This window comes from Rosenbergiella nectarea, from assembly GCF_900111105.1.
Lineage (GTDB): Bacteria > Pseudomonadota > Gammaproteobacteria > Enterobacterales > Enterobacteriaceae > Rosenbergiella > Rosenbergiella nectarea.
In genome coordinates this window covers 1-57,671 of sequence record NZ_FOGC01000009.1, presented here as the reverse complement: position 1 = coordinate 57,671, position 57,671 = coordinate 1, and the positions used below count along the sequence as shown (strand labels likewise).

General features: G+C 47.1%; 53 protein-coding genes and 1 pseudogene (1 of these 54 running past the window's edge). 26 read left to right on the top strand and 28 right to left on the bottom strand.

The window, feature by feature from the left end:
• The 6 genes from BMX14_RS11450 to BMX14_RS11425 form a co-directional block, all read left to right on the top strand.
• Positions 1-981, top strand: partial view of an ABC transporter substrate-binding protein gene (locus BMX14_RS11450; protein WP_092676935.1) — the 3' portion only. Its footprint begins 588 nt before the window's first position; only the last 981 of its 1,569 coding nucleotides appear in the window; its start codon lies off the left edge, out of view; it ends in the stop codon at positions 979-981.
• Entirely contained in the window at positions 981-2,033 is a 1,053-nt protein-coding gene (locus tag BMX14_RS11445; protein ID WP_092676933.1) for an ABC transporter permease, read from the top strand. The genes BMX14_RS11450 and BMX14_RS11445 overlap by 1 nt, the downstream gene beginning before the upstream one ends.
• On the top strand, positions 2,030-2,878 hold the full coding sequence (locus BMX14_RS11440; RefSeq protein WP_092676931.1) for an ABC transporter permease: 849 nt from the start codon (positions 2,030-2,032) through the stop codon (positions 2,876-2,878). The genes BMX14_RS11445 and BMX14_RS11440 overlap by 4 nt, the downstream gene beginning before the upstream one ends.
• On the top strand, positions 2,868-3,707 hold the full coding sequence (locus BMX14_RS11435) for an ABC transporter ATP-binding protein (RefSeq protein ID WP_092676929.1): 840 nt from the start codon (positions 2,868-2,870) through the stop codon (positions 3,705-3,707). The genes BMX14_RS11440 and BMX14_RS11435 overlap by 11 nt, the downstream gene beginning before the upstream one ends.
• A complete protein-coding gene (locus BMX14_RS11430; protein ID WP_092676927.1) occupies positions 3,704-4,381 on the top strand; it encodes an ABC transporter ATP-binding protein in 678 nt (225 codons plus the stop codon). The genes BMX14_RS11435 and BMX14_RS11430 overlap by 4 nt, the downstream gene beginning before the upstream one ends.
• A gap of 93 nt (positions 4,382-4,474) precedes the next feature.
• Entirely contained in the window at positions 4,475-6,043 is a 1,569-nt protein-coding gene (locus BMX14_RS11425) for an ABC transporter substrate-binding protein (protein WP_092676925.1), read from the top strand.
• 54 nt (positions 6,044-6,097) lie between these two features.
• Here the strand turns inward: BMX14_RS11425 and BMX14_RS11420 are convergent, their stop codons facing one another.
• Both BMX14_RS11420 and BMX14_RS11415 read right to left on the bottom strand, forming a co-directional pair.
• Positions 6,098-6,898 carry an SDR family oxidoreductase gene (locus BMX14_RS11420; protein WP_092676923.1) on the bottom strand — a complete coding sequence of 267 codons (801 nt, stop codon included), beginning with the start codon at positions 6,896-6,898 and terminating at the stop codon, positions 6,098-6,100.
• A gap of 226 nt (positions 6,899-7,124) precedes the next feature.
• Positions 7,125-8,138, bottom strand: a complete 1,014-nt coding sequence (locus tag BMX14_RS11415) for a zinc-dependent alcohol dehydrogenase family protein (RefSeq protein ID WP_092676921.1) — start codon at positions 8,136-8,138, stop codon at positions 7,125-7,127.
• A 110-nt stretch (positions 8,139-8,248) separates the two neighbouring features.
• Between BMX14_RS11415 and BMX14_RS11410 the strand changes: the two genes are divergently transcribed.
• Complete coding sequence (locus tag BMX14_RS11410; protein ID WP_092676919.1) at positions 8,249-8,623, top strand: winged helix-turn-helix transcriptional regulator; 375 nt, start codon at positions 8,249-8,251, stop codon at positions 8,621-8,623.
• Between the two features lie 85 nt (positions 8,624-8,708).
• Here BMX14_RS11410 and BMX14_RS11405 read toward each other — a convergent pair whose 3' ends face one another.
• A complete protein-coding gene (locus BMX14_RS11405; RefSeq protein WP_092676917.1) occupies positions 8,709-9,497 on the bottom strand; it encodes an alpha/beta hydrolase in 789 nt (262 codons plus the stop codon).
• A gap of 211 nt (positions 9,498-9,708) precedes the next feature.
• Positions 9,709-10,158: a DUF4385 domain-containing protein gene (locus tag BMX14_RS11400; protein WP_092676915.1), complete on the bottom strand. Its 450-nt coding sequence runs from the start codon at positions 10,156-10,158 to the stop codon at positions 9,709-9,711.
• A 310-nt stretch (positions 10,159-10,468) separates the two neighbouring features.
• Between BMX14_RS11400 and BMX14_RS11395 the strand changes: the two genes are divergently transcribed.
• From BMX14_RS11395 to BMX14_RS11385, 3 genes are all read left to right on the top strand, one after another.
• Positions 10,469-11,002 (top strand): GNAT family N-acetyltransferase, encoded by a 534-nt coding sequence (locus BMX14_RS11395; protein ID WP_092676913.1) that lies wholly within the window; start codon positions 10,469-10,471, stop codon positions 11,000-11,002.
• 63 nt (positions 11,003-11,065) lie between these two features.
• The gene (locus BMX14_RS11390) at positions 11,066-11,782 is read left to right on the top strand and encodes an aspartate/glutamate racemase family protein (RefSeq protein WP_092676911.1); all 717 of its coding nucleotides are present in this window, start codon (positions 11,066-11,068) and stop codon (positions 11,780-11,782) included.
• Complete coding sequence (locus BMX14_RS11385) at positions 11,779-12,189, top strand: ASCH domain-containing protein (protein WP_092676910.1); 411 nt, start codon at positions 11,779-11,781, stop codon at positions 12,187-12,189. Before BMX14_RS11390 ends, BMX14_RS11385 begins: the two co-directional genes overlap by 4 nt.
• Before the next feature lie 2 nt (positions 12,190-12,191).
• On the opposite strand, the gene BMX14_RS11380 is transcribed toward BMX14_RS11385, so the two are convergent.
• Positions 12,192-12,809, bottom strand: coding sequence for a LysE family translocator (locus BMX14_RS11380; protein ID WP_230527455.1), 618 nt, complete (start codon positions 12,807-12,809; stop codon positions 12,192-12,194).
• A gap of 44 nt (positions 12,810-12,853) precedes the next feature.
• Entirely contained in the window at positions 12,854-13,351 is a 498-nt protein-coding gene (locus tag BMX14_RS11375; RefSeq protein ID WP_092676908.1) for a DUF1543 domain-containing protein, read from the bottom strand.
• 106 nt (positions 13,352-13,457) lie between these two features.
• Here BMX14_RS11375 and BMX14_RS11370 point away from each other — a divergent pair.
• Positions 13,458-14,192, top strand: a pseudogene (locus BMX14_RS11370) (AzlC family ABC transporter permease).
• Positions 14,189-14,482: an AzlD family protein gene (locus tag BMX14_RS11365; protein ID WP_230527453.1), complete on the top strand. Its 294-nt coding sequence runs from the start codon at positions 14,189-14,191 to the stop codon at positions 14,480-14,482. The pseudogene BMX14_RS11370 and the gene BMX14_RS11365 overlap by 4 nt, the downstream one beginning before the upstream one ends.
• A gap of 740 nt (positions 14,483-15,222) precedes the next feature.
• Here BMX14_RS11365 and cadR read toward each other — a convergent pair.
• Positions 15,223-15,675: a Cd(II)/Pb(II)-responsive transcriptional regulator gene (gene cadR / locus BMX14_RS11360; RefSeq protein ID WP_092676906.1), complete on the bottom strand. Its 453-nt coding sequence runs from the start codon at positions 15,673-15,675 to the stop codon at positions 15,223-15,225.
• Positions 15,676-15,755: 80 nt separating this feature from the next.
• Here cadR and BMX14_RS11355 point away from each other — a divergent pair, with 80 nt between their 5' ends.
• Both BMX14_RS11355 and BMX14_RS11350 read left to right on the top strand, forming a co-directional pair.
• Positions 15,756-18,110, top strand: coding sequence for a heavy metal translocating P-type ATPase (locus BMX14_RS11355; RefSeq protein ID WP_408011873.1), 2,355 nt, complete (start codon positions 15,756-15,758; stop codon positions 18,108-18,110).
• 1,106 nt (positions 18,111-19,216) lie between these two features.
• Positions 19,217-19,747: a DUF2778 domain-containing protein gene (locus BMX14_RS11350; protein ID WP_092676904.1), complete on the top strand. Its 531-nt coding sequence runs from the start codon at positions 19,217-19,219 to the stop codon at positions 19,745-19,747.
• A 787-nt stretch (positions 19,748-20,534) separates the two neighbouring features.
• Here BMX14_RS11350 and glmS read toward each other — a convergent pair.
• The 19 genes from glmS to ravA form a co-directional block, all read right to left on the bottom strand.
• Positions 20,535-22,367, bottom strand: coding sequence for a glutamine--fructose-6-phosphate transaminase (isomerizing) (gene glmS, locus BMX14_RS11340; RefSeq protein ID WP_092676900.1), 1,833 nt, complete (start codon positions 22,365-22,367; stop codon positions 20,535-20,537).
• Positions 22,368-22,402: 35 nt separating this feature from the next.
• Complete coding sequence (glmU, locus tag BMX14_RS11335) at positions 22,403-23,779, bottom strand: bifunctional UDP-N-acetylglucosamine diphosphorylase/glucosamine-1-phosphate N-acetyltransferase GlmU (RefSeq protein ID WP_092676898.1); 1,377 nt, start codon at positions 23,777-23,779, stop codon at positions 22,403-22,405.
• Between the two features lie 156 nt (positions 23,780-23,935).
• Positions 23,936-24,355: a F0F1 ATP synthase subunit epsilon gene (locus tag BMX14_RS11330; protein ID WP_092676896.1), complete on the bottom strand. Its 420-nt coding sequence runs from the start codon at positions 24,353-24,355 to the stop codon at positions 23,936-23,938.
• A gap of 23 nt (positions 24,356-24,378) precedes the next feature.
• Positions 24,379-25,776, bottom strand: coding sequence for a F0F1 ATP synthase subunit beta (atpD, locus tag BMX14_RS11325; protein WP_092676894.1), 1,398 nt, complete (start codon positions 25,774-25,776; stop codon positions 24,379-24,381).
• Between the two features lie 30 nt (positions 25,777-25,806).
• Positions 25,807-26,673, bottom strand: a complete 867-nt coding sequence (atpG, locus tag BMX14_RS11320) for a F0F1 ATP synthase subunit gamma (protein WP_092676892.1) — start codon at positions 26,671-26,673, stop codon at positions 25,807-25,809.
• 51 nt (positions 26,674-26,724) lie between these two features.
• A complete protein-coding gene (gene atpA / locus BMX14_RS11315; protein WP_092676890.1) occupies positions 26,725-28,266 on the bottom strand; it encodes a F0F1 ATP synthase subunit alpha in 1,542 nt (513 codons plus the stop codon).
• Between the two features lie 14 nt (positions 28,267-28,280).
• Complete coding sequence (gene atpH / locus BMX14_RS11310) at positions 28,281-28,814, bottom strand: F0F1 ATP synthase subunit delta (RefSeq protein WP_092676888.1); 534 nt, start codon at positions 28,812-28,814, stop codon at positions 28,281-28,283.
• 14 nt (positions 28,815-28,828) lie between these two features.
• Positions 28,829-29,299, bottom strand: coding sequence for a F0F1 ATP synthase subunit B (atpF, locus tag BMX14_RS11305; protein WP_092676886.1), 471 nt, complete (start codon positions 29,297-29,299; stop codon positions 28,829-28,831).
• A gap of 108 nt (positions 29,300-29,407) precedes the next feature.
• Positions 29,408-29,647, bottom strand: a complete 240-nt coding sequence (gene atpE, locus BMX14_RS11300) for a F0F1 ATP synthase subunit C (protein WP_028684986.1) — start codon at positions 29,645-29,647, stop codon at positions 29,408-29,410.
• Between the two features lie 48 nt (positions 29,648-29,695).
• A complete protein-coding gene (atpB, locus tag BMX14_RS11295; RefSeq protein WP_092676884.1) occupies positions 29,696-30,514 on the bottom strand; it encodes a F0F1 ATP synthase subunit A in 819 nt (272 codons plus the stop codon).
• An 8-nt stretch (positions 30,515-30,522) separates the two neighbouring features.
• Positions 30,523-30,903 (bottom strand): F0F1 ATP synthase subunit I, encoded by a 381-nt coding sequence (gene atpI / locus BMX14_RS11290; RefSeq protein ID WP_092676882.1) that lies wholly within the window; start codon positions 30,901-30,903, stop codon positions 30,523-30,525.
• A 440-nt stretch (positions 30,904-31,343) separates the two neighbouring features.
• Positions 31,344-31,637: a hypothetical protein gene (locus BMX14_RS11285; protein ID WP_092676880.1), complete on the bottom strand. Its 294-nt coding sequence runs from the start codon at positions 31,635-31,637 to the stop codon at positions 31,344-31,346.
• Between the two features lie 164 nt (positions 31,638-31,801).
• Positions 31,802-32,422: a 16S rRNA (guanine(527)-N(7))-methyltransferase RsmG gene (gene rsmG / locus BMX14_RS11280; RefSeq protein ID WP_092676878.1), complete on the bottom strand. Its 621-nt coding sequence runs from the start codon at positions 32,420-32,422 to the stop codon at positions 31,802-31,804.
• A gap of 49 nt (positions 32,423-32,471) precedes the next feature.
• Positions 32,472-34,361 (bottom strand): tRNA uridine-5-carboxymethylaminomethyl(34) synthesis enzyme MnmG, encoded by a 1,890-nt coding sequence (gene mnmG / locus BMX14_RS11275; protein ID WP_092676876.1) that lies wholly within the window; start codon positions 34,359-34,361, stop codon positions 32,472-32,474.
• A gap of 430 nt (positions 34,362-34,791) precedes the next feature.
• Positions 34,792-35,232 carry an FMN-binding protein MioC gene (gene mioC, locus BMX14_RS11270; protein WP_092676874.1) on the bottom strand — a complete coding sequence of 147 codons (441 nt, stop codon included), beginning with the start codon at positions 35,230-35,232 and terminating at the stop codon, positions 34,792-34,794.
• Positions 35,233-35,385: 153 nt separating this feature from the next.
• Positions 35,386-35,847: a transcriptional regulator AsnC gene (asnC, locus tag BMX14_RS11265; RefSeq protein ID WP_048913076.1), complete on the bottom strand. Its 462-nt coding sequence runs from the start codon at positions 35,845-35,847 to the stop codon at positions 35,386-35,388.
• A 44-nt stretch (positions 35,848-35,891) separates the two neighbouring features.
• Entirely contained in the window at positions 35,892-38,015 is a 2,124-nt protein-coding gene (gene ovoA / locus BMX14_RS11260) for a 5-histidylcysteine sulfoxide synthase (protein ID WP_092677093.1), read from the bottom strand.
• A gap of 55 nt (positions 38,016-38,070) precedes the next feature.
• Positions 38,071-39,531, bottom strand: a complete 1,461-nt coding sequence (viaA, locus tag BMX14_RS11255) for an ATPase RavA stimulator ViaA (protein WP_092676872.1) — start codon at positions 39,529-39,531, stop codon at positions 38,071-38,073.
• The gene (gene ravA / locus BMX14_RS11250) at positions 39,528-41,024 is read right to left on the bottom strand and encodes an ATPase RavA (RefSeq protein WP_092676870.1); all 1,497 of its coding nucleotides are present in this window, start codon (positions 41,022-41,024) and stop codon (positions 39,528-39,530) included. The genes viaA and ravA overlap by 4 nt, the downstream gene beginning before the upstream one ends.
• A 202-nt stretch (positions 41,025-41,226) precedes the next feature.
• Between ravA and kup the strand changes: the two genes are divergently transcribed.
• The 3 genes from kup (at position 41,227) to BMX14_RS11235 (ending at position 45,166) form a co-directional block, all read left to right on the top strand.
• Positions 41,227-43,095, top strand: a complete 1,869-nt coding sequence (gene kup / locus BMX14_RS11245) for a low affinity potassium transporter Kup (RefSeq protein ID WP_092676868.1) — start codon at positions 41,227-41,229, stop codon at positions 43,093-43,095.
• A gap of 543 nt (positions 43,096-43,638) precedes the next feature.
• Positions 43,639-44,400, top strand: coding sequence for an N-acetylmuramoyl-L-alanine amidase (locus BMX14_RS11240; RefSeq protein ID WP_092676866.1), 762 nt, complete (start codon positions 43,639-43,641; stop codon positions 44,398-44,400).
• Positions 44,401-44,413: 13 nt separating this feature from the next.
• The gene (locus BMX14_RS11235) at positions 44,414-45,166 is read left to right on the top strand and encodes a hypothetical protein (RefSeq protein WP_092676865.1); all 753 of its coding nucleotides are present in this window, start codon (positions 44,414-44,416) and stop codon (positions 45,164-45,166) included.
• A 318-nt stretch (positions 45,167-45,484) separates the two neighbouring features.
• Here the strand turns inward: BMX14_RS11235 and BMX14_RS11230 are convergent, their stop codons facing one another.
• On the bottom strand, positions 45,485-46,360 hold the full coding sequence (locus BMX14_RS11230) for a LysR family transcriptional regulator (RefSeq protein WP_092676863.1): 876 nt from the start codon (positions 46,358-46,360) through the stop codon (positions 45,485-45,487).
• A 98-nt stretch (positions 46,361-46,458) separates the two neighbouring features.
• Here BMX14_RS11230 and budA point away from each other — a divergent pair, with 98 nt between their 5' ends.
• From budA to rbsR, 9 genes are all read left to right on the top strand, one after another.
• Positions 46,459-47,241, top strand: a complete 783-nt coding sequence (budA, locus tag BMX14_RS11225) for an acetolactate decarboxylase (RefSeq protein ID WP_092676862.1) — start codon at positions 46,459-46,461, stop codon at positions 47,239-47,241.
• 12 nt (positions 47,242-47,253) lie between these two features.
• Entirely contained in the window at positions 47,254-48,933 is a 1,680-nt protein-coding gene (alsS, locus tag BMX14_RS11220) for an acetolactate synthase AlsS (RefSeq protein ID WP_092676860.1), read from the top strand.
• Between the two features lie 13 nt (positions 48,934-48,946).
• The gene (locus BMX14_RS11215; protein ID WP_092676858.1) at positions 48,947-49,720 is read left to right on the top strand and encodes a (S)-acetoin forming diacetyl reductase; all 774 of its coding nucleotides are present in this window, start codon (positions 48,947-48,949) and stop codon (positions 49,718-49,720) included.
• 258 nt (positions 49,721-49,978) lie between these two features.
• A complete protein-coding gene (gene rbsD, locus BMX14_RS11210; RefSeq protein WP_092676856.1) occupies positions 49,979-50,398 on the top strand; it encodes a D-ribose pyranase in 420 nt (139 codons plus the stop codon).
• Position 50,399: 1 nt separating this feature from the next.
• Positions 50,400-51,914 carry a ribose ABC transporter ATP-binding protein RbsA gene (gene rbsA, locus BMX14_RS11205; RefSeq protein ID WP_092676854.1) on the top strand — a complete coding sequence of 505 codons (1,515 nt, stop codon included), beginning with the start codon at positions 50,400-50,402 and terminating at the stop codon, positions 51,912-51,914.
• The gene (rbsC, locus tag BMX14_RS11200; protein ID WP_092676852.1) at positions 51,911-52,882 is read left to right on the top strand and encodes a ribose ABC transporter permease; all 972 of its coding nucleotides are present in this window, start codon (positions 51,911-51,913) and stop codon (positions 52,880-52,882) included. Before rbsA ends, rbsC begins: the two co-directional genes overlap by 4 nt.
• 26 nt (positions 52,883-52,908) lie before the next feature.
• Positions 52,909-53,787, top strand: a complete 879-nt coding sequence (gene rbsB, locus BMX14_RS11195) for a ribose ABC transporter substrate-binding protein RbsB (RefSeq protein WP_092676850.1) — start codon at positions 52,909-52,911, stop codon at positions 53,785-53,787.
• A 46-nt stretch (positions 53,788-53,833) separates the two neighbouring features.
• Positions 53,834-54,754 carry a ribokinase gene (gene rbsK / locus BMX14_RS11190; RefSeq protein ID WP_092676849.1) on the top strand — a complete coding sequence of 307 codons (921 nt, stop codon included), beginning with the start codon at positions 53,834-53,836 and terminating at the stop codon, positions 54,752-54,754.
• 13 nt (positions 54,755-54,767) lie between these two features.
• The gene (rbsR, locus tag BMX14_RS11185) at positions 54,768-55,763 is read left to right on the top strand and encodes a ribose operon transcriptional repressor RbsR (protein ID WP_092676847.1); all 996 of its coding nucleotides are present in this window, start codon (positions 54,768-54,770) and stop codon (positions 55,761-55,763) included.
• Here rbsR and BMX14_RS11180 read toward each other — a convergent pair.
• Positions 55,760-57,154, bottom strand: a complete 1,395-nt coding sequence (locus tag BMX14_RS11180; protein WP_092676845.1) for a DHA2 family efflux MFS transporter permease subunit — start codon at positions 57,152-57,154, stop codon at positions 55,760-55,762. The two genes, rbsR and BMX14_RS11180, sit on opposite strands and share 4 nt — an antisense overlap.
• Positions 57,155-57,671: the final 517 nt, after the last annotated feature.

Here is a 57,671-nt window from a genome sequence, read left to right as displayed (position 1 = left end):
CATTCCGCGGGCAGTGGACCTTATCAAATTCGCCGCTATGTTCCTCATGAAGTGCTATTGATGACGGCTAATCCGCGCTCGCCAGGCGGCGCACCAAAGCTCAGCACCCTACTGATTAAAAATGTTCCCGAAGCGGCGACACGCCGTCTAGTAATTGAACAAGGGGATGCGGATATTGCACGTAACCTAGGGAGCGATCAGTTCAGTGCCCTGCAACATAAGCCAGGTGTTACCCCAGTCTCCGTACCTATCGCCTCGCTTTACTACCTGCTGTTTAACACGCAATCTTCAGCGACGCTTAAAAACCCCGCCTTCTGGGAAGCCTCGCGCTACCTGTTTGATTACGATGGGATTGCCAACGGCTTATTGAAAGGGCAATTCTCTATCCACCAATCGTTCCTACCCAGTGGCTATTTAGGCGCCCTCAATGATACCCCATACACCTATAATCCCGAGAAAGCGAAAGCGATCTTAGCCAAAGCGGGCCTCTCCAATGTCTCTTTTAAAGTCGTGGTCAACAACCAACCGCCTTATTTGGATATTGCCCAGGCGCTTCAAGCTAGCTTTGCAAAAGGTGGAGTAAAAATTGAGTTAATTCCAAGTCTAAGTAGTGAAGTTACCGCTAAGATGGCGAGCCATCAGTTCGATGCTACCGTCACCTCGTGGGGGCCAGACTATTTCGATCCGAATACCAATGCCGCTGCCTTTGCCACCAACCCAGAAGATGGCAGCAGCAAACTTGCCTACCGCGCTGGCTGGCATATCCCTGAGTTAACCGCTGAAACGCAAAAGGCGGTGGCCTTAACGGATAACGCCCAACGCGCGGCACTGTATGAGAAATTACAGCGTCAAGTACAGAAAAGCTCGCCTTATGTTATTGGCCTACAAGCCCACCAGCTGATCGCGCTACGCAGCAACATTAAAGGGTATCAGCAAGGGATGAACCCTGACATGGTTTATTACAGTCAGGTCACGAAGTAATGGCAGGGTCTGCGTCCACCTCTGGTCGCAGCATGCCGGTCAGGCGGCTTATACAGCGCCTGACGGGTAATCTTTTTTCACTGATGATTACCCTGCTCGGCTTGTTGGCGTTTACCTTTACCTTATCCCACCTTTCGCCGGTCGATCCGGTTTTACAGCTGGTGGGGGATCACGCAACGGCATCCACTTATGCTCAGGTCCGCCATCAATTAGGGTTAGATCACTCGCTCCCTGTCCAGTTCTGGCATTACCTACAGCAGCTCGCCCAGGGTCACCTTGGCGTTTCGCAGAGTACAGGCCAACCGGTCGTCGATGATCTGTTACGCACCTTCCCGGCAACCTTTGAACTGGCGACCTGCGCCCTCATCCTCGGGGCCAGCTGTGGCATCGGTCTGGCGCTGGTATCGGTGTGGCACCCTAAAAGTTGGATTGACCATATTGCCCGGGTCATTTCTTTATTGGGCTATTCTGTTCCCGTATTTTGGATCGGTTTACTTGGATTATTAGTGTTCTATGCCGGACTCCATTGGTCGGCGGGGCCGGGACAGCTCGACGATCTCTATGTTTATACCTTAGAACCGAAAACCGGTCTGGTCATCATCGACAGTTGGTTATCCGGTGATCGCGGGATGTTTATCAATGCGTTGCAGCACCTATGGTTACCGGTGGTGATCCTCGGCTTACTCTCGATGGCCTCGATCACACGGCTGCTTCGCGCGGCGTTATTAGAAGAGAACAGTAAAGAGTACGTGACGCTCGCACGGGCCAAAGGTGCCAGCCGCTGGAGAATTGCCTGGCATCATTTACTGCCTAATACACGCGGAACCCTGATTACCGTCGTCATGCTCTCCTACGTATCCTTACTGGAAGGCGCAGTATTAACCGAGAGCGTGTTCGCTTGGCCCGGATTGGGCCGTTATCTAACCAATGCGTTATTTGCGTCAGATATTCCTGCCATCTTGGGAGCAACCCTAGTCATAGGAAGTTGCTTTATTATCATCAATGCCCTAACCGATGCGTTAGTTTGGCTTACCGATCCGAGAACACGATGACTGAAACTTCCTTACCGCTTCGCGCGGTCCGACGTGATAAGCGCCGATGGTTACTGATCATCGGCTATAGCCTGTTGGGGATACTTATCGCCATGGCGCTGTTTGCCCCTTGGGTGTCGCCTTACGACCCCAATGCACAGGTCATGGCCGACCGGTTACTGCCGCCAGATAGCCACCACTGGTTTGGAACGGATGGCTTTGGCCGTGACTTACTGTCGCGCGTTATTTATGGTACACGACCCACTCTCCTGTTAGTGGTATTTATTCTGCTCCTGACCGTGCCAGTCGGTATGACGGTGGGCATTGCTGCCGGCTATTTAGGCGGTTGGGTCGAACGTATCTTAATGCGCATCACCGATATCTTTCTCGCTCTACCGAGCTTAGTGATCGCCCTGGCCATGGTCGCTGTACTGGGACCCAGTATTTTAAACGGCGCGCTGGCTTTAGCGCTGACCAGCTGGCCGCCGTTTGCTCGACAAGCCCGTGCGGAGACGCAGCAATTAAGACGTAGCGATTACTTAGCGGCCGCTAAAATGCAAGGAATTCAGGGATTACCCTTGATGTTTGGCCATCTGCTACCGCTTTGCTTACCCAGTGCGGTGGTCCGAGCAGCCTTGAGTCTTGGGGGAATTATTTTATCCGCCGCCGGCTTAGGCTTTCTGGGAATGGGAGTCCAACCCCCCACCGCTGAGTGGGGGTCGATGGTGGCAGAAGGCGGTAAAGTGATTTTTGACCAATGGTGGGTCGCAGCGGCACCCGGCGGAGCGATTCTTCTGGCGAGCTTAACCTTTAATTTCATCGGTGACGGTCTACGAGACCGCTTGGACAGTCGCAATGACAGCTAACGCTTCCCCTTTTATTATTGCTGATAGGCTCACCATCGGCCTACCTGAAGGCCGTCCCTTAGTCGACGGTATCTCTTTTGAGATCGGAAAAGAGCGGGTAGCGTTGGTGGGAGAGTCCGGCTCTGGCAAATCGCTGACTGCCCGCAGTTTGATGGGACTGCTTGCCCCATCACTGAGCCTCAATGCGTCGCAGCTCTCCCTCGCGGGTAACGATATACGCCATCTTAAACCGTCACAATGGCAGTCGCTACGCGGCGGAAAAGTGGCGATGGTGATGCAAGACCCGAAATATGCCCTGAATCCCTCTAAAACTATCGGTTGGCAGGTGGAAGAGCCCTTAATCTTGCACCGCAAACTCTCCCGCCGTCAGCGCCAAGAGAAAGTATTAGCGATGCTCGAAGCGGTCGGCTTAACGAACCCGCAACAACTTATTAAGCGCTACCCTAATCAACTCTCCGGGGGAATGGGACAGCGTATTATGCTGGCCATCGCCTTGATAACCGATCCCGAGTTCCTAATTGCCGATGAGCCAACGTCGGCCTTAGACCATGCGATGCGTGATCAAGTACTGTCGTTGATACAAGACCTGGTGGCGCAGCGCGATATGGGATTGTTACTGATTAGCCATGACTTACAGCAGGTCGCAGACCACTGCCAACGGGTCATGGTGATGTATCAAGGGCAAATTCTCGACCGCTTGGCGGCAAAGGATCTTGCACAGGCGACCCATCCTTATACCCAAACGCTCTGGGCCTGTCGACCGAGCCTAGCAACTAAAGGTAAGCGCTTACCCACACTCGATAGAGCAGCATTGGAGGGATATTCATGAGTACGATCACCTTAGACCACCTCAATGTTTCTCACCCTCAGGGATATCAGTTACGGCAAGTGGTTCAAGATGTCAGCCTAACGGTGGAACCGGGTGAATGTTTCGGGCTGGTCGGGCCTTCCGGCTGTGGAAAATCGTCGCTACTTTGGGTAATGGCAGGTCTTAATCCTCACTGGAGTGGGGATATGGTGTTAGCGGGTACTCACGTACAACCCGGTTCGCCTTTTACCGGGCAACTACGTCGCGACGTCCAGATGGTGTTCCAAGATCCCTATGCCTCCTTACACCCTCGTCACCGTTTACGCCGCACCCTCGCAGAACCGTTAAAGCGACCGGGTTTCGATAATATTGATGACCGGATAGCCCAAGGCTTCCAGCAAGTCGGCTTAGCCAGCGCGCTGATTGACCGCTATCCTCACCAGCTGTCAGGGGGCCAACGGCAACGGGTCGCCATCGTGCGGGCGCTCCTCCTCGAGCCGAAAATAGTGTTACTCGACGAGCCAACCTCTGCGCTGGATATGTCGGTACAGGCGGAAATATTGAATTTACTCAATCAATTAAAAGCCCAGCAGCAGTTGACGATGGTGCTAGTGAGTCACGATCCAGATGTAATCGACCATATGTGTGATAGGTCGGTCACTATGCAGGCAGGCCGGATTGCTCACCTTAGTTAAAAATTAGCTTTAGATATCACTTAAAACGAATGTTCACCACGATAGTCCGTCCCTATACTCCTAATAACGCATCGTTATTAGGAGGCTTTACGAGTGAAACCTTATCTTACGTTATTCCTTGCTACCCTTTTTTCCTCCGCCAGTTACGCGGCAACCCCGTCAAATAGCTTAGTGATCGCGATTCCGCTTGATGGGATTATCAGTTTCGATCCTGCGGAGAGTTTTGAAACGGTGAGTACCAGTAGTTTGGTCAATCTGTATCAAGGTTTAGTCAGTGCCGATCGTAATCATCCCCAGCAGATTGTCCCAGCAGCGGCTGCGAGTTGGACGGCCGGAAGTCAGCCGCATAGTCTGCGCTTTACCTTAAAACCGAATCAAGCCTTTGCCAGCGGTAATCCACTGACTGCCGATGATGTTATCTACTCGTTAAGCCGAGCTGTAAAATTGAATAAAGCGCCCGTCTTTATTTTGGGGGAGTTTGGATGGAGCCCAGAAAATATCGATGCCTCATTACAAAAGATCAGTAACACTGAAGTCGAGATTCGCTGGCAGAGCGATATTGGTCAAGATCTTGCCCTACGTTTGCTGTCCGCTCCCGTCGCCTCGATCGTTGACCATAAGTTAGTAAGTGAGCACCAACAAGCTGGGGATTACGGGAATAACTGGCTTAAAAATCATTCCGCAGGTAGCGCTGCCTACAGCATCCAACGTTATGTTCCGCAACAAGCCTTATTATTAGAAAAAAATCCGCACAGCGCTATTCAGCCAAAGATAGCGCAAGTGTTATTAAAAGGTGTACCTGACGCCAGTGCTCGCCGGTTATTACTCACGCAAGGCGATGCCGATATCGCCTATGGATTAGGTGCCGATCAGTTTGCGGCGCTACGCCATACCGCGGGGGTTAAGGTGGCCAGTTTCCCCTCTAGCCTAATTTATTATCTCGCCTTCAATGCGCAAGATAGTCAGCAACCTGCTTTAGGGAACCCGGCTTTATGGCAAGCGGCGCGCTGGTTAGTGGATTACGCCTCTCTGTCACAACAATTACTGAAAGGACAGTATCAGGTCCATCAATCCTTCTTACCGGTAGGATTTGATGGGGCGTTAGAGAAAACACCTTTCACCTTAGATGTTGCGAAAGCGAAGCAGATCCTGACCAAGGCCGGGATAAAACCCGGGACCACCTTCACGCTCTCCTTTACCAATCAACCCCCCTATAGCGATATCGCTCAAGCACTACAGGCCAGCTTCGCCCAAGCCGATATTCAGATTAAGCTCCAGCCAGTGCCTGAAGCCGAACTTTGGGGCAAAATGCGCAGTCGCCAGTTCCAATCTATTTTCGCTTATTGGGGGGCGGATTATATCGACCCCAATACCAATGCCAGTACCTTTGCCTATAACGTACCGAATGGCCCCAAGACCTTGGCGTGGCGAGTGGGTTGGTCAATTCCGCAACTCAGTGAACTGACACAGCAGGCCGCGGCAACCAGCGATGCGGCAAAACGTCGAACGCTCTATCAGCAGATTCAAACTAGCGTCATGCAAGACTCTCCGTTTGTTGTCGCGTTACAGGGCGCACAGCAAGTGGGGTTACGCAGTAATATTGAGGGAGCACAGCAGAGTTTGGGCGTCAGCATGCTCTATTTTGATCAGATTACGAAATAGAGAGGCAAGTTAAGGGGGGGATGGCGTGAATGCCCCCCTTTCAGACTGATGGCGTTAGCCGTTACCTCTAAATTCAGGGTATAAGCTCATGCCGCCATCGATAAAGAGTGTCGATCCGTGAACGTAGTCAGACAGGTCGCTGGCCAGCCAAACCACTGCATTCGCCACATCCTCTGATGCGCCGATACGCCCGTAAGGAATTAACTCCAATAGCTTTTTCGCCGCGTCCCCTTCGGTGTTGTCGGCATTAATTGCGGTCGCAATCGCTCCGGGAGCAATCGAGTTCACCCGGATTTGCTCTTCGCCGACCTCTTGCGCGATACTGCGCATCAACAGATCCACCCCGCCTTTTGATGCAGCATAGTTCACATGACCCGCCCACGGGATAAGTTGGTGGACAGAGCTGACATGAATAATTTTTCCATTGGCACGACTAACCTGACGCTGCCCCTTCTGTTTACGAAACTGCAGCAGCGCCGCTTGTGCCGTCAGAAATTGACCCGTCAGGTTTACATCAATCACTTTTTGCCAATCTTGCAGTGTCATATCACCAATCGCCGCATCTTTTTGCAGCCCGGAGTTTGCCACTAGGATATCTAGCCCACCAAAGTGTTCAACGGCTTGAGTAATCAAATTGTTCACATCGTCTTGAGAGGAGACATCACCCTGCACCGCAATGGCTTGACCGCCCTGTTGACGAATTTCCTCAGCCAGCTTTTCGGCAGGCTCGGCTTGGCTATTGTAATTAATCACGACACTGGCTCCGGCGGCAGCCAGTCCTTTTGCACAGGCATAGCCTAGACCGGAACTCGCACCGGTGACGAGGGCGACTTGCTTAGCTAACGATATTTGCATCTTTACTCCTCGACGATACGTATTTTATAAAATGACTGAATCTAGTATAGGACAGTACAGCACGTTCATCAGTGTTACGGAGGAAAAGAAACCTAAATTAGGCAAAGCGGGGTAACACTATGGAGAAATATAGTGGGATAAGCTTATCGGGGCGAAATGTTTTTCAACCGTTCCGCCTCAATGCCTCAGTCAGACTTTTTTATGGTGCGACACGCCTGGCGTTAGCTCACCAAGAGAGACAAACCTTACCAAAGTGAGCTCCGCCTTCTAAATGCTCGAATGCTTTCGTCACGTCAGTATGCTCAAAAACTTTATCGATAATCGGTTTTTGATTGATCGCTTCTAACGCTTTGACATAATCGATCTGATCTTGGCGACTGCCCACAATTAATGATTCTAAGCGTACTTGCTTTGAGAGAATCTCCATCATTGGCAGCACAACCTCATTACCGGAAAGAACGCCAATAAGAGAGATGTGGCCGCCGACTTTAATGGCTTTCAGTGACTCCGCCATCGTCGCAGGTCCCCCTACTTCAACAATATAGTCGACTCCGCAGCCCCCTGTCATGGCTAAGACCTGCTCTCCCCACTGAGGGTGAGTTTTATAGTTAATTGTGCCATCGGCACCTAATTTTTTCACCTGCGCTAGTTTAGCGTCAGAAGAAGAGGTGACAATCACTTTCGCCCCTGCACCTTTCGCCAGTTGTAACGCGGCGATAGAGACTCCCCCCGTACCTTGTACGAGCACCGTACTACCTGCTTTTAAGCGGCCATTTTTAATCAACGCACGCCAAGCAGTTAATCCTGACGTAGTAATCGTCGATGCTTCAACATACGACCACCCCACGGGAGCGTGAGTAAAAGCTGAGGTATCGCGCACGACATATTCGCTCGCCATACCATCAATTCCATCCCCTGGGGTATGAGAAAAATCACTGACTGCGGAGGTCGGCGCTCCATTCAACCAGTTAGGAAAAAACGTCGACACTACGGTATCGCCCTTAACAAATTCGCTGACACCTTCGCCAACCGCCTCCACCACTCCTACGCCGTCGGAAAGTAAAATCCGTCCTTCCTGCGTGGGTATGAGTCCCTTTACAACCATTAAATCATGGAAATTTAGAGAGTTAGCTTTAATAGCAACACGAATTTGCCCTTTTAATGGTTTTCCTGGGTCATTACTCGGGAGGGTTTGAATATTCTCTACGCCAAATGGATTGTTTATCGTAATGGTTTTCATCTTAGTTCACCTCGCTGATGATAGTAATAGAGATATCGAAAATATAGATATAAGGTATACATCACAATCATCATTAAGACGTACGAACAATTTTGTTAGTGAGGGGAATCATGGATATTATTAAATCATCTCGTTACCATACTTATGATCGCGCTGCCTGTGCTGTAGAAGCGACGTTAGAATTAATCAGTGGAAAGGGGAAAGGGCTTATTCTGTTTTATCTCGCTAATGAACCGCTTCGTTTTAATGAATTGGAGAAGAGGTTTTACCCCATATCAGCCCGTACCCTCACGAAACAATTACGTGAATTAGAATATTTTGGACTCATACTTCGTGAAGTGTCGGCAGAAACTCCCCCAAAAGTTGAATACAGCTTGACGATGGCAGGTCGCTCCCTAAAACCATTGATTGATCAACTTGAACGTTGGGGTAATGAGCATGCCATAACATTGATCACCAATGCGCGGAATCAAGAAAGACGATGATGCTTTACAACCGTTAAATAAGAAGGAGAAACTCCTCCTTGGCTCGAAGTGAAGGCAGTGATTACCTCAAGCCAAACAGTCATCATTATTCGCTATTCAAACGAATAGTCTCGACAAGTGACGTCCCAAACATCTCGCCATGACTCAACCCTGGATAGGTCTTAATGGATATATTCAACCCACGTTGAGCAAGTTGCTTTACCGATTCGCTTAACGATACGATGTGAGGATGAGGAATATTCTCAACCTTATCCTCACCCTCCATAAAAAGCATTGATTTACTGTTCACGGTATTTCTAGCCATTTCAGCCAGCATGGATCGATAGCCTTGACTTAACGAAGGGCTTGCGGAGAAAAAATGGGTAAAGCGGGAAGCATGCAAATAGCTATCAATAACAAACAGTCCACCGTAGGAGTGGCCCCACAAAGCACGCTGCGCTGAGTTAATAGGCAATGAACCTTCACTTAACGGAATAATTTTTTGCTCAAGTAACGACCTAAATACGGTACTTCCTCCGCCAACTCTTCCTCGCCCCATAGGGGAGCCATTCGCTGATCCCTCTGTAGCAAGTGGCGTATAATCGTAAGTTCTTGCTTTAAGATCAAAGGGTAGAGGGGTGTTATAACCGATAAAAACTAATACCGGTGGGCGTTTATCGGATATCTCCTTTAAGAGAGTTTCAGATAGCCGACTGAGGCTCGAATTGCCGTCCAACAGATATAAAATAGGGTAACCTTGTGCAGGGGCCTTTTTCTTCGGTACCGCGACCCAAACTTTATAGTGCCGCTGTGCGTCAATCGACGCTAACTTAATGACTCTAAAGGTGTAATACTGCGATCCCGTATCGGCAATTGATGGGCCTAGAGGAGCCATGTTCGGCCTTGCGAAGCTACCCGGTAAATGTACCAAGATAAAAAAGACTAGAACGATCGATTTTTTAAAGTAGCCCAATATAAGACCCTCGATAATCTGTAATAGTTAGTTTTTTAGCATTTACATTTCTTTATTACTCTCTTTTTTTACGATTATTGTTCTTAATGACGTGTAAAGTGAGACCCTAATGGATCGATCAGGCGAAATTGATTCATCCAAACTGCTGCTGGTGACGCTTTTTACGCTGCAGATAGTCATCATCCTCTCTAAGCTTATCCCAGGAATGTTTGAAAATCTTTGCCGCCGCCGCTTTCTCTTCATCGAGTTGATAGGGCAGTATTTCGCGATTCTTATCGTACTTTTTACCGCCGGGGTGATTGGCATAGCGCCTGGCACGGGTATATCCCATCTGAATAAATTTACGCGCCATATCCATTCCGACAAAATCGTCTTGTTTCCGATAATCCTCGAACAGTTCCATAATTTTTTTGGCGGAGGCGGTTGCACTGGCGACGTCTTTAAACCGCCAATAAGGAAGAATCTCACTTTTATAGGGTTCAACCATCAAGACCCCCTGTTCCCCACGCCCTACTTGGTAGCGCTCTGGCTGCTTGCGAAAATCAATAGTTGAAAAATCTTGTTGGTAGTCGAATTTTTTCATAAATCACCACTCCATATTTACTCGTTATTAAGTATAGGTGAGAGTTATAGGACCGAGAGGGTAACGGCTGAATTTGAACAGCTTCTCAAAATAACAGTATTCATTGGTCGTTAATGATAACGACTCAGTCGCTTTAACTTACTTTGTCATAGACTTCGCTATATTTTATTTCCGATGATTATCAGGTTGATTAATCCTCTGTAAACATTTGGTCAATAATAGTTCTTCCATATCCATAATAAGCTGATTAAATTTATTTATGTTATAACGGTGCATCAGCCCTATTATAATTGGCCTAAGGGAATGACCGATGAACGAGATTAACGCTTCACGATTGGAACATCGCAGCTTATGCCACACGGATTGGCCATTTTTCTTGGATTTAAATTCTGATCGTCGAGTCATGTCTTTTATCAGTGATCCGCTTAATGAAGAAACGATCCGCCTTCACTACTTTGAACCACGTTTACAGACTTGGTATAAAGGCTGTAAACACTGGCTTTGCCTTGTGATCAGCGAGAAAGACACAAGGAAACCTATGGGTATAACGGGTTTTATTGAACGTAGTGAAGGTATCGCTGAGGTGGGATTTATTCTCAAGCCTGAATATCAGGGGAGAGGTTATGGGGGCGAGTCTTTAAAAGAGATTATTAAGCTAGCATTCACCCAATATCACTACCATAAAGTCGTCGCCACGGTGACATCAGGAAATGAAGCCTCACGTAGAACGCTAAAGAGGGCCGGATTCCAACAAGAAGGTACCTTGAGAAAAAGTTATTATTTGAATGGGCGCAGGCAAGATGACTGGCTCTTTGGATTACTGAAAGAAGAGACTGGCTTTTGATGCTTAGATGTTAATCCCCTTGTCAGTATCGGCAAGAACGAAACGACTTTAAGAGCTCAGGTAATGAAAAAACGTAAAATAGGTATTTTAGCGGGTATGGGTCCACGATCTACCGCCCCTTTCCTTGAAAAAGTTATCGATGAATGTCAACGCCAATATGGTGCAACCTATGATATGGATTTCCCTGAAATTCATATCATCTCCTTACCGACGCCTTTTTATCCCGGTAGGGCGATTGATTCCACTAAGATGATTGACGCTCTGCAAAGGGGGATTACCGACTTAGTTAAGAGTAACGTCAGCTTAATCTCAATCCCGTGTAATCTTGCACATTGTTATTTTGACGAAATAAGCGAGGTTTCACAGGGAACCCCTTTGCTGCATATCGCTGACTCGCTATTGCCTTTGCTACCACCACCGCCGTCAACCGTCTGTTTACTCGCAACAGTCCCCACCCTCGAATCCGGCTTTTATCAACAGAGACTTAACACCAAGGGGATCACTCTTGTCGATTCCGATGTGCTAAGAGAAAAAACAACCGCTCTACTTCCAGTGATTAAAGCTGAGGGGTACCAAAGTGACCGCGTTCACGTTTTGTGGCAGGAGATCATCGCCGAGATAGCAAAATTGGGGATTAATGAAGTTATTATCGCCTGCACTGACTTGAGTCCCTTGACCACGACAACCTATGGATATTCCATCACTTTTATTGATTCAATGGCGGCTTTAGCGGTGAAAACAGTCAGTGAGTATTTACGTCAAAGCGAGGAGCTGTCATGACAGTAATGAAAAAACTGAAGACAAAATATCCCGGAGCGCTAGCCTGGGGATTTGGCGATAGTGCTGCGATGGCAGATGAACTTTCCCATCATATCATCGCAGGACGTAAAACCGCTTCCTGCGGTTCACTTGCTGCCTACCTCAATGAGGCATCGCCTCCCATTGTGGGGAGCTACCACATCATCCTCAATGGTCGTGAAGAGGCGGTCTGCGTAATTCGTATCATTGCCATGCGGATTGTGACGTTCGATAAGGTCGAGGCTGAATTCGCCTATAAAGAGGGCGAGGGTGATCGCAGCCTGAATTATTGGCGACGGGAGCACCAAGCCTTCTTCACCCGAGAAGGAAGCTTCAGCGAGACCATGGAACTTGTCGCGGAGGAGTTCGAATTGGTGGAAGTTGTCTAACATTATTTTAAAAGTAGCTTTAGCCCAAGCAAGCCTAATATTCCCGCAGAGAGACGATCTATCGTGACTTTACTGCGAAGATAAACACGTCGTGGCAAAGATTGACTCAGGATCACCGCAACAAAAATAAACCATAAAAAGTCGACTAAAAACGTCATTCCGGGCACCGTAACGTAGAGCGTCGTCGATAAATGATGATCGAGTAGCGAGGTAAAGAGACTCGCAAAAACGATAGCCGTATTGGGGTTACTCAGTTGAGTAACTAGCCCACTGAATAACGCTTGAGTAAAGTTCAGCGTAGAAACGCCTGAATCCTTTCCCTGCGCCCGGGGTTTTTGTAATAGAATTTTGACCGCACTCCAGAGTAAGTAACCGCCACCCAGTACGTTCAAAACAGTATGCAGTGCAGGGACAACGCTCAGTAACGCCTGTAACCCTGACAGGGCGATAAGCGCAAAGATCATCGCCCCCCCTCCTAAGCCGATCGCCACCCCGAGCGAGGCGGAAAGCGGTGAGGAAAGCGCGACGCGGGTAGCGAGCAAAAAACTGGCGCCGGGGCTCATTGCCCCAACCAATATCGCCAGACCGATGGCACAAAGCGGAAGGAATTCGCCGCCCACTTTTCCTCCCGGTGAATCGATTTACTCGTAATACAAAAATATGATTATATCGGTTGGTAGCCCTGCCAGGCTGGGCGGTCAAGCTGACCTTCTGTCATTGGGGTTAAATGAAGATAGCTGTCCCCGACTTTGTCGAGTAATAAGCAATTATCAACGTCTTTAAGATTATCTTTATGCTGCTGCGCTGCTCCTGATAATAAACGGCTTAACGCCTGTTTTCTGGCCTGCTTTGCGTCTTCAGCGACAAATAGCCCGAATTCGTGGAGTTCAGCCAGCGTATCAGGCCGATAAGCCCCGACGTTGACGAAAAAGAGTTTCTGAGGGTCGCTAGCAGGAGTGTCCTCGAGACTGACACTATAACCATCGACCCAGGTTATATGTGTATAGCCATCGAGATGAACTTTATTTTTATCCCCAAACCACGCCTTTTTAAGCGTCGGCCATGCCTCTTCCGGCGTATTCGCTGCCACAAATTGGATATCATGGACTTCAATATTCGACTTCCCGGCATTTCCGCCGAGATAAAACATATATAAATTCACTAAAATCTCCCGATATCGACTCGATTCTATCTCGTATTTTCTAGGACAGCCGCTTAGTATAGAGGTCATAAGAATTTCCTATCACAGCCAGTTAAGAGAGGAATCCATGGCGCAGCCTTCGTACCCGTCTCCCTCCCAGTCTCAGTATTACCATGAATTTTTACGCGGTGCGACAACGGTAATCCCCGTTATGATAGGCGTGCTGCCCTTTGGTTTATTATTAGGTGCCCAAGCTGCCCAGAAAGGATTATCTGTCGGCCTATTAAGTTTGATGACCGGGCTGAATTTTGCGGGCGGATCAGAATTTGCCGCTGTTGCACTCTGGAGTTCCCCCCCTCATCTCATCACTATCGTCTTAGTCAGTATGCTGGTTAACAGCCGCCACTGAGTGATGGGAGCCTCGCTTGCCCCCTATCTTAATCACCTTCCTCGCCGTAAAGCGCTACCTGCCCTATTTTTTATGTGTGACGAAAGTTGGGCGCTGGCCATGGCGGATGCCACCCGCCGTCGTGCCGCCGGACAGGATCCTGCTTTTAGTCTGAGCTTCTACTGCGGTTTGGCGGTAATGCTCTGGACTGTATGGTTGGCCTCTACCACCGTGGGTGCCTTAATCGGCCCTGCGTTAGGGGACATTAGCCGATGGGGCTTTGATATGGCTTTTCCTGCGGTATTCTTTGTTTTACTAAAGGGAATGTGGAAAGGCATGCGCTGTGCAATCCCTTGGCTGGTCAGTTTACTCTGCGCAAGCTTGGCCTATCACTATTTACCGGGTGCAGCGTATGTCCCGATTGGGGCTATCACCGGGATCATTGCCATTGTGTTAATGGGAGCTAAAGCGTGAATATTTTACCCGTCGCGACTATTCTACTGATGGCACTCAGTACCTATTTTACTCGAATTATTGGCTATTTATTGTTACGTAATCGTCAGCTCAGCCCACGCATGCAAGCCATAATGGATGCTGCTCCTGGCTGTGTATTAATTACCATTATTTCCCCCTATTTTGTCACCGATAGGCCTGCCGATTTACTGGCGTTAGCTATCTCATTATTTGCAGCATCACGCTGGGGGCTGTTACCCGTGGTGGTCATTAGCGTAGTCAGTACAGCTTTATTAAGGTTCCTGTTGTAGCGTCGAGAGGCAGCTCTGAATAGCGTGGCAATAAGCGGTAGGTCATATTGCCCCTTATTAACGTTTCTTTCGGTAAGCTTTTCTACAGCCATTACAAACCGTATTGCGTTTTCGGGCTAAGGCAAAGTAGTCTGTTTAACTAAACCGAATTCCCTAAAATAATCATCCAAAACACTTATTAACTCTTTAATATGTTTCGAGTTGGATTGATTATCGAGATCGGTTAGGCTTCGCCATTTCTTGAACATAACAAAATGAGGAAAAATAATGCCAATACCGGGTAGCTGAACTTCGCCCAGAAGCTGATTGGCCGATCATCATAGTAGCCCTCAATGCTAACTCGATGAACGGGATATGATTCATCGTTCAAAGATTTAATTATCACCTTTCCTTTTACCTAACTCTAATCTTTGTTTTAATAGAACCCTCTGCCATTAATTGACAAACATCTACTATTAATAAAAGTGGGGATTAATAATATTCAACATTAATAAACTCAACAAAAAACCAAAGATAAGTTACCTATTATCTCGCTATTAAAATATATAAAAAGAATATTTTTCCACGACAAAAAATTAACTATTAAGAGAAAAAACAAGGGTAATATAGTATCACCATTAACCCTATATTTGATAAAGAAAGTTAAAATACTCTATCCCTTGTAGATAACATATGTAAAAAGATAGTGGGTTTTTACTTTTTTCGTGAATGGGGTCTCTTTATTATATTAGCGTTCAGTGTTAATGAGATCCTTTCAAGTGTCCTTTCTCAAGTGAATAAAGAGTAGCGCTGTTTTTTTCACTAAGCGTTAACTTCTTCACTATCCCACATTCGTTAACTTTTCGGTCTGAGTTACAATAATCCCTAAGCTCTTTGAGCTGAGTTTCAAGAGTAAGCAATTCCTGAATACGCTGCTGAACATGTAAAAGGTGGGTACGAATGACTTCATCAATAGGCCCACATTGGCTATTTGGGATGTCGATGCTACGTTGTAACGACAGAATCTCTTCGTGAGTCATATCGAGAGACCGACACCGTCGAATGAAGAGTAACTTTTCTAGATGAGCGCTACTGTACTGACGGTAATTATTTTCAAAATTACGTAGCGGTGCCGGGAGTAAACCCTTTTTTTCATAATAACGAATAGTTTCCACTGAATAACCCGTCTTACGTGCTAGTTCACCAATTTTCATATCTCGCGCTTATGTACTTGACCCTGTAGCAAGTTCAGGGTTTCCAATATCGAGTATAGCTAACAGACGAGGAGATGAATATGTGTGGTCGCTCGAAAGATAATACAAAGTCCATAGAATGTGATACAGACCATTGCAATGAGAAGCTTCATTCGGCAAAAGATCTTCTGGGTGATCATTCGGAAATATTGAGTGAGGAGCACTCCCAGACAGTACATACACACAAAAGAGGTAGCGATATTGATGCCGAGCAAGAACCTATTAACGGAAAACAGGGTCATGCAGAGGATTGTTGTTCAGCTGTCCCTGAGCACTTGGATAGCTTAGTAAGCCCGAAGAGCGTCGCTAATGGGATACGAACAGAAATTCGTATCATGCAGATGGATTGTCCTGTTGAGGAAAATCTTATCAAAAAGAAATTGGGGAGTATGAGCACTGTCAAAGACCTTGATTTCAATTTGATGCAGCGTGTCTTGACTGTCACACACACACCGAATTCACTTCAGTCGATCATGGGCGCAATTCGCTCGTTGGGGTTTGAGCCAGAAGTTTCAGGTAATGTGAGTAAAAAGAAAAACACTCAAGTGAAAAAAAATCATTGGTGGCCATTAGCTATCGCTGGCGTGGCGGCTCTCGCCGCCGAAGTCATACAATGGACGGCTTTGCCTAGTTGGCTCGAAGCTGGGTTGGCTCTGATAGCTGTGTTTTCTTGTGGTCTGACAACCTACAAAAAAGGGTGGATTTCGATTCGAAATGGTAACTTGAATATTAATGCATTAATGAGCATTGCGGTGACTGGCGCTATGCTCCTCGGTCAGTGGCCAGAAGCGGCAATGGTTATGGTGTTATTCACTATCGCTGAGTTGATCGAAGCAAAATCACTCGACAGAGCTAGAAATGCAATAAGTTCCTTGATGACCCTGGCTCCTGAAACTGCAGTAGTCCAACAAACTGATGGAACATGGCAGGAAGTCGATGCCAGTAGCGTACAACTACATAGCATTGTCAGAATAAAACCAGGCGAACGAATCGGGTTAGACGGAGAAATCGTTAAAGGCCAATCCACTATTAATCAAGCGCCAATTACAGGTGAAAGTATGCCTATTGATAAAAGCGCGGGTGATGCAGTATTTGCTGGAACAATAAACCAGTCAGGCTCTTTTGAATATAAAGTCACAGCCGCTGCGAATAACACGACCCTTGCACGTATTATCCGTGCTGTTGAGCAGGCACAAGGCGCCAAAGCGGCCACACAACGTTTCGTTGACCGTTTCTCCCAGATTTATACCCCGGTCGTCATAGGTATCGCTGTTACTGTTGCGGTATTACCACCATTGGTTGGGGCAGGTACATGGCAGGAGTGGATTTATAAAGCTTTGGTTATGCTTGTTATTGCGTGTCCATGCGCGCTAGTTATTTCTACGCCAGTAACGATTGTTAGTGGACTTACTGCAGCGGCTCGTAGAGGAATACTCATCAAAGGTGGTGCTTACCTTGAGCAGGGACGTAAGCTAAAAACACTGGCGCTGGATAAAACAGGGAATATTACTCATGGGAAACCAATACAAACCGAGATGATGGTTTTCAATGGGTGGAGAGAGCTTGAAGTACGCACCACTGCTGCCAGCCTCGCGAGTTACTCAGACCATCCTGTTTCTCAGGCAATCGTGAATGCCACTACTGATTTGAAAAAGCACGATGTTGAACACTTTGAAGCGATCGTTGGACGAGGTATTCATGGCGTTATTTCAGGTAAGAATTTTTACCTGGGTAATCTACGTTTGATAGAAGAGCGCTTCACTTGTCCATCCGAGATTAAATCAACGGTAAAAAAATTAGAGGGACAGGGTAAAACCGTCATTCTGCTCAATGATGGTAAGCAAGTGCTAGGATTGTTCGCTGTTGCAGACACTGTTAAAGATTCTAGCCGTGACGCTATTGAACAGCTTCACAAACTTGGCGTGACAACAATTATGCTAACGGGTGATAACCCGTATACGGCCCAAGCAATCGCCTCGCAGGTTGGTATCGATGAGGCTAGAGGGAATCAATTGCCAGAAGATAAGCATCGTGCAATTGAAGAGTACTCACGGACCGGTATTACCGGAATGGTGGGTGATGGCATCAATGATGCTCCGGCGCTCGCTGCAGCGGATATCGGTTTTGCTATGGGAGCCATGGGTACTGATACAGCGATTGAAACGGCAGATGTAGCCCTAATGGATGATGACCTACGTAAAATCCCCACCTTTGTAAAATTATCCCAACAAACCTATCGCTTACTTGTGCAAAATATTAGCCTTTCACTAGGTATTAAAGTCGTATTCCTGGTGCTCACGTTTATGGGGATGGGAACTATGTGGATGGCTGTATTTGCTGATGTTGGTGCCAGCCTTCTAGTTGTTGCAAACGGACTAAGATTAATACGGAAATAAAAGGGTGTCTCATGAATATAATAGGGTGATTCAAATAAGTAAAAGTATTCCACTTCAAGCATATCCCCATGCATCCGATGGAATGGCTTTTTGACGACTAAATCTTAGCGCGTCCCTCGGACAAAAGGTTTCGTTGCAGGGGGACGGCAGTGAGACGTAACCTCTCTTGTGTGCCTAGCCAACGCCTCTTTTCAAGATTTTTATCTTTAGAGGCTCGCGGTTTAGTTGTATCTGACCTATCTAGCCTCCTACTTACTTTTCAGCATAGAAGGAGGCTAAAAAATATCAAACGTTAATATCACCGCACGTTAGGGTGGGATGACAAAATAGATCTAAAATGAATCACTCTCCTAAGCTTGTTCCGTGGTATCAATTTCTCAGAAAGTAACAAAATAGATATAAAGTGAGTCTACTCACCTTCAGGAATCACTTTCTGAAAAATGACAAATTAGATCTAAAATGGATTCAATACTTTTAGGTACAGTGACATTATTTTTAAATATTAAGAGGCTTATTGCTTAACATAATCCCCTCTAACACGACTCTTTTGATTGTCATCTTCGAAAGGCCATAATACTAATAAATTAAATATTTTTTATATTTTACAGAGGGTTATTATGGAAAAATATCTTTTGGAATTTTTGGTTTGTGCGGGTGTTTTCAGCATTCTGTGGGGAAGCCTTTTTTATGCCACTATGATCAGGACTGGTCGATTACCGTTACGTATTTCGCTAAATAAATACATAACTCTATGCGCGATAGTAGGACTGCTCTTTTCGTTCTTTTTGTTACTAACAATTCACCGTTAAACACTGGTATTTAACATAAGGCGGTTTTACGCGCACCGCTCAAACGCCCTCAGAGCGATTCTGAGGCGTAACGGGTAAAACTGCACCGTCTTACCCCCTTAAAACGTCTCAGAATGGCTTAGATGAATTCTGACCAATAGATCTAGTTGGCTGTATAGCAAACTCATCTCTTTTTCCAAAACGTAAAGTATTTAGATGTAATTTTTTTGTATCACCTATGTATAAATCCAGATCAAAAAATATCTAACCTTCGCCTGATATCATCATTAAAATTTCATATTCAAAAGGATATAACAGATGCAAATTATGAGAATGAGCTATGACGATCTGACGAAAGGCGGTGGTGAAGCTAAATTGCACGTTTATGGAGTTGGAACTTTCCCCGTTTTTTCTGGACAGAAACCCTACACAAATAATCCGAACTGTACATATCTTCCAAACAGCGCCATTCCAGTAGGAAGATATTGGATTATTGATCGTCCAGAAGGTAGTCTGGCAAACAAAATTAGAGGTTGGGCTATCGACCTATGGAATGGTTCTAATCATTCAGAGTGGTTTGCTCTTTTCAATTCAAGCACCATGAGTGATAACGTGTTTATCAACGGTGTTTCACGTGGTGGATTTCGTCTTCATCCACTACGGCCTGATGGTTCTGGACTAAGTGAAGGGTGCATTACATTCTTAAAAAGAAACGATTTTTATAAAGTTAGGAAGAACCTCATCCATCGTAAAAAAGTTCGAGTTCCAAACTCTAATTCGGGTCTCATGGCATACGGATACGTTGACGTTCAAGGGAAAAGTGATTTTGATAAATGCAAAATTAGTTAAAAAAACAACAGGTTTCGTACTCTGTTTTATCTTAGCATTTACTATTTCCAGTTATGGAATGCCACTTTATTCGATAACGAGTTGGCTTGTAGATCATTCTTACCAGTTATTAAGTAACTACCAGAGCAACACTTATGAAGAAGGCTCAGATCCTATAACATTCACATCTTTACTAACTGTTATTAGTATCTACGCAATAATTTTTTATAACCTAATACAATTCTTTTTCAAAAAAATAAGAAGTTAACTCTAAACATGAACCTTTGAGGCTCAGGTCTACACCCCAGACTCCGGCAGGATAAAAGCACATCCACTGGAAAAGAGATCTCCGTTATAACTAATGATTTAACATAAGGCAGTCTTACGCGCACCGCTCAAACGCCCTCAGAGCAATTCTGGGGCGTAATCCATAAAATCCTACGACTTACCCCCTCAAAACGACTCAAAATGGCTTAGATGAATTCTGACACCATGAATCGTTATGCGTCCAAGTGACTGATGGATGATTTACTCGGTTTTTTTTGGAGGTATCCAAGTAATCTGCCAATGGCTTATCAAGTAAAATGCGAAAGGGTGATCAAGTAAATGTAAATACCCACCCAACTGAGTAACGTCTGGTTTCTACTCATAAAAAAAGCTCAGTATGCTTTCAAGCAACAAAACTGAGTTTTTTCAATTTACAAATATTTTGTTCATTTTAGATCTATTTTGTCACGCTTTAGATCTATTTTGTCCATTTTACAACTATTTTATCATCCCTCAATTAGGGTTTCATTCGTCCTTACCATCACTCCACCGTCACCGACTTCGCTAAGTTACGAGGTTGATCGACATCAGTGCCTTTAATCAGCGCAATGTAGTAAGAAAGTAACTGCAGTGGGATGGTATAGATAATCGGAGCGAGTACCTCTTCAACATGTGGCAGAGGAATAATTTTCATATTCGGGCTATCGCTAAAGCCGGCATCTTGATCGGCGAAAACATAGAGCAAGCCACCGCGCGCGCGGACTTCTTCAATATTGGACTTTAGCTTTTCCAGTAGTTCGTTATTCGGCGCAACAATAATTACCGGCATATCGGCATCCACCAGCGCCAACGGCCCATGTTTTAGCTCGCCCGCCGCATAAGCTTCGGCATGAATATAGGAGATCTCTTTAAGCTTTAACGCCCCTTCCATCGCGATAGGGTACTGATCGCCGCGACCTAAGAACAATGCGTGATGCTTATCAGAAAAATCTTCTGCCAGGCTCTCGATGTTTTTATCTTGCGATAAAATTTGCTCAATACGTCCGGGTAAGGCTTGCAGCGCATGGATAATCTCATGTTCCACCGTTTCAGGCTTACCGTTTAGGCGAGCCATCTGTGCCACCAGCATCAATAACACGGTTAATTGGGTGGTGAAAGCTTTGGTCGAGGCCACGCCGATCTCAGTACCCGCCTTGGTCATTAAGGCCATATCCGATTCGCGTACCAGAGAGGAGCCATTAACGTTACAAATCGTCAGCGCGCCTAAATAGCCAATCTCTTTGGATAAGCGAAGTGCTGCAAGGGTGTCCGCCGTTTCGCCAGACTGCGATAGGGTGATCAGTAAACTGTCGGGACGGACCACCGATTTACGGTAACGGAATTCTGAGGCGATCTCGACATCGCAAGGAACGCCAGCAATCGCCTCAAACCAGTAACGGGAGACTAAACCGGAGTTGTAAGAAGTTCCACAGGCGACAATTTGAATATGTTTTGCCCGGGAGAGTAGCGCAAGACCGGATTCCCCTAATTCGCTGAGGTCGATTTGCCCGTCATGAAAACGCCCCTGAAGGGTGTTTTTAATCGCGATCGGCTGCTCATAGATCTCTTTTTGCATATAGTGACGGTAAAGACCTTTATCGCCAGCATCATATTGAGCAGAGGACTCAATCACTGCGCGGGTCACAGGCGTTTCATCACGTTGGAATAGGGTCACGGTGCGGCGAGTCACTTCAGCCACATCACCTTCTTCTAAAAAGATAAAACGACGGGTGACCGGTAATAACGCCAATTGGTCAGACGCCACAAAATTCTCACCCACGCCTAAACCAATCACCAGTGGGCTGCCTGAACGTGCGGCTACCAGCACTGAGGGATCGTTGCTGTCCATAATGACCATGCCGTAGGCACCACGCAATAATTTGATCACGCGTTGTACTACTTCACGTAAGCTACCACCGTGCATTTTCTGCTGCTGGTGGATTAAGTGAGCAACCACTTCGGTATCAGTTTGTGAGGTAAAAACGTAGCCATCGGCCAACAGTGCTGGGCGTAACTCATCGTGGTTCTCGATGATACCGTTATGCACCAATACAATATTGTGAGATACATGTGGGTGAGCGTTCACTTCGGAAGGAACACCGTGTGTGGCCCAACGTGTATGGGCAATGCCTGTGCCTCCGGTGACCGGTTGCTGCTCAACGGCATCCACCAGCGCCTGCACCTTACCTAAACGACGAACGCGCGTTAGATGACCCTGTTGATCAGCCACTGCCAAGCCAGAAGAGTCATAACCGCGATACTCTAAACGGCGTAGTCCTTCTACTAAAATTTCAGCAATATCACGTTGTGCTACCGCACCCACTATTCCACACATAACATTATCCTAAACTGGTTGAATGTAAGCCGTTTTCACGAATTACTTTTCTTTCTTGAGGGCTGCCAATCGGCTTTACTTAACTGCTGTTTGGGGTTGTAAGCCAACGATGCTGAGACAATATCACGCATTACCGTGGTCCCTGCAGCGATCGTCACGCCGTCACCGACCGTCACCGGTGCAATCAGCTGAGTATCGGATCCCACAAAGACATGATCACCAATCACCGTTTGGTACTTATATTTACCATCGTAATTACAGGTAATGGTCCCTGCGCCAATATTGACGTCACTGCCAATGGTCGCATCGCCGAGGTAGCTTAAATGGCCAGCTTTCGTCCCTTTACCTAACTGAGATTTTTTAACTTCGACAAAGTTACCGACATGAACCTCTTCTGCTAGCTCAGCACCTGGGCGTAACCGTGCAAACGGGCCAACGGTACAAGCTGTTCCGAGCTGAGCGCCATCGATCACGCTATAAGGGCTTATTTCTGTGTTATCGCCAATCACACTATTGCGCAGGATACAGCCAACGCCAATTTTAACGTGATTTCCCAGCACCACGTCGCCTTCGATGATGACATTACAGTCAATCTCGACATCACGGCCGTGGGTTAAGTTACCGCGGAGATCGAACCGAGAAGCGTCACGGAGCATAACGCCCGCCAATAATAACTGTTCTGCACGATCATGTTGATAGATACGTTCTAATTGTGAGAGCTGTAAGCGGTTATTCACCCCTTCTGTTTCACTCTGCTTCGTCGGGTGAACCGCACAGATTTCTCGTCCTTCACGGTGAGCAAGCTCAATAATATCGGTAATGTAATATTCACCTTGAGCATTATTGTTCGTCAGCTGACTCAACCAACGTTTTAGGTCTCCACCGTTAGCCAATAAAATCCCGGTGTTGACTTCATTAATAGTGAGCTGTTCGGCTGAGGCATCTTTCTGCTCAACAATACCGGTTATCGTATCGTGATCACGAAGAATACGGCCATAACCGGTTGGACTGTCGGTAATCACCGTCAGTAAGGCGATGCCGCCTTGAGGTTTTGAGGCATGTAAACGGCGTAAGGTATCAGACGCGATAAGCGGTACATCGCCGTAAAGCATCAAAATATCTTCGTCATCACTGAATGAGGGGGCAGCTTGTTGCATGGCATGGCCGGTGCCTAGCTGCTCGGCTTGGTATACCCAATGCAGGTCGGGATCGGCTAAATGGCTTTTCAATAATTCGCCGCCATGGCCGTAAACAAGATGGATCTTTTGCGCTTCAAGGACTTTCGCTGTATCAATGACGTGCTGCACCATCGGTTTACCTGCCAAGTGGTGTAACACTTTTGGAAGGTCTGAATACATCCTTGTACCCTTGCCTGCTGCAAGGATCACCACACTCATCGCTTTACTAGACATACAGATCCTAATTCGTTTGATTCGCTTGAAAAGATAACCACTTTACGACACAGGATACACCATATTTCTCTTACCAAAATCAGATATTATTAAGAAAAATAACTAAAAAAAATGCCAGCCGATAAGGGCTGGCATGATTCAGAGCACTAGGCCTGATTACATCGCTTTTTTGGTCAGTTCAATGACCCGCAGCTTGGCAATCGCTTTCGCCAGTTCCGCAGAAGCCAGAGCATAATCAACATCAGTGTTGTTTTTGCTCATCGACTCTTCAGCTTGACGCTTCGCTTCAAGCGCCTGCGCTTCATCTAACTCTTCGCCACGGATGGCAGTATCCGCCATCACGTTAACGTCATTAGGCTGAACTTCCAGGATACCGCCAGAGAGATAAATGATCTCTTCGCTGTTATCCTGTTTAACGATACGAACCAAACCAGGCTTAATGGCGGTCAGTAACGGGGTGTGGCCGTGGAAAATTCCTAGCTCACCTTCGCTACCTGACACCTGGATATGTTGAACAACACCAGAGAACATCTCTTTCTCTGCGCTGACAACAGTCAGGTGAAAACTTTTAGCCATAATTATTCTCCTGGAAACTGTAATTACAGTTTCTTCGCACGCTCAACGGCTTCTTCAATGGCACCAACCATGTAGAAAGCCTGCTCTGGCAGGTGATCGAATTCACCTTCCATGATGCCTTTAAAGCCACGGATAGTATCTTTCAGAGAAACATACTTACCTGGTGCGCCAGTAAAGACTTCTGCAACGAAGAACGGCTGAGACAGGAAGCGCTGAATTTTACGAGCACGGGAAACCAGTAGCTTGTCGTCTTCAGACAGTTCGTCCATCCCAAGGATAGCGATGATGTCTTTCAATTCTTGGTAACGTTGCAGTAATGACTGAACGCCACGTGCCGTGTCATAGTGATCTTGACCCACGATTAATGGATCCAGCTGACGACTGGTAGAATCCAGTGGGTCAACCGCCGGGTAGATACCCAGAGAGGCAATTTGACGGCTCAGTGTCACTGTTGAATCTAAGTGAGCAAAGGTGGTCGCGGGTGATGGGTCAGTCAAGTCATCCGCAGGAACGTAGACCGCTTGAACAGAGGTGATTGAACCCGCTTTAGTCGAAGTGATACGTTCTTGAAGAACACCCATCTCTTCTGCCAAGGTTGGTTGGTAACCTACTGCTGAAGGCATACGACCTAACAGTGCTGAAACTTCGGTACCGGCTAGGGTGTAACGGTAGATGTTGTCAACAAACAACAGTACGTCACGACCTTCGTCACGGAATTTCTCCGCCATCGTCAGACCGGTCAACGCAACGCGCAGACGGTTTCCTGGTGGCTCGTTCATCTGACCGTATACTAACGCGACTTTATCGATAACGTTAGAGTCAGTCATTTCGTGATAGAAGTCGTTACCTTCACGAGTACGCTCACCCACGCCGGCAAACACCGAGTAACCTGAGTGCTCGATCGCGATGTTACGGATCAGTTCCATCATGTTTACGGTTTTACCTACACCCGCACCACCGAACAGACCCACTTTACCGCCTTTCGCAAATGGACAGATCAAGTCAATAACCTTGATACCTGTTTCCAGAAGCTCAGTGGAGTTCGCTAGCTCTTCGTAGCTTGGTGCAGCACGGTGGATAGCATTCACTTCCACAGTACTACCGTCTTCGTTCTGAATGTCACCTTTCATATCGATAGGTTCACCCAGTACGTTCATGATACGTCCGAGAGTTGCTTTACCGACTGGAACCTGGATAGGTTTAGCCAAGTCAGTCACTTGAAGACCACGCTTCAAGCCATCAGAAGTACCCATAGCAATCGTACGAACAACACCGCCACCTAATTGCTGTTGAACTTCCAGCACTAAGCGAGCGTCGCCATTTTGAACCTCAAGAGCATTGTACACCTGTGGTACTGCATCTTGAGGGAATTCGACGTCAACGACCGCGCCGATAATCTGGACAATCTTTCCAGTTGCCATCTTGAATCCTCTACCTAATTCGTTACCTGGTTAAACCGCGGAGGCCCCCGAGACGATCTCGGTAAGTTCCTGGGTGATGCTGGCCTGACGAGCTTTGTTGTAAACCAACTGGAGCTCTTTGATCAGGTTTCCGCCGTTGTCGGTTGCAGCTTTCATCGCCACCATACGTGCGGCCTGCTCGCTGGCCAGGTTTTCCACAACACCCTGATAAACCTGAGATTCGACATAACGGCGTAGCAAAGTATCCAGCAACGCTTTCGGATCGGGTTCGTACAGGTAGTCCCAAGTTTTCGTCTTCAACTCTGCTTCGCCTTCAGCTGGCGGTAACGGCAGCATCTGGGTAACGGTTGGGGTCTGGGACATCGTGTTGTTAAATTTGTTGCTAACGACATAAAGCTTGTCGATACGACCTTCATCGAAGGCTTGTAACATCACTTGAACTGGACCGATGATATCAGCCAATGCAGGTTTGTCGCCTAAGCCACTTGCTTGAGCAACAATGTTACCGCCAACAGCTTTAAAAAATGAGAGCCCTTTCGACCCGATAATGGCCAGATCACTCTGAACACCTTTATCAGACCACGCTTTCATTTCAGTCATTAACTTTTTGAACAAGTTAATGTTCAAGCCACCACAAAGCCCGCGGTCTGTAGAAACGACCAAATAGCCGACGCGCTTAACGTCACGCTCATCCAGGTAAGGGTGCTTGTATTCCAGATTTCCTAACGCTAAGTGACCAATCACTTTGCGAATAGTCTCTGCATACGGACGGCTGGCTGCCATGCGTTCCTGCGATTTACGCATTTTGGAGGCGGCTACCATTTCCATCGCTTTGGTGATTTTCTGCGTATTTTTTACGCTTCCAATCTTACTACGTATCTCTTTTGCGCCGGCCATGAGCTTCTCCTCAAAGTCAGGCGGCCTGCTGACTCAGCAAGCCGCAAGACATTACCAGGACTGGGTTTTCTTGAACGTTTCGAGGAGAGCTTTGAACTTCTCTTCGATTTCGCCGTTGTAATTACCAGATTGGTTGATTTCCTGCATCAGTTCCGCATGCTCACGAGCAGCATAAGCCAACAGAGCAGATTCGAAACTGCCGATCTTAGACAGTTCAACATCACTCAGGAAGCCACGCTCAGCAGCAAAAAGAACCAGACCCTGTTGAGAAACAGACATTGGCTCGTATTGCTTTTGCTTCAGCAACTCAGTCACTTTCTGACCGTGATCTAATTGCTTACGAGTCGCTTCATCAAGATCTGATGCGAATTGTGAGAATGCTGCCAATTCACGGTACTGTGCTAATGCGGTACGAATACCACCAGACAGTTTCTTGATGATTTTGGTCTGCGCTGCACCCCCCACACGAGATACAGAGATCCCTGGGTTAACGGCAGGACGGATACCGGAGTTAAATAGGTTCGATTCTAAGAAGATCTGACCATCGGTAATTGATATTACGTTAGTCGGAACGAACGCAGAAACGTCACCCGCTTGAGTTTCGATGATTGGCAGCGCGGTTAATGAACCGGTCTTACCTTTCACTGCACCTTTAGTGAAGTTTTCAACATACTCAGCGCTAACACGTGAAGCACGCTCTAGCAGACGAGAGTGGAGATAGAAAACATCACCAGGGAATGCTTCACGTCCTGGTGGACGACGCAGCAACAGTGAAATTTGACGGTAAGCAACAGCTTGCTTAGACAGATCATCATAAACGATCAGCGCGTCTTCACCACGGTCACGGAAGTATTCACCCATCGCACATCCTGCATAAGGCGCAAGATATTGCAGTGCAGCAGATTCAGAAGCTGAAGCGACTACGACGATAGTGTTAGACAGTGCACCGTGTTCTTCTAATTTACGAACAACGTTCGAGATAGTCGATGCTTTCTGACCGATAGCAACGTAAACACATTTGATGCCTGAATCGCGTTGGTTGATGATTGCATCGATCGCCATCGCGGTTTTACCGGTCTGACGGTCACCGATGATCAGCTCACGCTGGCCACGGCCGATTGGGATCATCGCATCAACCGCTTTGTAACCTGTTTGCACAGGCTCATCAACGGATTGACGGTCGATAACACCTGGGGCAATCATTTCAACTGGAGAGAAACCGTCGTTTTCAACAGGTCCTTTACCATCGATAGGTGCGCCAAGGGTGTTAACAACACGGCCTAACAGGCCACGTCCAACAGGAACTTCTAAAATACGGCCAGTACACTTCACTTTCATGCCTTCGGCAAGATCAGCGTAAGGACCCATTACTACTGCACCCACAGAGTCGCGCTCTAAGTTCAGTGCGATAGCGTAACGGTTGCCGGGTAGGGCAATCATCTCACCCTGCATAACATCATTGATGCCATGAACACGGATGATCCCGTCACTTACAGAAACAATAGTACCTTCATTGTGAGCTTCGCTCACCACATCGAACTGAGCAATACGCTGCTTGATCAGTTCGCTGATTTCGGTGGAATTCAGTTGCATATGCTCCAGTCCCCTTAAGACTGCAAGACGTCTGCTAGACGATCTAGACGGCCACGGATACTTCCGTCGATGACCGTATCACCCGCACGGATGATGACGCCTGCCATTACAGACTTATCGATTTTGCAATTCAGCTTAACTTTGCGTGATAAACGTTTTTCCATCGCGGCACTGATTTTAGCCAGTTGCGCCTCATTCAATGCGCTTGCAGAGATAACGTCGACTTCCGCCGTTGCTTCATACGCATCACGTAATTGAATAAAGCTTTCCAGAACAGCAGGAAGCGCGGTCAAACGACCATTTGTAGCCATTACCTTCACCAGGTTCTGACCATGGGCATCAAGTTGATCACCGCACACAGCGTTCACCGTGGCAGCCGCTTTTTCAGAGGCGATAGCGCCTGAAAGTAGTTCAGCGAGCTGCGGAGTGCGAACCACTTCTGCGGCAAATGCTAGCATGCTCTGCCAGCGATCAATAGCTTGGTGCTCAACAGCAAAGTCAAAAGCTGCTTTGGCGTAGGGGCGAGCTACAGTAATAAGTTCAGACATCAGCCCCTCCCTCCTTACAGTTCAGCGACCAGTTTATCAACGATGTCGCTGTTAGCAGCTTCATCCACGGAACGCTCGATGATTTTCTCAGCTCCCGCGACAGCCAGTAACGCAACTTGCTTACGTAGCTCTTCACGGGCACGTTTACGCTCAGCATCAATTTCTGCCTGCGCTTGTGCGACGATCATAGTACGTTCAGCATCCGCTTCAGCTTTCGCGTCTTCCAGAATCTGTGTACGACGTTTGTTCGCCTGCTCAATAATAACCTGAGCGTCTTCTTTGGCTTTTTTCAGCTGGTCGGTCGCATTAGCTTGCGCGATATCCAGATCTTTCTTAGCTTGTTCTGCAGAAGATAAACTGTCAGCAACTTCTTTCTGACGTTTTTCGATAGCAGCCATAATTGGCGGCCATACGTACTTCATACAAAATAAGACGAACAGGATAAATGCGATGGCCTGGCCGAGGATTGTTGCATTAATATTCACAGCACAATGCCTCTCAATAAGTTAACTTACTCTGCCGCTCATCATAAGAATAAGCGGCAGACTCTGTTCTTTCGTTGTTAGCCAGCTTAACGCTCGCCAACAATGCTACTAGGCGACGGCAAACATCACGTAGAGACCCAGACCTACAGCAATCATAGGAATAGCATCTACCAGACCCATAACAACAAAGAACTGAGTACGTAGCAGAGGAATCAGGTCAGGCTGACGAGCAGCGCCTTCCAAGAATTTTCCTCCAAGGATGCCGATACCGATCGCAGCACCAATAGCAGCCAGACCCATCATCACAGCGGCAGCCATGTACAGCAGATCCATATTCACGTTTTCCATGACAGTCTCCAGTTTGTTTCAATCAAATCAAAAGTGTTGGTTTAAAAATCAATGCTCTTCAGATGCCATCGACAGATAGACAATCGTGAGGACCATGAAGATGAAAGCCTGTAACGAAATAATCAGGATGTGGAAAATGGCCCATGGCACATTCAGAACCCACTGTGACCACCACGGTAACAGACCTGCAATCAGGATAAAGATCAACTCACCCGCATACATGTTACCGAACAGACGCAGACCCAGTGAAACAGGCTTCGACAGTAAGCTAACACCTTCAAGAATCAGGTTGATAGGGATGAAGATCGGATGATTGAAAGGTTGTAAAGTAAGTTCTTTAGTGAACCCGCCTACCCCTTTCATTTTGATGCTGTAGAACAGAATCAAAATAAATACGCCCAGTGCCATAGACAATGTCACGTTTACGTCAGCCGATGGGACGACACGCAATGCTGGCAGACCTAACGCATGCTCACCAATCCAAGGCAGCAGGTCAATAGGTAGCAGATCCATGAAGTTCATCAAGAAGACCCAGACGAAAATTGTCAGTGCCAATGGAGCGATGAGTTTGCTTTTGCCATGGTACATATCACGTACGTTGGCATCGACGAAACCTACAACAAGCTCAATTGCCGCCTGAAGCTTACCTGGCACACCACTCGTTACATTTTTAGCAACTTTGCGGAATAGCACCAGAAAGATCAGTCCCAGGACAACAGAAAAGAACATAGAGTCCAGATTCAGTATCCAGAATGTTGCCGGAGCGTCGTGCGCATTCACCAACTGGAAAGTACGTAGGTCGATCTGTAAATGCGTCAGATGGTGACCAATGTATTCCTGTGGGGTTGAGATTTCTCCTGCGGACATGATGCTTCTTACCCTTTTTTGTTAATTACAACCGGTGCGATAACTTGTACTACACACACCGACAACCAGCTTATTGCAAGGGGCCAAAATGCAGCCCCACACACACCCAACGCCACAATCAGCATGATGATGGTTAAGACAACCTTCATCGCTTCACCGAATGCAAAGCTCCAGGCCACACGCCCTTTTGCTGGTGATTGCCCTTGCAGGCGCCAGGCCAGAAACGTAAATAGGATATTTGGCAACCAAGCCGCTATCCCTCCTGCTAGAGCAGAGGCTCCATAGTGAGTGCTTTTCAAGATAAAAAGTAAACTCAAAACACTAAGCGTTCCGAGTTGAATCATCAGTACCGCTTTAGCCAATCGCATACTGTAAAAGGCTAATGACATAACGTGATAATTCCTCTTTAACCTGAAGGGTATTTCGTGTGCTTAAAAAGCTGCTGTGGTCTCTTAAAGAGTGAACAGCAAAAGCCGTGCAAATTATACGGGGAGCACCTACGATTTCAATCTGTAACTTGCGAAAAGGTGAACAATTATTTAAATTTCTTTCAGAAATGCGTGATTACGGGGTTTATCGGTAAAAAAATAACGTTTTGAACGTAGTATGACGAAGGAAGTGGGGGTATTTATTAACTTAAATAAAACATTTCATAAACATATGAAGCGTACTAACTCGTTAACATTAGTAATTACAAGGTTATTATTACACCTCTATATTAGGGACTTTGTAATAGTTATAGCGAATTGTTTCCTAACATTAGTTAAGCAGAAAAGCAGAAATATCGTCAAATAACACCTCTGCTTTTCCTCCTAACCTACACGTTTAACTAAACACGCGCGGCCTTTTGTGCTTCGATACTGTTTTTATTATTAACCAGACTCACAACGCCTAATCCAATCCCTACCGTAGCCGTAATCGGCGCAATACCCACGGCAGCCCCAATTCCTGCGCCAAGCTGTAAACCAGCCCATTTAAACGAGGTTTTAAGATTCCCGGCTTGGCATCCAGCATCAACAATAGTGCCAATAGCAAATCCCATCACAGCGCCGATTGGTGCAGTAATGAAACCGAAAATTCCCCCAGCGACTTCTTGAGTTTGTTGTACATTCAATTCTTTCATTACGATTCCTTTCATTCCTACAAAGTAGGAGTCATTATCCAAAGTGTTTACACATGTCAACGTGCAAAAACAGACTACCTTAAGATTTAATGCTTTGTAAACAGATGGTTAAGTAAGATTTTTAATCACTATAATGAAATAAGGAACCTTAGCGGTTCCTTCAATTATATTTTTTTAAGTATTACTAAATGCCGTTCTTCATCAAGTTGAGGAACCACCAATCGATGTGAAGTATCAATCTCAATATTTGAGGGTAGAGATTCGCACTCTTCTGCTGGATATTGGCCCTTTAATGCATAAAAACAGCCATGGCCCTCAGCCGGAAGATGCTTACACCAATGCAACATATCATTGATGGAAGCAAAAGCTCGGCTTATCACCCCATCAAAGGGAGGTGAGGCAGAAAATTCTTCAACCCGAGACTGAACCGGGACAATGTTTTCGAGTTTCAATTCATGTTGCACCTGCTTTAGGAATCTAACACGCTTCCCTAAGCTATCAAGCAACGTAAATTCAGCCTCCGGCATCACAATAGAAAGTGGAATACCGGGTAATCCAGGCCCCGTCCCCACATCAATAAAACGTCTGCCCTGTAAATACGGCGCGACGACAATACTGTCCATAATATGACGAACGATCATCTGTTGCGGGTCACGGACAGAGGTCAAGTTGTAGGCTTTATTCCATTTATCTAATAACTCAACATAGGCAACAAGCTGTTGTTTTTGTTGATCGGTTAGAGAAATCGCCGACTGATTAAGAAGTTTTGAAAGTTGTGTAATCACAGAATTTATTCCGAAAGGGAGAGGAAGTTTTCACTTCCTCTCAACAGACTTATGCGCTTTTACGCAGCAATCCTTGCTTTTTAAGCCAAATCAGCAAAATTGAGATGGCCGCAGGGGTAATACCTGAAATACGAGAAGCTTGACCAATTGAAGTCGGTTTGTGGTCGTTAAGCTTCGCCACGACTTCATTCGATAATCCATTGACGTTCTTATAATCAAGGTCGACAGGGAGTAACGTATTTTCGTTACGTAAGTGTCGAGTGATCTCTTCTTGCTGACGGGCAATATAGCCTTCGTACTTCACTTGAATTTCAACTTGCTCTGCAGCCAACGGATCGGTTACTGATGGCGTAAACAAGGCTAATTCGGTTAAGGCTTGATAGGTCATTTCAGGGCGGCGAAGTAAATCTTCACCATTTGCCTCTTTGGTTAATGGCGCACTCAGCACTTGGTTCAAGTCATCAACGTTTGTCGATTTAGGATGGACCCAGATATCGCGTAAACGCTGACGCTCAAGCTCAATCATTTCCAGCTTTTGGTTAAACGCGGTCCAGCGAGCGTCGTCAACCAGTCCGAGATCTCGACCGATTGCGGTGAGACGCAAATCAGCGTTATCTTCACGCAGCATCAAGCGATATTCTGCCCGTGAGGTAAACATACGGTAGGGTTCTTTAGTACCGAGTGTGCATAGGTCATCGACTAAGACCCCGATATAAGCTTCATCACGTCTTGGGGTCCATGCATCTTGTTCGGCAGCATAACGTCCCGCATTCAAGCCTGCGAGTAACCCTTGCGCTGCGGCTTCTTCATAACCGGTTGTCCCATTGATTTGTCCAGCGAAGAATAAGCCGTGAATGTGCTTGCTCTCCAATGACGGCTTTAAGTCACGGGGATCAAAGAAATCATATTCAATCGCATAACCAGGACGAATGATCCGCGCGTTCTCCAAACCTTTCATCGAATGAACAATTTGCATTTGAACATCGAAAGGTAAGCTGGTGGAGATACCGTTAGGGTAAATCTCGTTACTGGTCAGGCCTTCCGGTTCTAAGAAGATCTGGTGCGCATTACGATCAGCAAAGCGCATGACTTTATCTTCGATCGAAGGGCAGTAGCGTGGGCCTATCCCTTCAATGATCCCTGCATACATCGGGCTGCGATCCAAATTATTACGGATCACGTCATGAGTTTGTTCATTGGTGTAAGTGATGTAACACGCCATTTGCTCTGGATGTTGCGCAGCATTGCCCATAAATGAGAATACTGGGCTTGGGTTATCACCGTGTTGCGGAGATAATTGGCTAAAGTCGATCGTTCGCGCATCGATACGTGGCGGTGTACCGGTCTTTAAGCGATCGACACGCAAAGGTAGCTCACGTAATCGGCGGGCCAATGGGATCGACGGCGGATCACCGGCACGACCACCACTAAAGTTATCCAAGCCGATATGAATTTTACCGTCTAGGAAGGTGCCTACCGTCAGAACCACCGAACGTGCTTTAAATTTCAAGCCCATTTGTGTCACAGCACCCACCACCTGATCATTTTCTACGATCAGATCGTCAACGGCTTGTTGGAATATCATGAGGTTAGGCTGATTTTCAAGGGCAGTTCTTACCGCTTGACGGTAAAGCACCCTATCGGCTTGTGCACGAGTTGCCCGTACCGCTGGGCCTTTGCTGCTGTTTAGTATCCTAAACTGAATACCTGCATGATCGATCGCGGTGGCCATCAATCCACCCAAGGCGTCCACTTCCTTAACCAGATGGCCTTTACCGATACCACCGATCGCCGGATTGCAGGACATCTGTCCCAACGTATCGATGTTATGAGTCAACAATAGCGTTTTTTGGCCCATACGAGCCGCAGCCATTGCTGCTTCTGTGCCAGCATGACCCCCACCAATGACTATAACGTCAAAAGGATCTGGATAAAACATGAAGTGTACCTCGGTTGATGAAATCTGTCGGACTGAATGTCCAGGTGATGAATTCTACTTAAATTATCGAATGGGGGAAAGTGGCACGATCCTTAAGGTTTAAAAGAAAGATCTTTATTCTGTATATGATCTTTCTGTTAGATCTATTATTAGGATCGACCTTTTCTGTGGATAACCAATAATTCTTTAACAATATCAGGATATCCAATGGGATCAATTCATGTGAATGATCGGTGATCGTTCTCCGTATAAGCTGGGATCAAGATCGCTACTTATCCACAGCCCACGAAATGACCTAACGTTATCAAGTGGATAAACACCGGTTTCAAGCAGGATTAGCCTATGGTTATCCACATAACTTTAGTGATCTTTCTGATAAAAACAGAGTAAAAAACTAGGGATCTCGAAAAAAAAACGATCTAAAACGGGGTTAAATCTTCTCAATCCACTCCACCAGCCATGCTTCAGCCGGATCTTCAGGGATTTCATGTTCCAGAACATCAATCTCTAAACGATCGCCAATACGGATCGCGCCGAGTTGGGTTAACTGCTCATCGAGTGTCTTTATCGCACCACAGAAAAGATCGTATTCTTTATTACCCAGACCAATTGCCCCATAGCGGACGCCGCTCAGGTCAGGTTTTTGTTCTGATAAGGCTTCATTAAAGTCGAGCAGGTTATCCGGGAGTTCGCCGGCACCATGCGTGGAGGTCACAATGATCCAAATTCCTTCTAACGGGACTTCATCAAGCTCTGCGCCATGAAGTAATTCACTGGTATGACCTGCTTCGCTCAATTTATCCGCGAGATGTTCTGCAACATACTCGGCACTCCCCAGTGTGCTACCCGTAATGAAAGTAATTTCAGCCATATGCCCTCCTTAATAAAGGCGGCCATTGTACTCGGTGATCAAGCAGTGATCCACCTGTGGATAACAGGGGGATTAGTATTTTTTAACTTTTTAGGAAAGATTGAGCACTGTGGATCAAAGCGCTAATAACTTTATCCACAGTGTCGATGCGCATTACGCTTTGATCGGACGATCTATAGGGTTTTGTAGCGAGATCAGGGTTTCAGTGGACTGTATTTCGTCGATGGTCTGGATCTTATTGACCAAGACATGTTGTAGCGCGTCGATGGATCGACACATGACTTTGATAAAGACACTGTAGTGGCCAGTGGTGTACCAAGCCTCGACGACCTCATCGAGTGCCTCGAGCTTTTGTAATGCTGCGGGATAATCACGTGCACTTTTTAAAATTATGCCAATAAAACAACAGACATCGAACCCTAGTTTACGCGGGTCAACCGCAATATGCGTGCCAGTGATCACACCGCTTTGCCGCATCTTTTCCACGCGAACGTGGATGGTTCCAGCACTTACGCCAAACATTTTGGCCAGTTCGGCGTAGGGCGTTTTTGCCTGTTTAAGCAGAACATTAAGAATATCTCGATCCAGTTCGTCGAGTTGTGAGGCATCAGACATATCACAATCCTTGAAAAACAAACGCCCTTACGGGCGCTTGTACGCTACGCTCTGCGACGCCAATAACTTGCTTGCGCCACGGTATATTGATGTTTACGGGCCGTCTCACGGATCACAAACGGAATATCTTCCGCGGGCTGAATCTCCTCAAAATCATCGCGTAATAATCGTTGCAAGGTTTGGTAGGTCGTGACGGCTTCACCGTTCTCACGAATGCCTCCTAACCAATTTTCTTTAGGCGTGAACTCTTCTAACCACGTATAGGGTGAAGAGAGCATGAGCACGCCACCGGGTTTCAGCAACGCGCTAAGACTTTTAAGGAAGCGTGTTGGCTCGCGTAAGCGATCAATTAAGTTTGAGGCAAAGATAAGATCATACTCGGCGTGTGTTACCTTTAAATTGCAGGCATCCCCTTGTTTAAAATCAACTTTTTGCCACTGTTCGGCGGTAATGGCGAAATCTCTAAGGCGGACTTGATAATAATCGACCAGTTCGCCTTCGGTAGGGAGTGCGTAACGGAAATCTTCCCCCGTCATCAGTTGTAACGCCACATCGATAAAGCGCGCTGAATAGTCGATACCGGTTACCCGATCAAAGTAGCGACTCAGCTCGAAGCTAGCGCGTCCAGTGGCACAGCCGAGATCCAAGGCATGAAGGGTGCTGTGGCAATGGGGGATCACTTTCTCGACCAAGGCTTTAGCATAATTTTCTACGCTGAAGCGGTTCTCGCCGTACTGGAAGTCGAGATATTGAGCGACCATGGTGTCAGTTTCGTAAGGATTTTTTAGCATAGTTTCCTGGTGAGTCGATTCTACGTAGCGAAAGCCAGCATGTTGGAAAAAGTGGCGACGAAAAGCATAGCGTGCTGCTTTTAAGGCTTCATTACCGGTTGAAATCCAGCTCCCGCCCTTGATTAAATTATGTTTGCCGTCAAAGGTGGGGGTTGAAAAATCGTCATACAGAGGATGAACGTCAAAGCCTTGATAACCGTTGATTGGTGTGGTGGTCCATTGCCACACATTACCGACGATATCGAAGAAGTCACCCTGTGCAAAATAGGTAACAGGGCTAGAAGAAGCCCAGCCTTGTAAATTGATATTCCCGATAGGGTGTTGCCAATCTGGATGGTCTCCGTCGACCTGGTCGCGTAACCACGCCCATTCACCTTCGCTAAGTAGCTGAATAGAGCGGCCTGATTTCACCGATTTCCATCGACAGAAAGCCGAGGCTTCTAACTGATTAACCTCGACAGGCCAATCCCAAGGAAAATCAATCTCTTCTGCGAGCACGCGAAGCTTAAGGTGATCGGGCGATGCAATATCGCCTACCCAGAAGGTCGGCTTATCCACTTGAGAGTAGGTTCTCCACCCCCAGCCTTCCTCATCCCACCACTCAGCGGTTTGATAGCCGCCATCACGGACAAATTCGTAGAACTCGGCGTGGCTAACCAGCATTTTACTGGCGGCAAAAGGCGCTATGGTTTGTAGCTGTTGGCCATATTCGTTATCCCAGCCGTAATAATCGTCTTTTTTACCGAGCGTTAATGTCCCGCCTGATTGAGGAACCAACGTATTGTCAGGAACATCTTGACGGTCTGGAGAGAAGTGCGGGCAGACGGGCCAGGCCGGTTGTGGGGTCACCCAATGGATAGGCAGTTGACGGATCAGTACACTGGAGGTTTCAAGATGAATACGCTCATGTTCGATACCCATTAATATCGCCCAAGCGGGATCATTCCAACCGATAGGGAGCGTAAGAGGCAGATGAGTGATTACGTCAATCACCTGTTGCCGAACACGGTCGCGATAGTCTTGTACCGCAGCAGGGGTCGGCCAAGCGTAATGATCGTCATTGAGATCGTCCCAACTCATCTCATCGACACCAATCGCCATCATCGCTTCCATACGCTCATCGATCCGCTGTGTGAGATACCCCCCCGCGATCAACTTATTGATGAAAAAGGTGGCGGTATGGGCGTAATAAAAGATAAGCGGATGGCGAAGCGGAATCGCTTTAGTCGTCCAAGCCTTTTCTGCCGTGAGGCAGGTAAACAATTGCTCGTAGGTGTACCAAGTGGCTTGAAAGTAATCGAGAAGTTCTTGACGTTTCAGCTCTGGATCACTGCCTGAGAGCGAAGGGGTAAAAGCTGGTGTTAGCGTTGTAGTTATCACGATAGTCGCTTTCCTTAATGATTATTTTCAAACTATAGCAGCCCCTTAATATTTAGCGCCGGACGTAGCGTTTTAACCGACTTTTTAATCTCGTATCAAAAGGCCAGATAAAATCAAAAATAGGGTACAACCGAGGCTTACCATGATCGGACAGCGTAACGGCATGGAAGCGTTGTTGATGCAGTTGTTGCTGCTGGCGAATCTGCTGCTGAGTCTCTTCGCTGAGGCGTTGTGCAACAAAATCAGAAATTACCACGACATCAGCTTCCTGCCAGGTGTCGGTTTGCAGAAGTTTTACCGCTTCTTGTAGACAATGACCGATATCGGTCCCCCCCCGAAAGCGTTGGCTCAAAAAACGGATCAGCTGAGGCATACCACTTTCGGCGGTTAACTCGTATTGAATGATTTCTTGGGTAAACATCATCACAAAGCAGCGCCGGTTTTCTTGAAACGCAATCTTGAGCAGTGCTAAACAAAAAGCTTTTGCGCAGCGTTCATTGAAGCCGCCCATGGAGCCAGAAGTATCCACGCAGACAATGAATGGGCCTTTGGGCTGCTGTTCTTTCTCTTGATAGATAACCGGGCGTTGTGTGGTCACCACCTGGTGGTCTTCGCCTTGTAGCTGATAGGTGAGGAGCCGCTTTTCGATAAGCTTGCGATAAAATTCAATTTCTAACTCATTTAAGCTCAGTGAGGCCAGCTCTGGTGGCAGGAGTCGTAATACATCATCACACTGATGCACGCCTTGGACCTCTTCGGGAAAAGAGCAAGTCATCGATTGTAAGCGTTGCTCGACACCTAGCTGGGTATTTTCTGCGGCGATCGCCTTAGACTCTCGGCTACGGCCCAGTTTTTGCGCCAATTCATTGAGTTGTGGCTGCGAGCGTAAAAAATGGCTGTACTCCGTCAAACGCTCACTGTCTGCGGTATGCAACGATGACTTACTGAGGTCCCACAATCGACCATGACTCATCTCTTCATCATCGTTTAGTAGTGGCGCAAGGAAACCGCTCATCGCGAGTTGTTTTTTTAATTCTTCTATTAATCTCTGTTTATGTTGTTCTAGCAGATCGTCATTGAGCGTCAACGCTTGAAGAGTCAGGTTCATTCGCCAACGTTGGATAAATAAACTGTGTTGGGCAGGGGTCAACGACTCCCCTCCAGTCTGCTTGAGTAAGCTCTGCGCTTCTTCGTAAAAAGGGGAGTTCAGTAATTCAAGCTGCTGACAGGTTTGCTGCAGTTGCTGAGTAAATTGATAGTAGGTCAAGCCTAGCGTCTGGGTATAGAAAGCAAATTCTTGCGCTAATTGATCAGGGACGGGAGTATCTTTAAGTTGTTGCGTGATGGAGGCTTTAATTTGCGGCAACTCTCGTTGTAGCATTTTCTTTAGCTTGGGGCTTTTTTCGAAAAGTAGGACCAATTGCGGCGCGGTAAGCACGGTCGCCAGAAAATCATTCAGGTTAATACTGTCATTCAGTGTGAGCAGGTTAAGCAATGTATCAAGGGAGATCATCGCTGAGCCTGTTCGATGTGTGCCGCAACCTCTTGGAGGCTAGCCTCGATCTCGGCCAGCCACTCATTATTAATAAAGAGGCATTGCTGCTGTTGGCGGAAGAGTAAACGTTGTTGCTGGAGACGGTCATGTAGCTGAGTAAATTGCTTAACAATCTCCTCCGGCATATCACTGCTGACGACATCATCTTCATAATTTAAGCGTGTCGCTTGTAGACTAATATCCCTAATCACTAGGCAATCTTGCTCGTCGACCGATAAATCGAGAGATTGTGGAAAACCAATGCCATTTAATTTGCCACGCACATCACCCGCTTTTTGTAGCCAGTGGAGGAGAGCCTCACGCTCGATAACGAGGTGTGTTACGCGTAAATGGTGCAGGGTAAGAGGATGCTGTAAAAGTAAGGTAAAGGTCTCGCCGGTAAGCGTGTTAGGTAACTGGTAATGCGGCTTTCGGCTAAACATCGCACTCTGTTTCGTCAGTTTAAAGGCTTGGGTAAGGCTCTGCTCTTGATGAAGCGCTTGCTTACGGGCCTGGATTTGCTGCAATGCCAATAACATCGGTTGTTGCTGCCAGGCGTGGTGGAGTAATAGCGCGCGAATCTCTTGCTCGATGAGGGTGCGCGAGGCGGCGTTATGCCACAGACATTCTTTTAATAAGATCAGATCGACCGGCGCAATCGCTTGTCGGCCACTGAAAAAGGCGCTGGCCTGTAACAGGTGAATCGCTTTTTTCCATCGGCGATCGGAAATATAAGGTGCATCGGGAAGTTGCTGGAGCTGTTGGCGCAGTCGGTAGACGAGTTCGAAGACCTCTTCAGGGAGTAAGACCTTCGGAATGGCTTGTTGCCATTGGAAATATTCTTCGTCGGTAATCGCGAGGTTATCGTCTTCTAGCGAGAAATGGCTGTCTTCAACTTGTAACAGCATGCCGTGAAAGTGGCGTTTTTCATTAACGTTGGTAAGCCACAGACGGATCAACATCCGATCATACAGTGCTTCCAACCCACTCTCTTCATCCGGTAATTCATTGGAGGCGCTGATCAATAAGCGCATCGGGATCTTCTGCTCATCCTTACCATTACGAAATCGGCGTTCGTTAATCGCGGTCAAGAGGGTATTCAGTATCGCCGGACCGGCTTTCCAAATTTCATCCAAGAAGACCACTTCCGCATCCGGTAAGTACCCTTCAGTAATACGTTGGTACCGCCCCTCATCTTTTAAGGCCTGAATAGAGAGAGGCCCGAAGACTTCTTCTGGCGTTGAGAAACGTGTCATGAGATATTCAAAGGCAGTCGCCTGTTTAAAGGCACACTTAATTCGGCGGGCAATTAAACTCTTCGCTATCCCTGGCGGCCCCATTAGGAAAACACTCTCGCCACTGAGCGCGGCTAGCAGGCAAAGACGTATGACATCGTGGCGTTCATACAACCCTTTTTCTAATTGATTACTGAGGCGGACAATTCTATCGGCGAGGAGTTGTGCGGGTATCATCAGGCATCCTTTAATCGCATCTGAGTTCGCTATCTAGCGAGGCGAGCGTAAGTTTTTCTCTTTGCACTGTAAATGATTTTTATCACTAAGTAATAGCATATGTTAATGCATGATAGGTTTTTTACTAAAACTGTGCATACTGTGCGGACTCTATTAATTATTAAGGTTGTTTAAGACTAATCCATCTAAACAGAAGATTTTTATGAACTCAGAGAATAAACAGTCTACAGCGGCGTTGACACTAGCAGCCATCGGTGTCGTTTACGGGGATATTGGTACTAGCCCCCTTTATACGTTGCGAGAATGCCTTTCTGGCGAATTTGGTTTTGGTATCGAACAACAGTCTGTTTTTGGTTTCCTTTCCTTAATTTTTTGGTTACTGGTGGTGGTCGTCTCGCTGAAATATATCAGCTATGTCATGCGTGCAGATAACGCCGGTGAAGGGGGAATATTAACCCTTATGTCACTGGCTGGCCGAAATACCCATGCTACCGCCACGGCAGTGGTGCTGATTCTGGGATTGATTGGCGGCAGCTTTTTCTTCGGTGAGGTGGTGATCACTCCAGCAATGTCTGTGCTCTCAGCGATTGAAGGTTTGGAAATCGCCGCGCCATCCTTGGACGTCTTTATTGTACCGATTTCGATAGTGGTACTGACCCTACTTTTTGTCATTCAGAAGCACGGTACTGGACTGGTAGGAAAGCTATTCGCACCGGTAATGCTGCTGTGGTTTATTCTGCTGGCGGTATTTGGGATTAATGGGATCATAAAGAATCCTGAGGTGTTGCATGCTTTAAACCCGTGGTATGCCTTGCAATTCTTTCTTCACTATAAAACCATTTCATTCTTCGCGTTAGGCTCAGTGGTGCTGGCCATTACTGGGGTAGAGGCGCTATACGCCGATATGGGACACTTCGGTAAATTACCGATTCGTATTGCTTGGATGCTGGTGGTGCTGCCTTCTCTCGTGCTCAACTACTTCGGTCAAGGTGCGCTGTTAATGAAACACCCTGAAGCGATTAAAAACCCATTCTTCTTGCTGGCACCCGATTGGGCGCTGATCCCGATGCTGATTTTAGCGACCCTTGCGACGGTCATCGCCTCTCAGGCAGTGATTTCTGGCGTATTTTCATTAACTCGACAAGCGGTGCGCTTAGGCTATCTTCCTCCGATGCGAATCATCCATACTTCGGAAAATGAGTCAGGACAGATTTATATCCCAGTTGTGAACTGGCTACTCTATACCGCAGTGGTATTGGTGATCGTAAGCTTTAAGCATTCGAGTAATTTGGCGGCCGCCTATGGGATTGCCGTCACCGGAACAATGGTGTTAACCACGTTGCTTTCCTGTACGGTCGCGAGAAAAAATTGGCACTGGAGTCTCTTCTCCGTCGTACCACTCTGCATTTTCTTACTCTGTATCGATGTGCCGTTATTCTCGGCGAACTTAGTGAAGATCTTATCCGGCGGTTGGTTACCTCTAACACTGGCGTTAGTGATGTTTATCATCATGACCACGTGGAAGAGTGAACGTTTCCGGGCATTAAGAAAGATGCATGAGCACGGTAACTCACTGGAAGCGATGATCTCTTCTCTAGAGAAACATCCCCCTGTGCGAGTCTCGGGGACGGCGGTCTACATGACCAGAGTGAAGAACATCATTCCTTTCGCGTTATTACATAATCTCAAACACAATAAAGTCCTGCATGAGCGTGTCGTCCTGCTGACCTTACGGACTGAGGATGCGCCTTATGTCCATAATGTGCATCGTGTCAGTATTGAACAGCTCTCACCGACGTTCTGGCGGGTAGTCGCCAGTTATGGTTGGCGGGAAATCCCGAATATGGAAGATATTTTCCATCGCTGTGGTCTGGAAGGCTTGAATTGCCGAATGATGGAAACATCGTTTTTTATGTCTAATGAGTCATTGATTTTAGGTAAACGACCGTGGTATCTGCGCTTACGCGGTAAGCTATTCTTACTGCTGCAACGCAATGCTTTACGAGCGCCTGACCAATTTGAGATCCCGCCTAACCGCGTCATTCAACTCGGTACACAAGTCGAAATTTAATCCAAAATGAGCGCATGATGCTGGTCACTCAAGGTGACCAGCTATTTTTAAGCCGTATATTGCCTTGGTTCTCACCTAGGCTTACCTCGTTATAAGTTATCGATATTTCCATAATGTCGGGTGCGCCAGCTACAGGTATCCATAGCCCGTATTCAAGATGATGAGTGAATACCTTACAGAACAACGCCGCTATCTGAGTTATTAAAGAGCCTGATATTTTGGCGCGAAAGAGTTAGCCAGATTGTGTATCTTGGAATTAATGAGTTCACCCGAAATTTCCGCAGCCCCATAGAAAATTGGGCATGTTATCAGGCTCTACAATCGAGTTAATTTGCTTTCAGTACCAAGATTATTTGCGCGCCGCTGCAGTCGATAAAGAAAGGGTATTCGAGTCGTAAGGATTGACCTCGATCAGCCCTGTTTTGTGATAGTGATTAGGATGTAATTAATGATCTACATCATGCTATCTGATTTGCTTAAGAACGCAACGCAATGAGCAGAGTCTAACCTAATGTTGAATCACAACATTGGTAAGGAGTCTGTATGTACCAGATTGATTATAATAGTTTTCGCTCCATTAAAGGATTTAATCGACGCGTTCGTTTTCTGGTCTTTCACTATACTGCGCTCAATTTTGATAACGCTATCATTGCATTGACAGGTTCTTCGGTCAGTGCTCATTACCTTGTTCCTGACCCTTCAGATAAATCGTATCTCGATGCTGATTTTAACGATATGCGCCTTTTTAATCTGGTCGATGAAAACGAACGTGCTTGGCATGCCGGGGCTAGCTCTTGGGCCGGCCGAAATAATCTTAACGACACCGCTATAGGAATTGAGATTGTTAATTTAGCGACTGAAAATGACGGGATATATACCTTCCCGCCTTATAATCCCGTCCAGATTGATGCAGTCAAGGAATTGGCATTAAATATCCTTCAGCGTTACCCAGATATTACGCCCGTTAACGTTGTGGGTCACAGTGATATTGCTCCCGGAAGGAAAAATGATCCAGGTAGTGCTTTCCCGTGGAAAGCGCTTTATGACGTTGGCGTCGGGGCATGGTTTGATGAGGAAACAAAGAGTCAATATATAGAGCAGTTTAGCCATGTTTTACCTTCGAAAGATGACATGATACTCATGCTGGAACGCTATGGTTACGATACCTCGGGTTCAGAAACCGATATGGGTTATGTTCAGTTAATACGTGCATTTCAGCTACATTTTCGTCCTTGTGATTACAGCGGTAAAGTAGATTCTGAAACTGCTGCGATCCTTTATGCTCTTGTGGAAAAATACAAATAGGGAAATATAGATTATGAATAAATTTATTATGGGTGGTTGGAGCCAGTCGCTGTCCGAAAAACCCCTTCAGGAATTCGACATAATTATGTATGGCATGGTGACCAACTTGGATGGACTGACCACTGGGACAGCGACAAGCCCTGGCTGGAGTCCTGAAAAACAGACTAAGCCTGATAATACCTCTGTTTTTAAAGGAAAGACGCTTTGGGTTTACGGTGGAGGAGGATGCTCGCCAGAAGGGAAGCCTGCAAATCAGGAAGAAGTTCTAAGGATTGCTGAAGCGACAAAAAGTAGGGGCTGGGATGGTGTAGATTTTGATGATGAATGCAATATGAATACTGACCTGGTGATTGAGGCAATGAAGCAGTTAAAACACTGCAGCAAAGAGACAAGCTTTGGTTTTATTGCTGGATATTCCTACAACCATCCGACGACAGAGAATGGAAAAAAACTGAACGATAAGGTTAAAAAGCTTATCCAGTCAGACCAGTGTGACCGTTTTATCCATTACTGTTATGCGACAGCTATGTGGAGTAAAGGGGATATTATCAGTAACGTTATTCCAGCCTTAAAACGGACGTTAGCACAGGGTGCAGAGAGTAAAAAATGTATTCTGGCCCTGACAACAAGGGGACTGACTGATTGGAATTTAAATTATTTTATCGATCAGGTTCTGGACTTCAATCTTGGCGGGCTTTTTATCTGGAAATATGAAGATTTAAAAGATGAGCATTATAAAATCATTAAAGAAAGACTAAGAAAATAAAATAAGCGTTTAACGCTGAAGTCAGTGACCGATAGGTCGGTCACTGTAATAGTGATACAGAAAGTTAAAATTGTCGCTAATTTATAAAATAATCCCAAATCCATTAATAGCCACTCATGCTAGCGTGACATTATCTTGGTAAGAGATAAATAAGGATAGATAGACGATGTTCACCTCCTATGCCGGTTATCCAACTGCAGGCGTAGCAGTCCCATAATAAGCCAGTAGACGCTCCAATATTATGCCCTTTTATACTGATCGCTAACATGGCATTAGGTTTTACGCCTAATGCCTTATTTTTACGCTGGATCTTTACGCTTAGTCACTGCCTGTACTGATCAAAGAAAGTAGATGTTTAATAATGGGTGAGCGGTCCCAACGACGCCATGCCAGGGCTATCTCAGTGGTCAACTGCGGGGCCTTAATTTTCCGATAGGACACACCAGGCATCGCAATGATGGTGAGTGACTCTGGAACGAAGGTAAAACCAAAGCCGCTGGCAACCATCGCAATCGAGGCAGACATCTGCGGCGCTTGGGTCGCCAACTGGGGCACGACGCCCTGTTCATGGCAAAAATGGATGATCATGTCATAAAGGCTGGGTGCCAGTTCTCTAGGGAATAAAATGAGCGGCGAATCTCTGAGGATCGTCTCGAGAGGGGTTTTAGCCTCTTCCTCGCGAACCACTAGAAACATACTTTCTTGAGTAATAGTTTGCAGAGTAAACTCTTGGCTCGTTTGGCAAGGTAATCTGACAAACGCAGCGTCTAATGTCCCTTCGCGTAGCGATTGCATCAATTGCGACATATTACTTTCTTCTGAAAGCAAGGTTGCAGAGGGATAGAGAGTATGAAACTTTTTTAACCGCTTAAACAATATGGGGTGAAAGACGCTGGAACAGGCAAACCCTAAGGTTGCTTTACCATTAATCCCGCGCGCAATCCCCCGAGTCTTTTCCAGAGCCTGATCGGTCAACAATAATATCTGTCTTGCTTCTTTGTAAAAAGCTTCCCCTGCCTCGGTCAATTCCACCCCACTTTTTAAACGAAGAAAAAGCGGCGTACCGATTTCCCTCTCTAAACGGAGAATCTGTTGGCTTAATGGCGGTTGGGAAATTGACAGCTTCTCAGCCGCACGAGTGAAGTTGCGCGTTTCCGCGACGGCAACAAAATAACGAAGATAACGCAGTTCCATATCGATAACGTCTTAAAGTCGGGCCTTCCCTATATTGGAACTCGAAAGCGGCATAGGTCAACATACTTTCTAAGGTTTTTACTTATAGAGAGGAAAGCATGGCTGATCATCTTATTGATTGCGACTGTGCCTCACAACTCGGACAGATGGTTAAACTGGCCCATCAGCAACGGCCGCAAAAAGTCATTTTTCAGACATCGTTGATGAGCGCCTTACTCAGTGGGGTTTATGATGGCTCGATGACCGTTGCTGATCTCCTAGAAAAAGGGGATTTCGGATTGGGGACTTTTAACCATTTAGACGGTGAGCTGGTGGCGCTCGATCATCAAATTTACCAACTTAAATCTGATGGTAGCGCACGCCAGGCGCGAGCGGATCAACAAACGCCCTTTGCCGTGATGACCTTCTTCCAACCAGACTATTGTCTGGAGCTGGACCAGCCTATTTCACGTCAAGCGATTCATCGACTGATCGACCAGCACCTTCCTTCAGATAACCTATTCTGTGCCCTACGGATAGAGGGGGACTTTCAGCAAGCGCAGACCCGAACGGTGCCTGAACAATGTCGGCCTTACCGACCGATGCAAGAAGCGATAGCCGAGCAACCCATCTTTACCTTTAATCAGAAAAACGGGTCGGTGATTGGCTTTCGCACACCGCAATATATGCAGGGAATCAATGTTGCCGGCTATCACGAGCATTTTATTACCCATGATCGGCAAGGGGGCGGCCATCTTCTAGATTATCACTTACTGTCAGGGCAGCTGACTTTTGGTGCAATTCATAAGCTGGTGATCGATCTCCCTACCGATCACGAATTTCTTAATGCCGACCTACACCCAGACGATCTCGATCAAGCTATACGCGCAGTAGAGAGTTAAGTGGAGATGATAATGCGTAACAAAATCCAAGATAAGCAGTGGCAATCCGGTGCAGACCTCGTGGTTGCACAGCTCGAAGCACAAGACGTGAAGCAGATATTTGGTATTCCTGGCGCTAAAATTGATCGCGTCTTTGATTCCTTGGTCGATTCATCTATTGAGATGATCCCCGTGCGGCATGAGGCAAACGGCGCCTTTATGGCCGCAGCGATTGGCCGCTTAACCGGCAAAGCTGGCGTCACATTAGTGACCTCAGGTCCGGGATGTTCCAATATTATTACCGGCGTTGCTACCGCGACCAGTGAAGGCGACCCAGTGGTCGCGATAGGCGGCGCGGTTAAACGCTCCGATAGCGCAAAGCAGGTACACCAGAGTATGGATACGGTAGGGATGTTTCGCCCGATCACCAAATACTCGGTAGAAGTCAATTCAGCGGATGCGATCAGTGAAGTGATAAGTAATGCTTTTCGTAAAGCTGAGCTGGGGCGACCTGGCGGAACTTTCGTCAGTCTGCCTCAGGATATTATCAATGACCCGGTGCGAGGCCACACGCTACCGGTGATCCCTTCAATGAAACAAGGCGCGGCGCCCCACAATGAAATCAAAGCCCTCGCGAAGCAGATTGAGCAGGCGAAAAATCCCGTGATCTTGCTGGGGCTGATGGCCAGTCAAACCGAAAATGCTCAGGCGCTCAAGCAGTTATTAGATGTGAGTCATATTCCGGTAACCAGTACCTATCAGGCGGCAGGGGCGATCACCGAAGACCATTTTAGCCGCTTCGCAGGCCGCGTAGGTCTGTTCAATAACCAAGCTGGGGATAAGTTATTACGCCAAGCGGATTTAGTCATCACCATTGGCTATAGCCCAGTAGAGTACGAACCGGCTATGTGGAGTGATGGCAATGTTGCCTTGGCACATATCGATGTCGTACCCGCCGAACCGGATAATTACTATATTCCGGATATTGAGTTAATCGGGGATATTGCCCAAACCTTAACCCTATTAACGCAACACATCGCCAGTCCGCTTATCCTCAGCCCTGAGACTAGCCTAGTGCTAGAAGATCGGCAGCTCCAGCGGCAAATTCTCTCCACTCAAGCCCACAAGTTAAACCAGTTTGCGATACATCCTTTACGTATCGTACGGGCTATGCAAGACATCATTAATAGTGATGTGTCGTTAACGGTTGATATGGGGAGTTTCCATATTTGGATCGCTCGGTATCTCTACAGTTTCCGTGCACGGCAAATCATTATCTCTAACGGACAACAAACCATGGGGGTCGCGCTACCCTGGGCCATCGGTGCGTGGTTGGTAGACCCTTCACGTAAAGTGGTGTCGGTCTCCGGGGATGGCGGATTTATGCAATCCAGTATGGAACTGGAAACGGCGGTGAGACTAAAAGCCAACATTTTGCACATCATCTGGGTGGATGATGAGTACAACATGGTGGCAATGCAAGAACAAAAAAAATACCAACGCGTTTCTGGGGTTAAGTTCGGGGCGATCGATTTTAAAGCCTATGCACAAGCATTTGGTGCAGCAGGGTTTACCGTCGAAAGCACTGATCAGCTTGAGCCCACTTTAAAACGCGCAATGGATGTGGAGGGGCCTGCGGTCGTAGCGATTCCCGTCGATTATTCCGATAATCCACGGTTAATGGAAGAGCTACATCTCAGTCAAATTATCTAAGAAGGATTATAAGATGAAGCATCGAGTAGCATTAGTGACAGGTGCAGGACAAGGCATTGGTGAAGCGATTGCACTGCGGTTATCCCGTGATGGATTTAATGTGGCGGTGGTGGATCTCGACTCGCAGGCCGCCGCCAACGTTAGCAAAAAAATTGAGCAGGCTGGTGGCAAAGCGTTAGCGATTCAGGCAGACGTTGCTGATCGAGTGCAGGTGTTTGCTGCGGTTCAGCAAGCCCAACGTACTTTCGGTGGTTTTGATGTCATCGTGAATAACGCCGGGATTGCGCCTTCAACGCCTATCGAGGCGATCACGCCGGACATTGTCGACAAGGTCTATAACATCAATGTGAAGGGCGTTATTTGGGGAATGCAAGCAGCTATCGAAGCATTTAAGCAGCTAGGTCACGGGGGAAAAATTATTAATGCTTCCTCGCAGGCTGGCCACGTGGGGAATCCTGAACTTGCCGTTTATAGTTCAAGTAAATTTGCAGTACGGGGGTTAACCCAAACGGCTGCCCGTGATTTGGCCCCGCTAGGCATCACTGTTAATGCCTACTGCCCAGGTATCGTCAACACGCCCATGTGGCAACGGATCGATAAGGAGATATCGGCGGCCGCGGGACAGCCCGAAGGCTACGGAACGGAGCAGTTTGCGAAACGCATTACATTGGGACGCTTATCTGAAGCCGACGATGTCGCGGCGTGTGTCTCATATCTCGCTGGCCCAGATTCTAATTATATGACAGGACAATCGCTATTGATCGACGGTGGAATGGTCTTTAGTTAATCCCTTCCCCCGCTGTCTTGCCTAGACAGTGGGGACCCTCTTTTTCCCCTTATCCCTCTTTAACGCTTCGGTCTGAAGCTGATCACGCAAACATTTATTTGAGTAACGATTTACAGCGTTGCATCAATTATTTGGTGTATATCACTATTTCAGCGAATCGATTCGATGGCTATCACGTTTTTCTGTTTAGTCGATTGAGCAAGCGATTCGGCTTGGTTCATGCTACTGCCAGCGAAACGTTTCGCTGAGGAGCGAAGTATGAACAAAGGTCATCTATTACATCCCGAAATTGCCCATATTGTCACGCAACTCGGCCATTTTGAGACCCTGGCGATTGCCGATGCGGGGTTACCTATTCCGCTAGGCCCTACACGTATCGATCTCGCGTTAACTCAAGGGGTACCAAGCTTTCGACAAGTGAGCGAGGTGGTTGCCGCCGCCATGCAGATCCAAGCGGCACATATTGCTGAAGAGATCATTGAACACAATCCGCAGGCCCACCAGCAATTGCTTACATTAATCGACCGCTTATCTGCAGAGCAGGGGCAACAGGTAGAGGTTTTCTACGTTTCCCACGATCACTTTAAATCCTTAACCCAACAGACACGAGCTGTAATACGTACGGGGGAGTGTACCCCTTATGCCAATGTGATCTTTACGGCGGGAGTCACTTTTTAAAATGGAGACTCAATGCCTATTAGCCCTCAACCATATTGAAAAGTCGTTTCCAGGGGTTAAAGCGCTGAATGGTGCGTCCCTGTGCGTCAAGGCCGGACGCGTGATGGCATTGGTTGGCGAAAACGGGGCCGGAAAGTCCACCATGATGAAGATCATGACAGGAATTTACCAAAAAGAGGCGGGAACTTGCCTGTGGTTGGGGAAAGAGACGGTATTTACTGGCCCTAAACAGTCACAAGAAGCGGGCATCGGTATTATTCACCAAGAGCTTAATCTGATTGGCACGCTGACGGTGGCTGAAAATATTTTTCTAGGCCGAGAGCCACGACTCGCCTTCGGATGTATCGATTGGAAAACCCTGTATCGCGAGGCCGATCGCTTACTTGCCCGATTAAAGCTCCGTTTTTCCAGCAAAGTGTTGGTGGATAGCTTATCGATTGGTGACCAGCAGATGGTCGAAATCGCTAAGGTATTGAGCTATCAATCTAAAGTCATTGTAATGGATGAGCCGACGGATGCCCTTACCGATACAGAAACTCTCGCCCTATTTAATGTTATTAACGAATTAAAAGCCCAGGGGTGTGGCATCGTCTATATCTCGCATCGCATGAAAGAGATTTTTGATATCTGCGATGATGTCACCGTTTTTCGAGATGGCCGATTTATTGGCGAGTACCCGGTTGACGCTATCGATGAAGAACGCCTGATTGAACTGATGGTAGGTCGAAAACTTGATGACCATTACCCCCATCTCGATAAAGAGCCTGGAGAGATACGCTTAGCGGTCAAGCAGTTATCTGGTCCAGGTATCCACAATATTAGTTTTACGTTACGAAGCGGCGAGATCCTCGGCATATCAGGATTAATGGGAGCGGGTCGTACAGAGCTCATGAAAATGATCTACGGTGCCCACCCGAAAACGGCTGGCGAGCTTTTGTTGAACCAGAAGCCGATTCGGGTACGAACCCCGCAGCAAGGACTCAAACAGGGCATCGTCTACATTTCCGAAGACCGTAAACGGGAAGGACTGGTTTTAGGGATGTCGATCAAACATAACATGTCACTCACGGCCCTGCCTTATTTCTCAGGACACGGCGGATTATTGAAACACCGTGAAGAACGCCTGACCGTTGGGGATTTTATCCGATTATTCAATATTAAAACTGACTCAATGGATAAAACTATCGGGTTGTTATCGGGAGGGAACCAACAAAAGGTTTCTATCGCGCGGGGGTTAATGACGCAACCGAAAGTCTTGATCCTCGATGAACCGACTCGTGGCGTAGATGTTGGCGCAAAAAAAGAGATTTATCAGCTGATCAACAAGTGTAAAGACGAAGGATTAAGCATCATCTTGGTCTCCTCGGAAATGCCTGAAGTCTTGGGGATGAGTGATCGCATTTTGGTGATGCATGAAGGGCGTGTTAGTGGCGAGTTTACTCGGCAACAGGCGACTCAAGAGAAACTTATGGCAGCCGCCGTCGGCAAGCAGCATAGCGAGGATTTAGTGATATGAAACCGACCACCGCCAACGTAACAGCTAAACGCTCGTTATGGCACGGCATTCGCGAGCAAAAGTCATTGATCGCGCTACTGATATTAATCGCGGTAGTGGCGACACAAAGTAGTAATTTTTTCACCCTAGCGAACCTCTTCAATATCCTGCAACAAACTTCAGTGAACGCCATTATGGCGGTGGGGATGACCTTAGTGATTCTGGCTGCGGGTATCGATTTATCGGTTGGGTCCTTATTGGCGTTTACCGGGGCCTTAGTCGCCTCGTTAATCGGCCACGAGATCAATGCGCTACTAGCAGTGGCCGCGGCCCTGGTTGCGGGTGGCCTCATCGGTGGGGTAACAGGGATGGTGATTGCATGGGGTAAAGTTCAAGCCTTCATCGCGACCTTAGTGATGATGCTGTTACTCCGTGGTGCCACCATGGTCTTTACCGATGGAAGCCCAATCAGTACCGGGTTTAGTGATAATAGCGATCATTTCAGTCTTATCGGTATTGGGCAGTTGGCCGGCGTACCTGTTCCCGTATGGATAATGGCGATTGTCTTTATGGCGGCGTGGTATCTGCTCAATCATACCCGTTTGGGACGCTACATTTACGCGCTGGGCGGTAATGAGGCCGCTACCCGACTGTCGGGAATCAGTGTTACTCGTATAAAAATCACGGTTTATGCCCTCTGTGGCGCGCTAGCCGCCTTGGCGGGAACGATTGAGGTTGCTCGTCTCTCCTCGGCACAGCCTACCGCCGGGACGGGATACGAATTGGATGCGATTGCTGCAGTCGTATTAGGCGGTTGTAGCTTATCCGGTGGACGAGGGCGTATTACCGGAACCTTGATTGGCGCATTAATTCTAGGGTTCCTCAATAACGGGTTAAACCTGATGGGTGTCTCGTCGTATTTCCAAATGATAGTCAAAGCCATTGTTATCCTGCTGGCCGTGCTAGCAGACAATAAAAGTCACCAATAACTGTTCGCTTTTTAAGGGTATTTCAGATGAAAAAATTAACGGCTATTTCGCTCTTAATGAGTACGATGATCTGCGGTAATGCACTGGCCAAAGAGACATTAGGATTAGTGGTATCGACCTTAAATAACCCCTTCTTTGTCTCCCTAAAACAAGGGGCTCAGCGTGAAGCCGATAAACTCGGCTACGACCTAGTGGTGGTCGACTCGCAGAACAACCCCGCACGCGAGCTCGCTAATATCCAAGACTTAACCGTGCGCGGGACTAAGCTATTACTGATCAATCCAACGGATTCGGATGCGGTGGGAAATGGGATCAAAATTGCCAATCAGGCAAAAATTCCCGTCATTACTCTTGACCGTGTTGCAACCAAGGGAGAGGTGGTCAGTCATATTGCCTCTGACAACGTAAAAGGCGGTAAGATGGCGGGTGACTTTATTGCCCAAAAATTGGGCGAGGGAGCTAAAGTCATCCAGTTGCAAGGTATTGCAGGCACCTCGGCTTCACGTGAAAGAGGTAAAGGATTCGCTGAGGCCGCACAAGCTCATCATTTTACGCTTTTGGCTCGTCAGCCCGCTGATTTTGACCGAACTAAAGGCTTAAATGTGATGCAGAACTTGTTACAGGCCCATAGCAATGTCCAAGCAGTCTTTGCGGAAAATGATGAAATGGCCCTAGGCGCGTTAAGAGCCTTACAGACCGCCGGACGAAAAGATGTGCTAGTGATCGGTTTCGATGGCACGGCAGACGGGATTGCGGCAGTAAAACGAGGAAAAATGGCGGCTACCGTCGCACAATTACCCGAGCAAATTGGTGTCACTGGCGTTGAAAATGCCGATAAAATTTTGAAAGGTCAGACGATACCTAAGGTCATCCCTGTCGATCTTACCCTAGTCACTCCTCAATAATGATAACCGCGGTACCTTGAATAGGTACCGCGAACGGACGGCGACAATGCAAGCGAATAAAAAAATGGTGGTGCTCGGCAGTATCAATATCGATCATGTCCTACAGGTTCCGCATTTCCCAAGGCCGGGTGAGACCTTGTCTGGAAAACAGTATCAGATGAGCTTTGGTGGAAAGGGGGCCAATCAAGCCGTAGCCGCTGGGCGCAGCGGCGCATCAATCGCTTTTATGGCTTGCATTGGCGAGGATGAGGTTGGGCATGCGGTCCGCGAGCAACTAGCGAAAGATAATATTGATATCTCGGCTATTGAGATGGCTAAAGGTGAAGCGACCGGTCTTGCGATGATTTATCTCGATGATCAAGGTGAAAATACGATTGGTATTTATCCCGGCGCGAATGCATCACTGACAAAAGCCTATGTCGAAAAACACCAACAACTTATCATCGATAGCGCAGCATTATTGCTTCAGCTTGAGACGCCATTAGAAAGTGTATTGGCGGCTGCACAGCTTGCTCATCAACACGATATTTTAACCGTCTTAAATCCAGCGCCGGCGCAACCGTTAAGTGATGAACTGCTCTCGCTGATTGATATTATTACCCCCAACGAAACCGAAGCTGAAGCCTTGACGGGTATCTCCGTGCAGACCGATAAAGATGCTGAGCAAGCCGCTCATGGCCTGCATAAAAAAGGCATCGATACCGTTATTATTACCTTGGGCAGTCGGGGCGTTTGGCTAAGTGTGAAAGGACAAGGGCAACTCATTGCAGGTTATGAAGTTATCGTTACAGATACTATTGCTGCAGGCGATACGTTTAATGGTGCTTTTCTGTGTCGCTATCTTGAAACGGCTGATTGGCACCAAGCAGTAGACTTTGCGCAAGCGGCCGCGGCTATTGCTGTTTCACGCCAAGGGGCACAAACGTCGATACCTTGGCGTGAAGAAATCATCGATTTTTTAAATTAATAAGGACAGCGCGTTGGCGACGATAAAGGATGTTGCACGGAGAGCGGGGGTGTCGACCTCCACGGTTTCACACGTCATTAATCAAAATCGGTTTGTCAGCGATGAAATTCAGCAGCGGGTTTCAGAAGCTATAGCCAAACTTAATTATACGCCCAGCGCGTTGGCGCGAAGTCTCAAGCTTAATCAAACGCGTACTATCGGTATGGTAGTCACTACCAGTAGTAATCCCTTTTATGCCGAAGTGGTAAAAGGGGTTGAGGATAACTGCTATGAGCGAGGGTATAGCTTGATCCTCTGTAACACCGCGGAGGATGTCCAGCGTATGAGTCGTAGCCTGGAGACATTAATTCAAAAGCGAGTAGATGGCTTGTTGCTGATGTGTAATGAGGGACATGCCGCACTCGCTCCATTATTACAACGTTATCCGGCATTACCGATAGTCATGATGGACTGGTCTCCACTGACTGGGTTGAGTGATGTTATTGAAGAGAATGCGTTACTCGGTGGGGAGTTAGCGACCAAACATCTGATTGATAGGGGTTATCAGCATATTGCTTGTATTAGTGGCCCTTTAGATAAAAGTCCGGCTCGACGACGCGTAGAAGGCTTTAAGCGCGCACTACTTAGCGCGGGTCGTGATATCAATGAAGAGTATATCGTACAAGGCGATTTTGAATTCTCTGGCGGAATGTCGAGTATGCAGCAGTTGTTAACGCTAACGCCTCGACCCGATGCGGTCTTTGCCTGTAATGACGCGATGGCGGTCGGCGTGTATCAAGCCTTGTTCCGTGCCGGCCTGACGATACCTGATGATGTTGCGGTGATTGGCTATGATGATATTGCGTTATCGGAATATCTTACTCCACCTTTAACGACCATTCACCAGTCCAAAGATACCCTTGGGCAAGTGGCCATCGATTTATTACTTCATCGAATCGAAGAGAAAAAAGGAGGAGCACCGGTTTCTTGGGCGCTCACCCCGCAATTGAAGGTCAGATCCTCGACCTAGCTTTTCTTCGCCGGTCTTTTGATTAGGTTTTCCCCATCATTCTTCATTAAGAGTAAGAAGGTGCTGCCAGCGATTATTGTAACAATGCCCATGGTAATAAAGGTGGCTTGGAATTGCCCTTCCGTTGTCGGTTGATAGTCCTGCCAAAAACGTAATACCGCGGCGCTAACACTGACGCCAAAGCTGATGGCTAATTGCTGGGTGACTGCCAACACGCTATTGCCACCACTGGCATGTTCATCGGTGAGATCCGCTAAGGTGATGGTGTTCATCGAGGTGAACTGTGTAGACATCGCCATACCAATTAGAAACAGGGGGGGCAGTAACCAAAGGATGGAGTGTTGAGAAGACTGTAGGGCAAAGCTCATTATCAGTAAGCCAATCATGGCGCTAATACCGACTAGCGTTCGGCGATAACCTTGACGGCGGAGCAGCGGAGTCACTGTCGATTTGGCTAAGATTGCCCCTGCTGCGGTGGCAATCATGATAAAGCCAGCGTAAAGCGCGGAATAACCAAAAGCGACTTGCAGTAATAAAGGTATAAGGAAGGGAATACATCCGGTACCTAGGCGCGAGGCAACATTGCCGGCAATCCCTACGGAGAAGGTGCGGATTCTAAACATCGCAAGGTTGATTAAAGGCGTCTTGACCTTAACAGCATGCTTTATATAGAAAGCGAGAAGTAAAACACCGACGACCATTGCTGCTACCGCAACACTCAATGAGACTTGTGCTTCACCCAATAACTCTACGCCGATGGATAACGCGACAATTGAGCCACTAAAGAGAATAAAGCCAAGTGAATCAAATTTCCGCTTAGGGACCGTAAAGTCTGGCATGTATTTACGGGCGAAGAAAATCCCGACCAGCGCGATAGGAATATTAATCAGGAAAATCCAATGCCAGCTGGCGTAAGTCACAAAGAAGCCACCGAGCACAGGCCCCATAACCGGACCGAGTAATCCAGGCATGGTCACAAAGTTTAATATTGGGAGGAGTTCATTCCGAGGATAAGCACGCAGTAGCGTGAGTCGAGCGACGGGCATCATCATTGCCCCGCCGATACCTTGAATCACTCGAGAGATAACCAATAGTCCAAGCGAGTTCGATAAAGCACAGGCGAGCGACCCTACGGCAAACAAGGTGACGGCACAAATGAATACCTTTCTCGTTCCACACCTATCGGCTAGCCAGCCACTTACCGGAATTAACATTGCGACGGTTAACGAATAACTAATAATAGTGGATTGCATAGCAAGGGGCGAACGATGCAGACTTTCGGCAATCGCGGGGAGTGCGGTATTTAAGATGGTGGCATCTAATGCCTGCATAAAGAAAGCCATCGCCGCAATCCAAGGTAATCCGGTGAGGTCGCTGGAGGAACGAACCATTGAGAGGTCCTTTATTTGTTGAATTAGTCTGCTAAGTATACGCATCTTGTGCGCAGAGTTGAGGCTTAATTAAAATTATGCTGCCATTTTACTAACGCAGTAAGGACACATTGTTGTAAAAAAAAGCGCTTTTATAAGGCTTTTGTCTGATAACTGAACATTTGGCCTGATTTATCACCACTCAGCAAAAAAGTTTAAATAATCCCTTGCGCTCTGAACGGAACTCCCTATAATGCGCATCCACTGACACGGCAAAGCGCGTTACGCAGCGCGGTGACAGGGACTGAAGCGATTCGGTCCAGGAGAAAAATTCTAAATATTGATTGACTTCTGAGGTGAAGCGAGTAATATACGCCACCTCGCGACAACGAGTTAAAACGTTGATTCGCAATGCTCTTTAACAATTTATCAGACAATCTGTGTGGGCACTCGCAGGATTGATATCACAAAAAAACTTTGTAGTATCAAGTCTTGAAGAGTGACACTGAAAATTCATTTACGAATAACAGAATAATTT

What these genes read in the sequence shown, in the direction of transcription:
- BMX14_RS11445 (WP_092676933.1), top strand. Translation starts at nt 981, where the DNA reads ATGGCAGGGTCTGCGTCCACCTCTGGTCGCAGCATGCCGGTCAGGCGG.
- BMX14_RS11440 (WP_092676931.1), top strand. Translation starts at nt 2,030, where the DNA reads ATGACTGAAACTTCCTTACCGCTTCGCGCGGTCCGACGTGATAAGCGC.
- BMX14_RS11435 (WP_092676929.1), top strand. Translation starts at nt 2,868, where the DNA reads ATGACAGCTAACGCTTCCCCTTTTATTATTGCTGATAGGCTCACCATC.
- BMX14_RS11430 (WP_092676927.1), top strand. Translation starts at nt 3,704, where the DNA reads ATGAGTACGATCACCTTAGACCACCTCAATGTTTCTCACCCTCAGGGA.
- BMX14_RS11420 (WP_092676923.1), bottom strand. Translation starts at nt 6,898, where the DNA reads ATGCAAATATCGTTAGCTAAGCAAGTCGCCCTCGTCACCGGTGCGAGT.
- BMX14_RS11415 (WP_092676921.1), bottom strand. Translation starts at nt 8,138, where the DNA reads ATGAAAACCATTACGATAAACAATCCATTTGGCGTAGAGAATATTCAA.
- BMX14_RS11410 (WP_092676919.1), top strand. Translation starts at nt 8,249, where the DNA reads ATGGATATTATTAAATCATCTCGTTACCATACTTATGATCGCGCTGCC.
- BMX14_RS11405 (WP_092676917.1), bottom strand. Translation starts at nt 9,497, where the DNA reads ATGGCTCCTCTAGGCCCATCAATTGCCGATACGGGATCGCAGTATTAC.
- BMX14_RS11400 (WP_092676915.1), bottom strand. Translation starts at nt 10,158, where the DNA reads ATGAAAAAATTCGACTACCAACAAGATTTTTCAACTATTGATTTTCGC.
- BMX14_RS11395 (WP_092676913.1), top strand. Translation starts at nt 10,469, where the DNA reads ATGAACGAGATTAACGCTTCACGATTGGAACATCGCAGCTTATGCCAC.
- BMX14_RS11390 (WP_092676911.1), top strand. Translation starts at nt 11,066, where the DNA reads ATGAAAAAACGTAAAATAGGTATTTTAGCGGGTATGGGTCCACGATCT.
- BMX14_RS11385 (WP_092676910.1), top strand. Translation starts at nt 11,779, where the DNA reads ATGACAGTAATGAAAAAACTGAAGACAAAATATCCCGGAGCGCTAGCC.
- cadR (WP_092676906.1), bottom strand. Translation starts at nt 15,675, where the DNA reads ATGAAAATTGGTGAACTAGCACGTAAGACGGGTTATTCAGTGGAAACT.
- BMX14_RS11355 (WP_408011873.1), top strand. Translation starts at nt 15,756, where the DNA reads ATGTGTGGTCGCTCGAAAGATAATACAAAGTCCATAGAATGTGATACA.
- BMX14_RS11350 (WP_092676904.1), top strand. Translation starts at nt 19,217, where the DNA reads ATGCAAATTATGAGAATGAGCTATGACGATCTGACGAAAGGCGGTGGT.
- glmS (WP_092676900.1), bottom strand. Translation starts at nt 22,367, where the DNA reads ATGTGTGGAATAGTGGGTGCGGTAGCACAACGTGATATTGCTGAAATT.
- glmU (WP_092676898.1), bottom strand. Translation starts at nt 23,779, where the DNA reads ATGTCTAGTAAAGCGATGAGTGTGGTGATCCTTGCAGCAGGCAAGGGT.
- BMX14_RS11330 (WP_092676896.1), bottom strand. Translation starts at nt 24,355, where the DNA reads ATGGCTAAAAGTTTTCACCTGACTGTTGTCAGCGCAGAGAAAGAGATG.
- atpD (WP_092676894.1), bottom strand. Translation starts at nt 25,776, where the DNA reads ATGGCAACTGGAAAGATTGTCCAGATTATCGGCGCGGTCGTTGACGTC.
- atpG (WP_092676892.1), bottom strand. Translation starts at nt 26,673, where the DNA reads ATGGCCGGCGCAAAAGAGATACGTAGTAAGATTGGAAGCGTAAAAAAT.
- atpA (WP_092676890.1), bottom strand. Translation starts at nt 28,266, where the DNA reads ATGCAACTGAATTCCACCGAAATCAGCGAACTGATCAAGCAGCGTATT.
- atpH (WP_092676888.1), bottom strand. Translation starts at nt 28,814, where the DNA reads ATGTCTGAACTTATTACTGTAGCTCGCCCCTACGCCAAAGCAGCTTTT.
- atpE (WP_028684986.1), bottom strand. Translation starts at nt 29,647, where the DNA reads ATGGAAAACGTGAATATGGATCTGCTGTACATGGCTGCCGCTGTGATG.
- atpB (WP_092676884.1), bottom strand. Translation starts at nt 30,514, where the DNA reads ATGTCCGCAGGAGAAATCTCAACCCCACAGGAATACATTGGTCACCAT.
- atpI (WP_092676882.1), bottom strand. Translation starts at nt 30,903, where the DNA reads ATGTCATTAGCCTTTTACAGTATGCGATTGGCTAAAGCGGTACTGATG.
- BMX14_RS11285 (WP_092676880.1), bottom strand. Translation starts at nt 31,637, where the DNA reads ATGAAAGAATTGAATGTACAACAAACTCAAGAAGTCGCTGGGGGAATT.
- mnmG (WP_092676876.1), bottom strand. Translation starts at nt 34,361, where the DNA reads ATGTTTTATCCAGATCCTTTTGACGTTATAGTCATTGGTGGGGGTCAT.
- mioC (WP_092676874.1), bottom strand. Translation starts at nt 35,232, where the DNA reads ATGGCTGAAATTACTTTCATTACGGGTAGCACACTGGGGAGTGCCGAG.
- asnC (WP_048913076.1), bottom strand. Translation starts at nt 35,847, where the DNA reads ATGTCTGATGCCTCACAACTCGACGAACTGGATCGAGATATTCTTAAT.
- viaA (WP_092676872.1), bottom strand. Translation starts at nt 39,531, where the DNA reads ATGATCTCCCTTGATACATTGCTTAACCTGCTCACACTGAATGACAGT.
- ravA (WP_092676870.1), bottom strand. Translation starts at nt 41,024, where the DNA reads ATGATACCCGCACAACTCCTCGCCGATAGAATTGTCCGCCTCAGTAAT.
- kup (WP_092676868.1), top strand. Translation starts at nt 41,227, where the DNA reads ATGAACTCAGAGAATAAACAGTCTACAGCGGCGTTGACACTAGCAGCC.
- BMX14_RS11240 (WP_092676866.1), top strand. Translation starts at nt 43,639, where the DNA reads ATGTACCAGATTGATTATAATAGTTTTCGCTCCATTAAAGGATTTAAT.
- BMX14_RS11235 (WP_092676865.1), top strand. Translation starts at nt 44,414, where the DNA reads ATGAATAAATTTATTATGGGTGGTTGGAGCCAGTCGCTGTCCGAAAAA.
- BMX14_RS11230 (WP_092676863.1), bottom strand. Translation starts at nt 46,360, where the DNA reads ATGGAACTGCGTTATCTTCGTTATTTTGTTGCCGTCGCGGAAACGCGC.
- budA (WP_092676862.1), top strand. Translation starts at nt 46,459, where the DNA reads ATGGCTGATCATCTTATTGATTGCGACTGTGCCTCACAACTCGGACAG.
- alsS (WP_092676860.1), top strand. Translation starts at nt 47,254, where the DNA reads ATGCGTAACAAAATCCAAGATAAGCAGTGGCAATCCGGTGCAGACCTC.
- BMX14_RS11215 (WP_092676858.1), top strand. Translation starts at nt 48,947, where the DNA reads ATGAAGCATCGAGTAGCATTAGTGACAGGTGCAGGACAAGGCATTGGT.
- rbsD (WP_092676856.1), top strand. Translation starts at nt 49,979, where the DNA reads ATGAACAAAGGTCATCTATTACATCCCGAAATTGCCCATATTGTCACG.
- rbsA (WP_092676854.1), top strand. Translation starts at nt 50,400, where the DNA reads ATGGAGACTCAATGCCTATTAGCCCTCAACCATATTGAAAAGTCGTTT.
- rbsC (WP_092676852.1), top strand. Translation starts at nt 51,911, where the DNA reads ATGAAACCGACCACCGCCAACGTAACAGCTAAACGCTCGTTATGGCAC.
- rbsB (WP_092676850.1), top strand. Translation starts at nt 52,909, where the DNA reads ATGAAAAAATTAACGGCTATTTCGCTCTTAATGAGTACGATGATCTGC.
- rbsK (WP_092676849.1), top strand. Translation starts at nt 53,834, where the DNA reads ATGCAAGCGAATAAAAAAATGGTGGTGCTCGGCAGTATCAATATCGAT.
- BMX14_RS11180 (WP_092676845.1), bottom strand. Translation starts at nt 57,154, where the DNA reads ATGGTTCGTTCCTCCAGCGACCTCACCGGATTACCTTGGATTGCGGCG.